Genomic DNA, 55,484 nt, shown 5'->3' with positions numbered 1-55,484 from the left:
CGGCTGGGCGGTGTGGTTCTGGGGCTTCTGGGAGCGTCGCTTCTGCCGATGCAGCAGTCGTCGCTTGGTGCGGTGCTGCTGACGGTTGGCCTGTGCATGGTGGCCGGTCTTGGGCCGTCACCTGCTCCGGCGCCTGAAGCGGCCCTTCTGGACACGGGGCTGAGGTTTTCGGCACTGATGCTGATGTTGCGTCTGAGCGCTTATCCGCTGGTTCATCTGCTGATGCTGATCGCGGGTTTTGGGACGATCATCATGCTCGTTTCGTCTCGCTCCTCGGGCCGGAGCATGTCCCTGCCGATGCTGTCTGCTTTCGGTGCGCTCGCGGCTGCGACTGGAGAGGGAACTGCGCTGGTTCTGCTGCTGCTTGCGGCGCTGGGGCTCGCCGTTCTGGATCTGCGCGGTGCTGGCGGTGAGGATGGGATCGCGGCCGGGGCTGCACCCTGGCCGGTGTTCTGTGCGCTTGTCGGGATCGGGCGTTCGCTTGAGACAGGGCAGCTTGTTCTGCTGGTCGTGTGTCTGCTGCCTGCCCTGTGGTCGGTGCGGCACATGACGCTGCTGCCTGCGTTTGCGCGGGGTGAGCGGGGCATGGTGGCCGTGATGCAGGCGGTTCTGTTGCTGGGCGGGCTATGTGGCCCGCTGTTTCTGGCCTGGCATCCGGTGACGGGATGGCGGCCATGATCGGTATGGGGCGCATCATCCGAAGCGGCGAGCGGGTTGCGCTGTCGCATTATCATCTCGATTCCGAACAGTGGAACGCAATGCTGGCTGCACCGGGGGCAGCGCTACCGCTGATGTCCTGCTGGGCAGATGATGGCCGCGCCTATGTATTGCTGCTGGAAGGGGATCGTCCTCTGCTGGCGAGTACGGCAGTGGAAGAGCGGCGTTATCTCGCGCTGTCCTCGCGCTTTGCCGGGGCCGAATGGGGCGAGCGCGTGGCGTACGACCTGTATGGCGTGGAGGCGATGGACGCTCGCGGAAATGGGGCACCCGCGCTGGATGAGGGGGGCTGGACGTCCACCTGGCCACTGTCGTCCCGTCCGGGGCCGGCTGCGGGAGGGTTGCGGCCGCTGGCGGGAAGCCATTTGCTGCGCCCTGAACAGACGGGACTGAGTGGCCCGCTGGAGTTCTCCTTTGACGTTCTGAAGGGGAAAATCCGGAATGTGGATGTCTGTGCGGGCGGGGCGCATCGCGGGGTTGTGTCGCGTCTGCTGGGCCGCACGCCGGAAGAGGCCATGCCGCTGGTGTCGCGCATGACGGCAGGTGGGTTCGTGGCGCATCCGCTCGCCTTTGCGCGCGCCGTGGCGCAGGCGCGGGGGCTAGTTCCGGGGCCGGGCATCCGTGATGTCTGGATGGCTTTGCTGGAGATCGAGCGGATGTCGCTCCATCTGTTCGATATGGCCCGGACGGCGCGGGGGGTGGACGCGGAACTGCTCGCGACGCATTGCGATCATGCGCGGGAGGCCATTGCGCGGGCCTGTGCGGAACAGGGCGCTTCCCGGCGGCTGATGGATATGGTGAGCTGTGACGGCTTCCGTGAAGGTCTGGAGATCGTACCGTTGGTTCAGGCCGTGCATGAGGTGATGCAGCCGCGTCTGGCGGCGCTGGAGGAACTTCATCGGGTTTTTGCGCCGCGTCTGGACGGGTTTGCCGTGCTGGACGCGCGGCTGGCGGAGCGCTTTGCCGTCGGCGGCGTGACGGGACGTGCCAGCGGGCGAAGCATGGACATGCGGCGTCGGGAAGCCGGGATGCGACTTGAGGCGTTGCGCGCGACGGGATCGAGCCGGGGTGATGCCCGGGCGCGTGAGGGGCTGCGGCTCGCGGAAATTCGCGACTCTCTGAAGCTTCTAGAGCGGATTCTGGGCAGCATTGGTCTGGAAGACGATGAGCCAGCCCCGGACCGGACGGATGAGGGTATTGGCGTGGCCGAGGGCGCGCGGGGAGACGTGTGGTACTGGGTGCGGCTGAAGAACGGACTCATCGAGAACTTTCATGTGCGGGATCCGGGCGTGGCGCTTCTGCCGGCTCTGGGTGCGATGCTGCGCGGCTATCCTGTCAGTCGTGTCCCGGCGGCTCTGGGCTCGATCGGGATTTCACCGGCGGGGATAGCGCTATGAAAATCGTACAGCGCACCGGGCCTTTGAGCCTCCTTTATGCCTTCATGGACGCTGCGCGCTGGCGCCCGGCTGCGGATGGTGCGACGCCGCGTCGGGAGCGTTCGATCAGGATTTACGTTCTGGAGACCGGTGGGTGCGAAGGTTGTTTTATGGAGATCGAGTCTCTGAACGGCAGTGCCTTCGCGCTGGAGCAGGCAGGTTTTGTGTGGGTGAGTGATCCTGCGGATGCGGATTGGCTGTTGCTGACAGGAGCTGTGACCCGGGTCTGTGCGGAGATGATTGATCGGGCGTGGCGGGCAATGCCACCGGGGAAGAGCCTGATTGCGGTGGGAGCCTGTGCGGTGGATGGAGGGCCATTTCCAGCCAGTTATGCAACGCTGGGCGGGTTGCAGGCGCTAACGCCTGTGCGGCGTTCGATTCCGGGATGTCCGCCGTCGCCGGACGATATCCTTCGGGCGTTGCAGGAGTTGGCGCAGCTCTGATCGCAATATTCTGAGCAGGGAATTTCCCGAAAGAACGAAGTTTTGTCCGCAGATGGCTTGTCGTGACACGGTTTCGCGTTAAAGCAGACGGACGCACTGGATGCGTTTTCCATGAGGTTCGGTCGCCTGTCGTTCAGGTCACCGCATAGAGCACAGGGCTAGAGATGGCTGATTATCGCCTTGGAATTGATCTTGGTGGCACGAAGATCGAAATCGCGGTTCTGAATCGTTCAGGCGATCTCGTCCTGCGTGAACGCATTCCCAATCCCGGCATCTATAATGAGGCCGTTCTGGCCATTCGTGATCTGGTGACGGATGTTGACCATCGGCTGGGTGCGGTGCCGAGTCACCGCGTTTCTGCGGGGCAGCATACATCCACGCTGGGCATCGGGATTCCGGGATCGATTTCGCCTGAAAGCGGGCTGATCAAGAATGCCAATGCGACCTGGCTTAACAACCAGCCTTTCGGGCACGATCTTGAAGCGGCGCTCGCCCGTCCGGTCCGGACGGAAAATGATGCCAACTGCTTCGCCCTGTCTGAAGCCGCCGATGGCGCGGCCAAGGGCATGCTGACCGTTTTCGGTGTCATCATCGGGACGGGTATGGGCGCAGGTATCGTCAATAACGGTCGTGTCCTTGAAGGACGTCATCATATCGCCGGTGAGTGGGGGCATCTGCCTCTGCCCTGGCCGACGGAAGAAGATGCGCCGGCGCGTGAGTGCTTCTGTGGGAACAAGGGCTGCATGGAGCGCTACCTTTCGGGGCCGGCACTGGCGGCGGACTGGAAGGGACCAGGCAACCGCAACACGGCGGGGATTGAAGAGGCTGCGGCCAATGGCGATCAGGCTGCCATCGCGGCGCTGGGCCGCTACACCGAGCGCTTTGCCCGGGCATGCGCCATGGTCATCAATTTCCTTGACCCGGATGTGATCGTCCTCGGTGGTGGTGTGTCAAACCTGCACACGCTGTATGAGCGCGTGCCGCCGTTGCTGGCCAAGCATGTGATTACGCCGGTCTGTACGACGCCGATCGTGCGCAACAAGCATGGCGACAGCTCCGGTGTGCGTGGTGCGGCTTGGCTGTGGGACGTGACGGAATAAGCCCGGTCGCGCACTGGATATGAAAAAGGCTGCCCGGAGAACCGGGCGGCCTTTTTTGTGGGGTCTTGTGCAGCTCAGGCGGGTTCTTCTTCCACCGTTTCCGACATTTCCTCTGCCGCCTGTTTCAGGCGGCGGTAGGAGCGGCGGGAGAAGGGCAGGATTGCGATATAGAGCAACCCAGCACCGGCAAGAGCGCCCCAGGGGTCTGCGACCAGAAGGGCGGCGTAGAGACCGGTTCCGAGCATCAGGGGCAGGACGTAACGCGCCGGAACCTTGAAGTTCTTGAACGACCAGACTGGCAGCGTCGAGACCAGAAGCAGTCCAGTGAAAATCAGACATACGGCTGAGACGAGGGGCAGACGGGCGAAGGCAGCCAGACCTTCGGCGTGGAGACGATCGGCTTCGAGACCCAGAAAAACCGGGAACAGCACCAGCCCGGCTCCGGCAGGGGCGGGGACGCCCGTGAAGAAGCTGTAGGAATATTCCGGCTTGTCGTCGTCATCGAGGCTTGCATTGAAGCGGGCCAGACGCAGCGCCATGCAGACCGTGAACAGGATGCAGGGGACGAACGAGTATCGTCCGGCATGTTCGAGCGACCACATCAGCAGCACGAAGGATGGGGCCACGCCGAAGCAGACGAAGTCCGACAGGCTGTCGAACTCCGCGCCGAAACGTGTGGCGCCCTTGAGCAGTCGGGCAATGCGCCCGTCCAGCCCGTCGATGCAGGCGGCGATCAGCAGCGCCACGGCCGCAGGTTCGAACTGGTGTTCGAGCGCAAACCGCATGCCGCTGAGCCCGGCGCAAAGGCCGAGCATCGTCATGATATTGGGGATGAGGCGGTTGAACGACGGGCCCCGCACACGCGTGCGGGGATTGCGCCCCATGCGACGAAGTCTGCGGCGGATGCGGCGTTTTCTGGCGGGGCGGGTGGGGTCAACCGTCGGAGGGGTGGTCATGTATGGCGTCTGGCTCAGAGCGTCGCTAGGACAGTTTCACCACCAACCATGGTCTGTCCTTCCACAACCAGGGGTTCAACGCCAGGCGGCAGATAGACGTCTGTGCGTGAGCCGAAGCGGATCAGGCCGAAGCGTTCACCGGCTTCCATATGGTCGCCTTCTTCCACGAAGCACAGGATACGGCGTGCGATCAGGCCTGCAATCTGGACAACGCCGATATTGCGACCATCCGGCAGGGTCAGGCGCAGCTCGTTGCGCTCGTTGTGTTCAGAAGCCTTGTCGAGGCTGGCATTGAGGAACTTGCCGGCGTGATAGGCGATCTTCGTGACTTCACCAGCGGCCGGCATGCGGTTGATGTGGACGTTCAGCACGGAGAGGAACGTCGAGACGCGCCAGACGGGGGTGTGACCCATTTCCAGAGCGGCCGGCGGGGTGACGAGAGCGACGGAGGTGACGCGGCCATCGGCGGAGGCCAGCACCAGATCAGCGCGCGGCGGCGGTGTGCGCTTGGGGTCGCGGAAGAAATAGAGGCAGAAGGCCGTGAAGGCGATGCCTGCATTGCCCAGCAGGCGGGTGGCGCGCCAGGGCGTGGCCCGTCCGAGCAGCCCGACGAGCGAACCCGCGAGGAGGAAGGGAGTCGCGGCGCGATGCGGCGGCGACAGGACAAGCTTGAAGGACTGGATCAGCGACATGGAACGCACTCTTACGGCACACGGCGGGAGGGTCAAGAATTCGCCACAAAGAAGGCGTTTTTCGGGCAGGATTTCTGCCGGAATGCCGTTCAGGCGGGTTCGGCGACCTGTTGCGGCAGCGGAGCACGCAGTTTTTCATCGATTAGCGGCGTCCCGGCATAGACGTTCTTGCGGGCGGTGACGACGTGGACGCCACCGCATGGCAGACGCACGCCACGGCCAATTTTCTCCATCAGGCGACCCTGCGTAAGCGATAATGCGGCGGGCGGGGCGATCAGGGCGCTGGAGTGATGCTCGATCCGGAACAGCGTCTGATCCAGCAGGCGGGTCAACTGGCCACTGCTATAGGGGATGCCGTGGCCGAAGGGCGTGGCGTCGGTGTGAGCCCAGTAGCCGGAGCGATTAGGAACAACCAGTGTCAGGACGCCATCATCGCTCAGGGTGCGCCAGATGGCCCGCAGAAAATCCGGAGCAAAGCGCGTGAATTCGAGGCCATGGACCACGAGGGCGGCGTTCATCGAGAGATCGTCGAAGGGCAGGCGGGCGCTGTCGACGATACAGTCTGTTCTGGAGGGACGGAGCATCTTCCGCGTCTGGGAATGGCGTAGGCGCGCGGAGACAGCGAATTCCGCACTTTCCGGGAGATAGGGGGCTGTATAGCCTATCCCGAGGATCCTTCGGCCGCGCATGGGGGGCATGATGCTCTGCAGGCGGTCGTTGAGAAGCAGCGCCGTACGCTGGCCCTGTCGGCTTTCATAGAAAGTGGCGGCATCATCGGAACGGATGCGGGCCAGGGACGTCAGCATGCAGCTACCTCATCAGCAGGACACTCCAAGGGGAACAGTCATGCCACTCGATATCAAGCCGATTCCGGTTCTCTCCGATAATTATGCGTGGCTTCTGACCGCGACGGAGGGCCAGCGGGCCGTTGTGGACCCCGGCGAGGCAGGGCCAGTGATAGACGAAATCGGGGAGGGGCGGCTGGATATGATCCTGCTGACCCATCACCATGCCGATCATACGTCGGGTACCGATGCCCTGCGGGAGCGCTATGGGGCCAAGGTGTATGGACCACGTCAGAAAAAGGAATGGCTGCCCCAGCTGGATCATGACGTGGAAGACGGGGACAGCTTTTCGTTAGGGGGCACGCAGATCCGGGTTCTGTCCACGCCGGGTCATGCGGTGGGGCATGTGTCTTACGTCGTGCCCGAAGTGCCAGCGCTTTTCTGTGGGGATGTGCTGTTCAGCTTGGGATGCGGGCGGTTGCTAGAAGGGACGGCGCAGGAGCTGTTCGACAGTCTGCATCGCTATGACAGCCTGCCGGAGAACATGCTTGTTTGCGCGGGGCATGAATATACGCGCTCCAATCTGGCGTTCGCGCTTCATGTCGATCCGGACAATGCAGCCCTGAAGGCGCGGGCCGGGGAAGTTGAACGTCTGCTGGAAGCGGGTCGGCCGACGCTGCCGGTGACGCTCGGGGTGGAGCGGCGGACCAATCCATTCCTGCTCGCGCCGGATGTGGCGACATTTGCGCGGCTGCGAAAGGAAAAGGATACGTTCTGAAAGTACAAAAAAAGCCCCGCTCGAAAGAGACGGGGCTTTTTTTTGTGTGAAGGATCGTCAGGCTGTTACCAGCCGAAGATGACCTTCTTGAGCAGTTCGGCGCCGAGGCCGACGACGACAACGCCGCCGGCCCAGATCGCCACGAACCAGCCCACACGTTTCATCCAGTTCAGGAAGCCCGGTTTCTGTTCGGGCTGTCCATATTCGATCCGCATGGGCCGGGCTCCCTGTTCTTAGTGGTAGTGGTGCCCGGCGGACATTTTTCCGCGGAACACGTAGTACGAATAGGCCGTGTAGGACAGGATCAGCGGCAGGAGGAACATCGTGCCGACCAGCAGGAAGGTCTGGCTCTCCGGCGGAGAAGAGGCCTGCCAGATGGTGATGGTCGGCGGTACGATATAGGGCCACACGTTGATGCCCAGACCGCTGAAGCACAGGAAGAACAGGCCCAGTGTTGCGACGAACGGCAGCAGGTGCGAGCGCGGGTTGCGCAGTCCGAGAAACAGCACGCCTGCGAGGACGGCTACGGCGACAGGAACCGGGGCAACGAGCGCCAGCTGCGGCATGGCGAGCCAATGCTGCATGTAGGTGGTGTGCAGCATGGGCGTCCACACGGAGACCAGTGCGATCGTGACCAGCATCAGCCCGGCAAGGCCGAAGGAGATCCGGCGCATGGTGTCGTGCAGTTCGCCTTCACAGCGCCACAGCAGCCATGTTGCGCCGAGAAGCGCATAGCCGATGACGACAGCGAGGCCACAGAACAGCGAGAACGGCGAGAACCAGTCGAAGCTGGAGCCGACGAACACGTTGTTCTCGACCTTGATACCCTGAACGAGCGTTCCGAGAATGACGCCCTGCATGAAGGCCGCCACGAAAGAGCCACCGCAGAAAGCCGTGTCCCAGAAGAACTTGCTCATGGGCGATTCTGCCTTGAAGCGGAACTCAAAAGACACGCCGCGCAGGATTAGGGCGAGCAGCATGAACAGGACCGGCAGGTAAAGCGCCGGAAGGATCGTGCCGTAGGCGACGGGAAAGACGCCGTAGAGAGCGGCGCCTCCGAAGATCATCCAGGTCTCGTTGCCGTCCCAGACAGGGGCGACGGTGTTGACCATGAGGTTGCGGTGATCAGCGTCCTTTTCCTTGAGAAAAAGAATGCCGATCCCGAGGTCGAAACCATCGAGGCAGATGTAGAGAAAGATGGCGGTGGCTGCGAGCAGCGCCCAGACCACCGGGAGCCAGAAGCCGGCTGTTTCTGTCATGGTTCTTACTCCGCCATGCCAGCGTCGGGCTGGGGCTGATGGGAGACCTGTGTTGTACCCGCAGCACGCTGGGGCTGATCTTCGGCCGGGCCGTGCTGATCCGGATGGGGTTCTTCAGCGAAAGTCCGCAGCAGGATGGTGATGCCGCCTGCAAACACGATGAAATAGACGATGACGAAGGCGATCATCGACGTTGCGATGTTCGGCAGGGCGATCGGGGAGACGCTGTCAGACGTGCGGAGCAGGCCATAGACCGTGAAGGGCTGACGGCCGACTTCAGTCGTAATCCAGCCACACAGCAGAGCCAGGAAGCCCGCAGGCGACATGAACAGCGCGATACGGTGCAGAAGCGGCGTATCGTAAAGTTTGCCCTTCCAGCGCAGGTACAGCGACCACAGTCCGACCAGCACCATCAGCATGCCGAGCGCGATCATGATGCGGAAGGAGAAGAACAGCAGCGGGGAGTAGGGACGGTCTTCCTTCGGATAGTCCTTCAGGCCCGGCACCTTGCCGTCGAGGCTGTGCGTCAGGATCAGTGAGCCCAGATAGGGGATGGCGATCTTGAAATGCGTCGTTTCGTTCTTCATGTCCGGGATACCGAACAGAAGCTCCGGCGCGCGGCTTTCGGACTCCCAGTCGCCTTCGAGGGCGGCGATCTTGGCAGGCTGGTATTCCAGTGTGTTCAGGCCCTGCGTATCACCGGCCAGAACCTGGATCGGGGAGACGATGGCAGCCATCCACATGGCCATGGAGAACATCAGGCGGACCTGTTCGGACGCCTGACGGCCTTCACGACGGGCTTTCAGCAGATGCCATCCAGCAACGCCGGCCACGATGAACGCCACGCACAGGAAGGCTGCGAGGCCCATATGGACGATGCGGTACGGGAAAGACGGGTTGAAGACGATCTGCCACCAGTCAACGGGCAGGAAGCGGCCGGTGGCCTCGTCGATGCGATAGCCGCGGGGTGTCTGCATCCAGGAATTGGACGACAGGATCCAGCTCATGGAGATCAGGGTGCCGATCGAAACCATGCAGGTGGCGGCAAAATGCAAACCTTTGCCGACGCGGTTGAGGCCGAACATCATGACGCCGAGGAAGCCGGCTTCAAGGAAGAAGGCCGTCATGACCTCATAGGCCAGCATCGGGCCGAGGATCGGGCCGGCCTTCTGGGAGAACGCTGACCAGTTCGTCCCGAATTCGTAGGACATGACGAGGCCGGAGACCACGCCCATGCCGAAGACGACGGAGAAAACTTTCAGCCAGTATTTGAAGAGGTCGAGATAGGCACTGCGGCCTGTCTTGAGCCACAGGCCTTCAAGAACAGCGAGATAGGCTGCGAGACCGATCGAGAATGCCGGGAACACGATGTGAAACCCGACCGTGAACGCGAACTGGAAACGCGCCAGGAATAGAGCCGACAAGCCAAACATGTCGATTGCCTTCTGGGTAGAGGGCGAAACGCTGGGACCGTCAGGAGGATTGTCGGCCCCCTGAAGGACCTGACGCACGCGCAACAGGATAACGAAGTTGTGATCGCTTCGTGTGTCGCCGTCTTTTGAACCCTGTTAACGCATTTTGCCAGAAAAAGTTTGATACTCCGGCCATGATTTTGACAAAAATCAACGCGGTGACGTGGCATTTTCCAGCAATCAGGGTGCCTGGAATTTCTGACTCAAAAGCGTTGAAATCGCCGGTGCATCGGGGAGGATGAGACCATTGGCGACCGGAATGGAAATTGAGAATGGATGCTCTTTTTCACCGGGTTGGACAGTTGCTCTCTGTAACAGTTTTTGGAGCATTTCACGAAGGTCGGGAGCGAGGCGCGACTCTAGGTTCGGACGATCGAGCAGTTGCGTTGCCAGCTCGTGCCAGCGGGTTACGGTCAGTGTGAGCGTGCCGGTCTGGGCAGGTAAGGTCAGTGCGCCTGTCAATGCGATCCGGTTGTCTTTGGAGGATGAGGCGGGAGACGCAGACGCTTCTTGCAGGAGAAGGCGTTTGTAGGATGTGAGGTCGAGCAGCGACCGTCCGGCAGAAGAACTGGATGCTGCTGTCAGAGCCATCGCAAGACGGCCGTCCTGCAGGTCAGTAGAGACGCCATAGGGCAAGGGAAAACCGTTTATCTCCGTCGCACGTGCCGTGATGCCCAGACGTGTGTCGTCGGCACGTGCTCCGGGAAAGCGGATGAAGCGCCCTGATAGTGATTTCGTGAAGATCTGCCTGTCCGGCCATTTTCCAGAAAAGGACAGGCTGAGCTGTGGGGCTGAAAAGGTCAGGCTTTGAAGGTTTCTGAAGCTGATCTCAAGGCTGGGGGCCAGTAAGGTCACAATGCCTTCATCCAGCACAAGACGTGCGGCCTGATGACCTCCGAGGGAAAGGGGAAGTTCGGAGCGCAACAGGGAGATCCATGATCCGCCAAGACGGATACGCTCTCCGGCCCAGCCTGCGTCGTAGGGAGTGTCATGTGAGGCTTTATGGGTGGCACTCATCTGGTCGAACTCGACCCAGGCACCAAATGGCCAGCCACCTCGATGCAGTGGAGTCGTCTCAACCTTCCAGCCATTTTCCTGAGCAGTGGTCAGAGCCTGGATTGCGGTGGTTTCCAGACTGTGGATCGCGTGACGCCAGAAAACTGTATCCAGCACTGCTGATATTGCCAGAACGGCAATCAATACCAGAGCATGTCTGCTGTAACGGATAGTAAAGAATGGGCGAGCCATTGAGCAGGTCTTCTCAGATGTCGTCGCGGGATTGGTCAAGTCCCATCTGTTTTATCCCCAGCCATTGAAAGTGCCTTAAAGAGGCCGGAAAACGCTCATGGGGCTTTGTCCGTCAAGGGCGGCCATGAGTTTTTGATGTGTCGGAAAGCGCAGAAAACCAACAGATATGGAGATCTTGTCAAAGGGAACGTGTCTGATAAATGCCGAAGGCCGAACACCATTGAAAGATTTCAATTTTTTGCGGCGCAGTCATGCGTTTTTTGGGTCCACAGAGTTATCCACAGGATCTCGGGGAAGGACATGGGTTGTGCACAGTTCGTCCCATGCGCTCTCCAGCCCGTTGTTGAATCCCTTGCGGTCCTGTCGTGGCGCGAGAGGCTGGCCAATGACGACATGAAGGGTGCCTGATCGTTTGAGCCATGGATTCCGATCCCAGAACAGGCCTGAATCTGTCGCAACGGGCACGACCGGCACATCGGCCTGTCGTGCCAGGGCGATGATACCCGGCTGGATTGGATGGCGTTCTCCGGGAAGGGTACGGGTGCCTTCCGGAAAGATAATGATCTGGCGATCGGCAGCATGAGCCGTTTTCGCGGCTTGCATCATATCGCGGAGAGCTTTCGATCCGGCTTTCCGATCGACGGCGATCATGCCTGTGAGCACTAACATCGGACCTACGACGGGAATGCGGGTCAGTTCCGTCTTGATGATGTAGTCGGGCCGGTCGACGAGGGTCATCCAGATAAAGCCATCGAAGAAGGACTGGTGCTGCGATGCAATCAGGAGTGGGCCTGAGGGAAGGTTTTCCCGTCCTGTGATTTCGATGCGGACCGAGCAGATCCGGGTGAAGCCGGCCAGAACAGCCCGTGCCCAGAGTTTTGCGTAGGACAGGGCCAGATCCTGCCGCTTCATCAGGCGGATCGGAATGGTTCCGAGGCCCATGAACAGGGTGATCCAGAACAGATAGAGATTGAACAGGACGCCGCGCAGAATGCTCATCATGCTGTTCTGCACACCAGAAAAGCCGTCTTGGCACAAGGCCTGTCAGACGCCGTCTAGCCCTTCGCGACCATCTGGCAGGCCGGTGAGGGCGCCAATTTCCGCTCCAAGGAGCTTGTTGTATTCCCGAAACATCAGGAACAGGGTCTTGTGAGACAGGGAGCCCCGCAGGGCCAGAGGGACAACCGGATAGGCGACGAGTTCCAGATCCGGTGCCACACGGTGGATTTCGAGTGCAGCGCGACGGATATGGTAGCCGGCTGTGACGACCAGAAGCCGGTGGAGGTGGTTGTCTCTGGCCCACTGGGCCGTCTCGTGCGCATTGCCGATTGTGCTGGTGGCACGACGGCCGAGCGTGATGCGCTCTGCCAGAGGCGAGGCCATGGAGACCTGCTGAAGGTGCAGAATATGTTGCAACGTGACGTGGGGGCCGACCCCTGAGATCAGGAGCAGGTGTCCATATCCGCCCTGCAGGAGTGTAATTGCCGTGTCAACGCGCTGTTCTCCGCCGGTCAGTGCGACAATACCGTCGCAGATGGACGCTGTAACCGGGGGCCTGCTGGCGTCCTGAACGAACCACGCGAATCCTGCAATCCAGAGCCCACCCAGTGCCAGACAGGTCGAGAATACCCGTTTCATGGCAGGCGCCGGAGCCAGACGAGCACGACGGTCTGGGCCGTGATCCATCCCAGGCAGGCCGCCAACAGGGGCAGGGCTCCGAGTTCCTCAAGGAGCATGCGCGGCAGAACATGCAGGGTGTTCCACCATGTTACAATCATGTCTCCCCATGTGCCCTCCGGAGAGATGGTCGTGGGCGTGCCGTGGGAGAAAGGAGCAAGTTTCCGGGCGAGCATGGTGATGACGGGGCTCAGGAGCAGCAGACCAGCGAGACCTCCCCCGAGGCTGAGTAATGCTGCGCGTCCGGCAATCCTGCTGGAAATCGTCAGATCAGCGGCACCGAGGAAATGAACGATTTCCACGGCCTTGCGCTGGGCCATGACGGAGCGGCGGACAGTCATGCCGACCGAGAGCACTGCAATGGCTGCGATGAGACTGACGGCCAGCCAGGCGCAGGCAACCAGGCTGCTTCCCAGACCATTGAGCCGTTCTCCCCAGCGGCGATCCTCTTCCACGACCGCTTCAGGAAGCGCTTCATGTACGACAGAGCCCAGATTGGGTGTTCCGGTATGGGCGACAATCAGGACGACGGGCAGGGAAAGGCCTGGAAGGTGGCCGTTCCCCGAAACTTCCCCCAGCCAAGGGGCGAGGAGCGTCTGCACCTGCTGGGGGGAAAGCTCCTGAACTGCTGTGACCTCTGGCGTTTTGTGTAACGTCTGGATCAGTGTGCTGGTGCGATCCTGGATTTGGGGCGTGTCGGATGGAATTTCGATTGTGGTTGCGTTTCTGGCGGCGCCTGACCAGCCATTCGCCAGGGTCTGCACTCCTGTAAGCCCGGCGAGGGACAGGCCCGCAAGCAGGGTCATGAGCGCTACGAGAAGTGGCAGGCTGCCGGAGCGCAGGCCGGGTGAGACAGGGGCACTCACAGGTTGTCGCTCCTGCGCGCAGCGATGCCGCTCTGAGGGTCGGAGCCTGCGAGTGTGCCGTCTTGTAGGGTGATGGACGCAGCCGGGGCTTCACGGACCAGTGCTTCGTTATGGGTGGCGACGATCACGGTTGTGCCCATTTCCACCAGTTCCTGGAATGTGGACAGCAGGCGACGCGCTTGGGCGTCTTCCAGGGCGTTGGTGGGTTCGTCGGCCAACAGGAGTTCCGGGCGGCCGATCAGGGCGCGGGCGATGGCGGCGCGTTGTTGTTCACCGCCGGACAGGGTTCCGGGGCGCTTGTCGGCGAGATGCGCGACGTCCAGCCATTCCAGAACGGCGAAGGCCTCGCGTCTGGTGTCGCGTTCAGAGGCCCCACGCAGTCTCAGCGGAAGGGCCACGTTGTCGAACACTGTCCATTCCCCGATCAGGCGATAGTCCTGAGGGACAAACCCGATCCTCCGGCGCAGGTTCCGCAAAGTGGATCGGGTGGCCTGACTGACGGAAACGCCGAGCAGGTCCATCTGCCCGGCAGACGGGCGTGTTTCGAGCGTCAGAAGGCGGAGCAGACTCGATTTTCCCGCTCCTGATGGCCCGAGCAGCCAGCGGAACTCGCCCTGTGGCACGGTGAGCGTCAGATTCCGCAGAACGGGCTGCCCTACGCCAGGGGGCATCATCGAGACATTCAGGAGGCGGATCATGATGCTTTCATTGAAAAGGCAGGTAATCTATTAACCATTTAATAACGATCATTTCGTCATAACAGGCAAGCACACAGATCAGGCTAGGCCGGATCGGAGCCGGCTGTCGAAGGGATTGATTGAATGCGCATTGAATGCCCCCACTGTCACGCAGTCTTTGAGGTTCCAGAGGCACGGGCAAAGGGGGTCAAGCGTCTGCGCTGCGCCAATTGTGGAGACAGCTGGGAGCTTGGGTCACCAGTTGTCAGTGAGGCGGCGGAAGAGACGCCAAAAGTTCATGCTGTCGCATCTGAGATCTTCGAGGTTCCGGAAGATGTAAGCGATGCCGTTTCTGTTGATGCGGAGTCGCCGGCTTCCGGGAAGGCCGGAGCATTCAGGGCGACGGGAGCCATGGCCAGCCGAAGCAATATCCGCCGTTCTGCGGTGCTGCATTCGCGTTCTGCCGGTGATGTGCAGGTACGAACAGACGCATCGGGTCCATTGATGATCGGCTCAACTGGACTCTGGATTGCAGCGTGGGGCGCCAGTCTTGTTCTGGCCGGGTCTGGCGCAGCTGCACTGTGGTACTGCAAAGGCGCGGGTGTATTCGGTTTCCTGCCCGGGGTCGGACATTTCTCCTGACCCCGATATGCCTTACATGTTGCGGGCAGCGAGCGCCGAGACAGTAGCTCCAATGGCCGCAACAGCCATAAGCAGAATGCCGTCAAAAATGAGAGAGCCGGGCGTTACGAGATGGGAGCCGATCTGCAGATGGTTCGGCAGGGTTCCAGCAACATGATTCATAATGTCACGCGCCTGTGGGTCCGCGCTGGCGGCACTGGTCGTGATTGCATTGACGATATGGGGAAGGATGTACCAGCCCAGACCCAGAATCAGCAGAAGCGGGGCGAGAAGCTCGGCAACCTGCTGGGCCAGATAAAAGACGAAATAGCAGACAGACCAGACGCCCATACGGATCATGGACGATGTTGTCAGTGATGAATCGCTGCGACTTCTGCTGCCGAGAAGACGGTCCGTGATATGGGGTGGGGGCTGCATGTCCATAGATATGGCTTCCAGTGGTCCGGCAACGGGAGTTAGTCTTCGCCCCTGAGATCGGACGAATGGTTCACCTCGGACTAGCTGCAAGAGATCGCCAATGCAAACTTTCCTGTGCCGTCATGCCTTTTCCTGAGTTCGAAATGCCTTTGGTAACCTCAGACATGCCGCGTGTCGTGCTGGTGGAACCTGACTGTGATCATGCCCGGCAGATCGCCCGGGTGCTGGTCAAGGAGGGATTTGCCCTCACCTGTGCCACAAGTGGTGAGGAAGGTCTGGGTACGATCGAGGAGACTATGCCGGACCTGGTGGTCGCCTGTACCGAACTCCCCGGCATGAGCGGTGGGCAGCTGGCGCGGCGGCTTCGGCTGGATGCGCTGACCCGCAATATTCCGATCCTGATGCTGACCGAGGATGCGTCGCCAGGGGTCGAGCGTGAGGGGCTGGAGAGCGGCGCGGACGCGTATATTTCCAAGTCCGCCCATCCGGACCTGATGGTTTTGCGGATGAGGGCACTGTTGCGGGAAGGGCCTGAACTGCTCCAGGTTGACGAGGCATCCCGTCTGCGCCGGGCGCGGATCGTGATCGTCAATTCTCCGCGTGAGGATGAAGATGAAGAAGACGTGGTCGAGGACGTGCCCGAGACCACTTTGGGAGAGTTGCTCTGGCGTGACGGGCATACCGTTACGTCCATCGAGCGCTCCGATGATCTGATCGAGGGCGGCTGGCTTCGAGGGGCGGATAGTCCGGACTGTCTGGTGTTGGAACTGGGTAGTGGGGACGAGGATCTGAAGTTCTGTCGTCTTTTAGATGCGCGTCGGCAAGCGGTTCTGGAAGCTGGCGGGATTCCGTTTCGGACGCTGGGGATCGTAGAGGCGTCACGGTTCAGGCGGCAGTCTTCAGGCGAATTTTTTGAAGCCGGGATTGATGATCTCGTGCCGAGCGATATTGCCCTTGAGGCGCTCGCCATGCGGATCCGGACGCTGGCCCAGCGCAGAATGGCACAGGACGAGTTCCGTCAGCAGGAAATCGAACGTCAGCAGAATGCCCTGACGCTGGAGGCGGCGCGTGCCAAGGCGGAAATGGCCGAAGCGCTGGCGCAGGCCAATATGGAGCTGGCACGGACGAACGAGCGGTTGCTTCAGGCTCAGTCCAAGCTTGTGCAGACGGCGAAAATGGCGTCGCTGGGCGAACTGGTGGCGGGTATTGCGCATGAGATCAACAATCCTTTGGCTTTCACGATTGCCCATGCGGATACGGTGACGCGCACGCTTAAGAGGTTGCAGGGTGTGAATGCCTCTGATGAGGCAATGTCCCTGACGAAGAAAGGGATGTCGCGGCTGGAGTCCATGAAGCTCGGATTGCAGCGGATCCAGAATCTGGTGCTCAGCCTGAGGCGCTTTTCACGGCTTGATGAAAGCTCGTTTCAGAAGGTCGATGTTCCGGCCGCTCTGGACACGGCGCTTGCTCTGCTGGCGCACAAGCTGGGGCCGGGGATTGTCGTGCAGAAGGATTTGCAGGCGCCGGCAGAGCTGGTCTGCCAGCCGGCGTTCCTCAATCAGGTTGTCATGAACATTATTTCCAATGCGGCGGATGCGCTGGCGGACATGTCCGCTGATGGGGAGGTGGTTCGAGGTCGGATCGTCATTGCTTCGCGTCTTGAAAACGGGCGCTATGAGATGAGTGTGAGTGATGATGGACCAGGGCTGCCGCATGACCTGCGAACACGGATTTTCGATCCGTTTTTTACGACCAAGCCTGTGGGAACCGGGACGGGTCTGGGGTTGGCCATTGCCTATAGCGTCATGGAGGCGCATGACGGAGCGATTGAGGTAACGGACGCCAATCTGCAGGGCGGGCATGGCATCGGGGCCTGTTTCCGGTTGAGCCTGCCCGTTCGCATGACCGAGGAGGGGCCGGTGGCGACTGGTCGCGCAGCATGACTTTCTGGAGTGCAAAAGGGCCGTCGCGCCCCCTGATTCTGCTGGTTGACGATGAGGAGGAAATCCTCGTTGCCCTGACGGATCTGCTGGAAGACCAGTATGAAATCCTGTCCACGACAGACCCGCTGCGTGCGCTGGAGCTGTTGCGCGAGCATCGGGACGTTGCGACCATTATTTCCGACCAGCGCATGCCCGGTCTGACCGGGGATCAGCTGCTGATGCAGGCTCGGGCATTCTCGGACGCCCGCAGCATTCTGCTGACCGGATACGCAGATCTGGAAGCTGTTGTGTCTGCCCTGAACCAGGGTCAGGTTCAGGCTTATGTGCATAAGCCTTGGGACTCGGATGCCCTGCGGTCGCTGGTTGGCGAGGTCACGCAGCATTGCCTGGCGCAGCGGGCCCTGAGGACCGAGCAGGCGCTGCTGCGGGGGTTGATGGAAGCGCTTCCGATCGGGCTTGTTTTTTCAGACCGGGACGGGCGATGCATTCGTAGTAATGTGCGGGACGAAGCCGGGAGCGGGGCCGAAATCGAGCAGGCCCACTTCCCTGAAACCCTATGGCCGGAGGTCGCGGCCATGCGGGAAGATGTGCGGGTTTCCGGGCAGGAAGAGCGCCTCGTCGGGGAGCTGCTGACCGAGGGTGACGGCAGGACCACGACGCGCTGGCATGAACTGACGCGGCTGGCACTTGCGTGGCCGGAAGGGGCGTCTCGGAAAGACTCCTGGCAAGTCAGTATGGACCGGGATGTGACGTCGCGTGTTGTCATGGAATCAAGGCTGCGACAGGCTGAGAAACTTCAGTCGCTCGGCACGCTTGCGGGCGGAATTGCGCATGACTTCAACAACCTGCTGGCAGCGATTTCAGGGTCTCTCGAGCTTCTGGAGGATATTGCAGAGTTTGACGAAGGCTCTCTCGCTTTGCTTCGCAATGCTGCGGATTCCGCTCAGCGCGGGGCCGTTCTGACGCGGCGGCTGCTTCAGTTTGGACGTCCGCGCGAGGCCCGGCTGTCGGCAGTGGCACTGGAGCAGTTGTTGCCGGGCCTGACAGATCTGCTGCGTCAGAGTCTCAAGAAGCGGGGCGTGCCGGCGACATCTGGTCCTTGCGCGCTGTGTATCGAGGATCTGCCAGCGGATCTGCCACTGGTTTGGTCGGATGCGGATCAGCTCGAAATGGCGCTTTTGAATCTGTGCGTGAACGCCCGGGACGCCATGGCAGATGGTGGGACGGTGCGGATCAGCGCGCGCGTGATAGCGCAGAAGCGCACCGATCTGCCTGTCGAGTGCTGTCCGGATCGCGCCGTGGCTCTGGAAGTCGTGGATGACGGGGCGGGTATGCCGCCAGAAGTTGCGGCGAGGATTTTTGATCCGTTTTTTACGACCAAGGATGTTGGGCGTGGGACCGGTCTGGGCCTGTCGAGCGTTTATGGTTTTCTTAGCCGGAGCTATGGCGAAATTGTTGTGAACAGCGTCGTGGGCGATGGGACGCGGATGACGTTGCTGCTTCCTGTGGCGCGGCTGGGGCAGGACCAGGTTTTGCCTTCCGAACCGGGCAATCCGACTGTCACGCGGCCAGTAAAGGTTTTGGTGCTGGACGATGAGGCACCGGTACGCATGGTGACAGCGGGTTTCCTGTCTCAGGACCGGCATGAGGTAACCGCTGTCGCCACTCTGAAGGATGCGCTGGAATGTATCGATCCACTAGCCCCGTTTGAGCTGGCGATCATTGATATGCGGATGCCGGATCATGATGGTTTGGCCTGTGCGGCAGCGTTATTGCAGGCTATTCCCGGATTGAAGGTACTGTTTATCAGCGGCCATACCGATGATATGCCCGTGCCCGACAATGGCCTTCTCCTGCCTAAGCCCTTCACGCAGGAGAGTCTGCGGAGAGCTGTTGCAAAGACGATGCATTTTGCAGATGCGTCTGCTTCGTAGCGGGCCAATCCGACACTACTGATCCAGTAAATTGGAGATTATGACGCGTGAGTGATGCCTATCTTGTTCCCCAGGAGGACACATCTGCTGCGGCCATCGAGGAAATCGAAGCGGAGCTAGGCCTGTTTGACGACTGGATGGAGCGGTATCAGTACATTATCGAAATGGGGCGCAAGCTTCCGCCATTTCCGGAAGAGTGGCAGGATGACGCTCATCGCGTTCCGGGATGCCAGAGTCAGGTCTGGCTTGAAGCTGTTGAAAGAAACGGAAAGCTGTTTTTTGCCGGGGCTTCTGATGCGGCCATCGTGCAAGGGCTCGTCGCACTTTTGCTGAGGGTTTATTCCGGCCGCTCGAAATCGGAGATCCTTGAGACAAGCCCGGTGTTCCTGCACGATATGGGACTGGTCAAGGCGCTTTCGACGAACCGTGGAAATGGTGTTGAGGCAATGGCACAGGCCATTCAGAAGCGCGCTTCACATTAAATATAAAACCCCCGTTGGCCTGAGCCTCCGGGGGGAGTGAGCTTACTGCGGGTGGTTTTCCGAAGGGGACTGAATCTTGCCGCCGGTCATGCTGTATGGCGGGGCTGCAGATGGGGCGGGACCATTTGCTGGTGCTGCGCCACTAACGGGTGGGGGGCACTTTGTGAATTTTCCCTGCCTGTCCCGGCAAGGTTTCGGCTTCTGCGGTGCTTCGCATTTGACGAACTTGCCTTTGTCGTCGCGGCAGGGCTTGGCGTGAGCCATCTGGGCGCCAAATGCCAGAACGGCTAGGGCAGCAACGGATAGGTGACGGAATGACATGGATTATGGTCTCCAGAGCTGGGCCGGAGCCTGATATTCAAGCCCCGGCGTTCCGAGAAGAATGCAATACGTTTCAAACGTGACGCAAGTTGCCTCGTCCCCGAATACTAGCGGAATCCCTTTTGATCCAAGGGATGAGAGACGTCCCAATCAATATCTCCCCGATACTGCGCCGTGACGGGCTGCCCGTCCTTGAGGGCTGGGTAGTATCGTGCGAGGTCGAAATAGGCGAGCGAAGCGCGTTGCAGGATTGCTGGCCCGTCACTGGCACTGCAGTCATGTGCAGCACCCATCTGGTCGATCTGACAGATCACGGTGATGCGCGCGCCAATTCCTGCAATGTCGGCGGCTTCGGGATAATGGGGCGCTGGCGTGTGAGCTTTGTCGATCTGGGGTGTCGTCATGTCAGGAGAGGCATGAAAGTTATAGGTTTTTTCCCAGTCGCTCTGAATGGCCACACCGCTTTTATATGCGGGTAGGAACGTGGAGGAGTAGGCCATCTGTTCGGCAGCGAGACCAAAATCCGGCTGTGAAGCGGAAGACTGACATTCCGTGGCAATCCCGGCAGCGCTGATCGTGCAGTGGACGTGGGCGGTTCCGCCCTTGTGAAATTCAAGTTCAGCGGGGGGATAGATGAGAGGGGTATGATGATGGGGATCCAGCATCGCACCCAGAGGCTGCTCTTCTGCAACGGCAGGCGCAATGTTGCCCACAAGAAATAAAGTCAGCGCCAGGGCAGAAGAGGCGACGGGCAGTCTCATCATATGTCTCTCGTCTTTGTGCGAAATATGACTTTATGTAACCAGCTCTCTGCTGACCAGTATGCCGACATAAAAAAAGGGGAGATACCGGATGGTATCTCCCCTTTTTCATGGCCAGGAGTGTCCTGTCAGATCATTTCTGATCGGGCAGGGCGTAGGCGATGATGTCGTCGCCCATGCGGGTCGGGAACGAGTTGTGTCCACCTGCATAGGTTACGATGTACTGCTTGCCGTTGACGGCATAGGTGATCGGCGTTGCCTGAGCACCAGCCGGCAGACGGTCCTGCCACAGCACCTTGCCCGTCGTCAGGTTGTACGCACGGATGTAGTAATCCATGGACGCCGTCAGGAAGCCGAGGTTGCCAGCCGTGGAGAGCGGGCCACCGAGGCTCGGGACACCGATCTTGATCGGCGGCAGCGGGATCGGCAGGGAGCTGCCATACATCGAGTCACGCAGGGTGCCGTTGCGGTGCTGCCAGACGACCTTGTTGGTCTTCAGATCAATACCGGCGACATAGCCCCAGGGCGGCGTACGGCATGGCATCTTGATGCCGAGCGGCAGCAGCACCGGATCCAGGAACGGATGCAGGTTGACGGCATACGGGATGCCATAGTTGTGCTGCAGGCCGGTTTCACCCCCCGTGCCCTTGGCGTTTTCGTCAGGCCAGAGCGGGTTGCTTGCGCTACGGGGAACCAGCTGGGAGACGAACGGCAGGGAGATCGGGTTGGCGAATGCCACCTGACGCTGCGGATCGACGGCCAGACCACCCCATTCGAACATTCCCAGATCGCCCGGGAAGATGAGCGAACCCTTGAGCGACGGCGGCGTGAAGGGGCCTTCGTAGCGCAGGGTGTGGAAATAGATGCTGCAGAACATCTGGTCGAAGATCGTGCCGCCCCAGATATCGGAGTCGTTCAGCGGGTTCTTCGGACGCAGGGTCAGCTGCGACATCGGCTGGGTCGGGCTGGTGTGGTCGCCAGGAGCGGCACCACCGGGAACCGGAGTTTCCGGAGCCGGGACGATTTCCTTGCCGGTGCGACGGTCGAGGACGAAGATGTCGCCAGTCTTGGTCGGTGCGTAGATGGCCGGAACAAGCGTACCGTCCTTCTGCGTCACGTCCACGAGGCTCGGCTGGGACGGAACGTCCATGTCCCACAGATCGTGATGAACAGTCTGGTAGAACCAGGCGAGCTTGCCGGTGTCGGCGTTCAGCGCGACGATACCCGGAGCAAACCGCTCGGAATCCTTCGTGCGGTCACCGCCCCACTGGTCGGGAGTACCCACGCCCATCGGGATGTACACGAGGTTCAGGTTGGCGTCGTAGGACGACACGATCCACGAGTTCGGGGAGTTCGGGTGGAAGACAGGGTGGCTGTCATCCGGAAGCTGGTTCGGATCCGGGTTGGACGCATCGAACACCCAGACGCGCTTGCCGGTGTAGACGTCGAATGCCTGCGTGGCGCCCGAAGCCTGCTTGACCGAGCCGTTGTCTGTGACCGCGCTGTTGGCGATGATCAGCTTGCTCGTGATGACCGGCGGCGACGTCGGCTCATACTGGCCGGGCGTCGTGTAAGGCTGGTTCGGAACGCGCAGGTCGATCTCGCCATTGGTACCGAAGCCAGAGCAGGTCTTGCCTGTGTCGGCATCGACTTCAACCAGACGACCATCGTTGACCGGCAGAATGATGCGCTTGGCGCAGTCTGTCGGAGCAGGGTTGCCATCGGAATCCGTCGCATTGGCCGGCGTTTCGTGGAAGCTGACGCCACGGCAGGTCAGATGCTGGAAGCCCGGGTTGATCTGGAGCTTCGGATCGTAGACCCACTTGATGTTGCCGGTGGCACCATCAACGGCAAACAGCTTCTGGTGCAGCGAGCACATGTAAAGCGTGTTGTTGAACTCGATCGGGGTCGCTTCGTTCGTCGCTTCGCCCGGGTCGTTGGAGTTCATCATATCCTTGGTGTGGATATGCCATGCGACCTTGAGGTTGCTGACGTTCGTCGCATTGATCTGGTTCAGCGGGGACCAGCGGTCACCGGCCTGCGTGCGGCCATAAGCGTGCCATTCGCTGGCCGGGACGTTGTCCGGGTCGGCGGGGGAGGCGTTTGCGATCTGCGTCGGCAGCTCGCCGCTGATGTCATGCGGGTCGGTGAAGAGGCTGGCGAACAGGGCCAGGACTGCAACGCCAACAGCGCCGGCGAGCGGGAGCACGGTCGTCCGCGTACCACCAATCTGGCGGGAGACGAACGGCAGCAGCAGCCAGATGCCGAGGATGATGACGATGTCCGAACGCGGAATCAGGGCCCAGATGTCGAGGCCGACAACCGTGAGCTCCCAGATGACCGTGGCAAACACGACGACTGCAAACAGATAGAGAGCAGCCGGATTGCGCCGGAATGAGAGGAAAGCCGTGGCGAGGAGCGCCACGCCGAGGAGGACATAATAAAGAGGGCCGCCGATGGCAGCGACCCATGCGCCGCCAACGGTAAGGATCGCGCCGCAAAGCGCGAATACCGCGGCCGTTATCAGGGCCCAGAGCCCTGGCCGGGATGTTGTGCTCATGATGTTCCTGGAGCTGTTGTTTTGGTGCAGCACGGTGACTTCCGGACAAAGCACATGGATGCAGGTCAAGGGTCAAGATGTCAGAAGGTTCATATTGCTCACGTCAGTGTGAGGACTTTCACGTCGTCGTGACTTGAGGAAAGGAGGGACTTATGATTGAGCGTTCAAGAAAATAATGCGCTTGCAGGCAACTTTGGGTTGCGATAAGGACACCGCTTCCGCGCACGCGTCCGGGCCACGAGTGGCATGCCCGGCCGTGCAGAGTCCTGACTGTGTGCAGGACCAATCGTTTACGGCGAGGGAGACCGAAATGCCCAAGATGAAGACCAAGTCGTCGGTCAAGAAGCGGTTCAAGATCACCGCGACCGGCAAAGTGATGTGCGGCCCGGGCAACAAGCGCCATGGCCTTATCAACCGTCCGCAGAAGATGAAGCGCACCAACCGTGGTCCTCAGACCATGACGGATATGGATGCGAAGACAATCAAGCAGTGGGCGCCCTACGGGCTCTGAGGAGATAAGGTAATATGGCACGTGTCAAGCGGGGCGTAACGTCGCACGCCCGTCACAAGAAGGTTCTCGAGCTCGCCAAGGGTTATCGCGGCCGTTCCTCCACGAACTACCGTATCGCTCTGGAGCGCGTCGAGAAGGCGCTGCGTTATGCGTATCGTGACCGTCGCAACAAGAAGCGTGATTTCCGCGCCCTGTGGATCCAGCGTATCAATGCTGCCGTCCGCGAGCATGGTCTGACGTACAGCCGCTTCATCAATGGTCTGGACAAGGCTGGCATCGAGATCGACCGTAAGGTCCTCGCCGCTATTGCTTTTGACGATAGCGCCGCTTTCGGTGAAATCGTGAAGAAGGCCCAGGCCGCTCTCGGCTGAGCTTTTCCGGCTTGATCCCTTTGGGGGTCTGGTGACTGGCGGGCCGTCCTGTTATCAGGACGGCCCGTTTTGTTTTGTGCTGCAGGGGATGGGCGCTATGGCCGACGATCTCGATACACTCAGGAATGACACGCTGGCTGCGCTGGCTGCGGCGCAGGATCGTGCGCAGTGGGACGCAATCCGCGTTGGAACGCTGGGCAAGTCTGGTGCGCTGACCGGTCTGCTCAAGCAGTTGGGCAAGTTGGAGCCGCAGGAGCGCAAGGAGCGCGGTCAGGCGTTGAACCGTCTGCGTGACGAACTGACAGCGGCTATTGAAACCCGCGGTCGCGATCTTGAGGAAGAGGCGCTTCAGGCCCGTCTGCGCTCCGAGCGTATTGATGTGACGATGCCTGCCCCTGCACTCGTGACCGGCACCATCCATCCCATCAGCCGGACCATCGAGGAAATGACGGCCATTTTCGGTGCGATGGGTTTCTCCGTCGCCGAAGGGCCGGATATCGAAAGCCAGTGGCATAATTTCTCGGCACTCAACACGCCGGACCACCATCCTGCACGCACCGAACACGATACATTCTATCTGCCGCCCAAGACCGAAGGTGATGAGCCGCGGGTTCTGCGCACGCAGACCTCTGGGGTGCAGATCCGCACTATGCTGGGCGAAAAGCCCCCGATCCGCATTATTGCGCCTGGCCGCACCTATCGTGCCGACCATGATGCAACGCATTCGCCGATGTTCCATCAGTGCGAAGGCCTGGTGGTCGATCGCAATATCACGCTCGGCCACCTCAAGGGCTGCCTGATCGAGTTCCTGCGCGTCTATTTCGACAAGCCGAACCTGCCGGTCCGTTTTCGCGCATCCTATTTCCCGTTCACTGAGCCTTCCATGGAAGTCGATATCGGCTGGTCAAAGGCGACTGGTGAAATTGGCGGTGGGTCTGACTGGCTTGAGGTTCTGGGCTCGGGGATGATCCATCCGCGGGTTTTGGCGAATTGCGGATTGGACCCGGCTGAATGGCAGGGGTTTGCTTTCGGCATGGGGATCGAACGTCTGGCAATGCTGAAAAACGGCATTCCCGATCTGCGGTCTTTCTATGAAAGCGACCTGCGCTGGCTGCGGCATTATGGATTTTCGGCGTTTTCGCCGGCCACGCTGACGGAGGGCGTGTGACATGAAGTTCTCTCTCTCATGGCTGCGTGAACATCTTGATTTTACAGCTTCTGTTGAAGACATCTACGCCCGGCTGAATGTCATCGGGCTTGAGGTCGAGGGTGTTGAGAACCCCGCCGATCGTCTGGTGGGTTTCCGGACGGCCAAGATCGTCGAGGCGCATCGTCATCCGGATGCGGACCGGCTTCAGGTCTGTCGGGTTGCAGCGGGGGCCGGGTTTGAAGACGTGCAGGTCGTGTGCGGCGCGCCTAATGCGCGGGCTGGTCTGCATGTGATCTTTGCACCGCCGGGGACGTATATTCCCGGGCTCGACATCACCATCAAGAAGGGCAAGATCCGCGGGCAGGACAGCGGCGGAATGATGTGTTCGCTCCGTGAGCTTGGGCTCGGTGAGGAAAGCAACGGGATTGCCGAGCTGTCCGAAGCTGCCCCAATCGGGGCGTCCTACGCGGCCTATGCCGAACTGGATGATCCTGTCATCGAGATCGCCATTACGCCGAACCGGGGTGACGCGCTGAGTATTCGCGGCATTGCGCGGGATCTGGCTGCAGCAGGGATCGGTCGTCTGAAGCCCTGGCTGACCGAAGCGATGGAAGGGGATTTCCCGTCTCCGCTGACATGGAAGACCGAGCATCCGGCCTGTCCGTATATCGTCGGGCGCGTTATTCGGGGTGTGAAGAATGGCCCGAGCCCGGACTGGTTGCAGCGTCGTCTGGAGGCGGTCGGCGTCAAGCCGATCTCGGCACTCGTCGATGTGACGAATTACCTCACATACGATCTTGGCCGTCCGCTGCATGTCTTTGATGTTGCGAAACTTAAAGGCGATACACTCACGGTGACGCATGCCGCCCGCGAGACCTTTACCGGGCTTGACGGACGGGAATATGTGCTCGGGACCGAGGACATGGTCATTGTCGATGAAGCTGGGGTGCAGTCGCTCGCCGGTCTGATCGGTGGTGACAGCAGTGGTGTTGATGAAAACACGACGGATGTGTTCGTGGAATCCGCTCTGTTTGATTCTGTCCGCATTGCGCTGACGGGTCGTCGTCTGGCCATTCACACCGATGCGCGACAGCGCTTTGAGCGTGGAATTGATCCGGCGCAGGTTCTGAACGGTCTGGAAGCCGCCACGGTCATGATCCGCGATCTGTGTGGTGGTGAGATCAGCGAGATCACCGAAGCGGGGACGCTGCCAGACTGGAAGCGGATGGCGACGCTGCGTTTCGAGCGTCTGAAGACGCTGGGGGGCGTTGATCTCCCAGCCGACGATGCAGTGCGTTCGCTTGAGCATCTTGGTTTCGAGGTAACGGAGCAGACCGCAGAGGCTGCGACCTTCCTTGTGCCGTCCTGGCGCAATGACGTTGCTTCAGGGCAGGTTCTGGCTCAGGCGCCGACACTGGATGCGGATGTGGCTGCGAAGGCTGCCGGGCATGTTCAGGCCATGGAAGCGGAGTGCGATCTTCTTGAAGAAGTGCTGCGTCTTTACGGGCTGGATAATGTCCCGGCGGTTGCACTTCCGCAGGCGACGGTTGTTCCGGCTCCGGCCGTAACAACGCTTCAGGCGCGTGCGGCTCTGCTGCGGCGGATCTGTGCGGCTCGTGGGCTGACGGAGACGGTGGGGTTCTCCTTTGTGGCACAGGATGATGCGGCTCTGTTCGGAGAGCTTCCGGAAACACAGCATCTTCTCAACCCGATCGCCACGGATCTGGATCAGCTCCGTCCGACCCCACTGGTCAATCTGGCGCGGGCCCTGTCTCGCAATCTGGCGCGCGGCCTTGGCGTGTCGGGCGAGGGTGCGCTGTTTGAGGTTGGGCCGAGCTTTGACGCGACAGGTCAGCATCTGCGCCTTGCCGGCCTTCGGGCCGGGCAGACGGCGCGTGAGCCGGGTGTTGCGGCGCATGAGGCCGGCCTGTGGGATGCAAAGGCGGATCTGTTTGCAGCTCTGGTGGCTCTGGGTGTGCCGGAAGCGGCTCTTTCAGTCACCGCCGATGCTCCGGGTTTTTATCACCCGGGTCGTTCGGGACAGGTGCGGCAGGGGCCAAAGACGGTTCTGGGGACGTTCGGCGAACTGCACCCGCGTGTTGCGCGGGCTCTGGGTTTGAGCGGAACCGTGGTGGCCTTTGAAGTCTATCTGGATCAGGTGCCGCAGCCGAAGGTGAAGCGGAAATCTGCGCCTGTCCTGTCAGCGTTGCAGCCTGTTCGTCGGGACTTTGCCTTCGTGGCGGGACCAGACGTTGAAATTCAGGCCGTTCTGAAGGCGGTTCGGATGGCGGATCGCAATCTGGTGCAGGATGTCCGGCTGTTTGACGTGTTCGAGGGTGGTAGCCTGCCAGAAGGGCATCGTTCGCTTGGTGTAGAAGTGGTCTTGCAGCCACAGAGCGAGAGTCTTACGGATACGCAGCTTGAAGCGGTTTCCAAATCGGTGGAAGCTGCGGTTCTCAAGGCAACAGGGGCTGTGCTGCGTCGATGAACTCTCTTCCAGAATCCGGATCTGACGGACAGTCCTCAGCGGACCCTTCCCAAAAGACCACGCCCTTGCCCCGTTACGGGCGGGTGATCTGGATTCTGGCGGGTGAGGCCAGCGGAGACGTGATTGGCGCGCGTCTGATGCAGGCCCTTCATGCGCAGGACCCGTCGCTGGTATTTGCTGGCGTCGGGGGCGGGCGCATGGAAGCTCTGGGATTGCACAGCCTGTTTCCCATGAGCGACCTTGCGGTCATGGGGCTTGTCGAGGTGCTGCCCCGGCTGCGGCACCTGTCGCAGCGGCTTCTGGAAGCCGTGCAGGATATCGAACTGCGCAAGCCGGATCTGGTCGTGACGATCGACAGTCCGGGTTTTACCCTTCGCCTGTTACAGAAAATCGAGCGGTCCGGGATCAAGCGCGTTCATTATGTGGCGCCGCAGGTCTGGGCCTGGCGGGAAAACCGGGTCAAGGAATTTCCCGGTTTGTGGGACCGGCTTCTGTGTCTGTTGCCGTTCGAGCCTGAGTGGTTTGCAAAGCGCGGGCTTGAGGGTCGGTTTGTCGGGCATCCGGTGCTTCAGTCCGGCGTACGGCAGGGCAATGCGCAGCGGTTTCGTCTGCGGCACAATATACCGGCTCATGCGCCGGTTGTGATCCTGATGCCGGGCAGCCGGCGTTCAGAAGCGCCCCGGCTTCTGCCTGTGTTCCGCAAGATGCTGGATATCCTCCGGGTGAAATATCCGGATATTTGTCCGGTCATCCCTGTGGCGCCCGTGATTGCGCCGACGATCCGCCAGTTGATCCGCAAATGGCCGATCCAGCCGCATATCGTCACGGACATTCATGACAAGCATGATGCGTTTGCAGCGGCGCAGTGTGCCCTGACCAAGTCGGGAACGTCCACGCTGGAACTGGCGATGGGCAATGTGCCGATGGCGGTGACCTATCGCGTCAACCCGGTGACGGCGACGATTGCGCGGCGTCTGATCAAGGTGCCGCATGTTGCCATGGTGAACCTGCTGGCAGGGCGGGAAGTTGTTCCTGAGCTGCTTCAGGAAAACTGCACGCCAAAGAAGCTGGCCGAGATGGTTTCGAAGCTTCTGAGCGATCCGAAAATGGTGGAAAAGCAGCGGATGGCGTTTGCCGACGTGCTGGACATGCTCTCGCCGCCTGTGGGAACGCCCGCGGATGCAGCAGCGGCCGAGATTATGGATCTGCTGAACGAGCCGGTGTCCCGGTCGTCCAGCACCTGAGATTCTAGCGCAGGAAGCCGACGAGGCGTTCGGCTTCCTGAACGATCGGTTCTGAAATACCGTTGGCGCGTTCGGCGCCTGCGCGCAGGACCGAGAGCAGATGGGCTTCGTCCTGAAGCAGGCGCTGTGTTTCGCTGGCGACGGGAGCCAGACGCTCCACCAGCAGATCCGCGAGAGCGTTCTTGAACGGGCCAAATCCCTGACCGCTGAAACGGCTGAGAATGTCAGCCGGTGTTTCATCCGACATGGCTGCGTAGATCGAGATGAGGTTCCGCGCTTCCGGGCGCTCGCTCAGGCCGTCCATTTCGCTGGGGAGCGGTTCGGAATCGGTCTTGGCGCGGCGGATTTTCAGGGCGATGTCATCGGCCGTATCGGTCAGGACAATGCGGCTCTGTTCTGACGGGTCGGACTTGGACATTTTCTTGCTGCCGTCGCGCAGGCTCATGACGCGGGCCGCGGCAGGGGGGATGAACGCCTCGACCTGCGGGAAGAATTCCACGCCCATGTCGTGATTAAATTTCTGGCCGATATCGTTCGTGAGTTCGATGTGTTGGCGCTGGTCTTCGCCGACGGGTACGCGTGTTGCGTGAAAGGCCAGAATATCGGCAGCCATCAGGTTCGGATAGACATACAGCCCGGCCGAGTGGTTTTCGCGGTTCTTGCCAGCCTTGTCCTTGAACTGGGTCATGCGGTTGAGCCAGCCGAGGCGGGAGACGCAGTTGAAGATCCAGCCGAGGCGGGCATGGGCGCTGACGGCAGACTGGTTATACAGGCGTGTAGGCTCGATGCCCGCTGCGAGAAGGCATGCCGTTGATCCCAGCGTCTGTTCACGCAGGGTCTGCGGGTCCCAGGGCATGGTGATGGAATGCAGGTCCACCAGACAGAAGACGCAGTCATGGTCCGACTGCAGTGTGACCCAGTTGCGGATTGCTCCGAGATAATTGCCCAGATGGGGAATGCCGGTTGGCTGGATGCCGGAAAATACGCGCTGCATGGGTTCTGTCTTCAGTTTCTGGGAAAGGGGTCAGGGATGGAACAGACGGCCCGCATCATTGAACAGGTGTCTGGAGATCAAGCTTCTGCCGTTCCTGCAGGACATCCGTTGCGGACATCGGGTGAGCCCGGCCGGCTGCGATATCGGCGGCCGTGAAGGTCGGAGCGCCGGAGGGCATTTCCTGGCTTGCAACGAATGTCAGGATACGGGCGATCTCGTCGTCAGAGAGGCGATGAAAGGACGGCATGGAGTTGTTGTAATGAGCGCCTCCCGCCGTGATGGAGCCGTCCAGCCCGTAGAGCAGGACATCGACCAGATAGTGATGCCCGGCGGGTGTCTGGGCAATCGGGCCAACGCGGCCGAAAATGGGGGCGATTTCAGAAACCTGACCATGGCCGCCATGATGGCAGATACTGCACTCATTGGAGTATTCGCGCGGGGCCTGGATACGATTTTCCCAGGCATGAGCGACCACGAATGCTACCACCATGAAAATGGCGAGAAACAGGGGTAGTCGGACGGCTGGGTCAATTCTGATCACAGTGTCGTTGTCGCATTTTCGGAGGCGTTTCAGCAAGTCCGGGGCTTGGCAAATCGCCTGTAATAGGGCTCATGGCGCTATCGAAGGGAGAAATCATGACCGTCAGAGGCCGTCTTGTACTGTATGTGGGACCGATGTTTGCTGGAAAATCCGCACATCTGATTGCCGCAGCGAAGAGACAGACGGATGTTCTGGCGCTCAAGCCCGGCTTTGATACGCGCGATGGTTCCGAGCTTGTCAGCCGGGATGGATCGCATCTTGCCGCAGTCTCGGCGAATGTATGGCCGGCTGATGCAGCGTGTTACAGCCATATCGTTCTGGACGAAGGGCAGTTCTGGGTCGCGCCGCATTATCAGGGCGATATCGTTCAGGATATCCGGAATGTGCGGGCGCGCGGCGTGGATGTGACGGTGGGCGGCCTGGATACTGATTACCGGCGTGTCCCGTTCGACGTCATGACGCGGCTGATAGAAGAGGCCGACGAGGTTATCGCTCTGACGGCACGTTGTCATGTCTGTGGAGCGCCCGCAGCCTGGACGGCGAAAACCCATGAGACGGGGCATCTGCTCGAAACAGGCGATCAGGAACTTTATGAAGCGCGCTGCGAGGCGCACTGGACTCTTCCGGACCAGCCCTGAGGGCCGCTCCGGAAGGTTGTTTGGAAGTGGCAGATTTTACTGCTGTCCGCCGCCACCGTTATTGACGCCCAGAAGGCGGATCTTGAAAATCAGTGGGCTGTTGGGCGGAATAATGCCCATGGAGCGCTTGCCGTAGCCGAGATTCGGCGGAAGGTAGAGCATCCATTCGTCGCCCACATGCATCATGGGCAGGGCTTCGAGCCAGCCTTGCACGAGGCCGTCGAGCGGCATTTCCATATAGGCGCCGCTGCCATGCTGGTCAGAGCTGTCGAAAATGCCGCCATCGGGCAGGCGGCCTTCGTAGATGACCATGATGGTGGAGCCATGATGCGGGCTGTCACCATCCTTGGGGCCCGACTGGAGAACCTTGTAGGACAGGCCGTCCGGCAGGGTCTTTACACCGGGTTCAGCATGGATTTTCGCCATGAACTGCTCTGGCGTCAGGTCGGAATCATCCACCTGCTTGTGGCCGCCCGCGCAGCCTGTCAGGGCGAGGGCACCACACAGGGCGAAAGCGGATGTAAGACGGATCAGACTGGTCATGGTCCCCCGGGGAGTCAGTTGAGAAATCAGAGCGTGCCGCCGCGACGGCCGATCTGGCCGCCGAGCCGCAGGCGCAGGGCGTTGAGCTTGATGAAGCCCTGTGCATCCTGCTGATTATAGGCGCCTTCGTCGTCCTCGAAAGTCACGACGCGGGTATCATACAGGCTGTGCGGGCTTTCACGACCCACGCAGGTGACGTTGCCCTTATACAGGCGCATGCGGATACGGCCTGTCACGGAATGCTGGCTGGTGTCGATGAGGGCCTGAAGCATCCGGCGCTCGGGCGAGAACCAGAAGCCGTTATAGATGATCTCGGCATAACGCGGCATGATGCTGTCCTTGAGATGGGCAGCTTCGCGGTCGAGCGTGATGCTTTCGATGGAGCGGTGTGCGGCCAGCAGGATCGTGCCGCCCGGCGTTTCGTAGATGCCGCGGGACTTCATGCCCACGAAGCGGTTTTCCACGATGTCGAGACGGCCGATGCCGTTGTCGCGGCCCAGTTCGTTCAGACGGGTCAGCAGGGTTGCCGGGGTCATTTCGATGCCGTTGATGGCGACCGGGTCACCGCTGACGAAGTCGATGGCGATTTCGGTTGCAACATCCGGGGCGGCTTCCGGAGAGATCGTGCGCTGGAAGACAATTTCCTCGGCAGCGATCGACGGATCTTCGAGCAGCTTGCCTTCGGAAGAGGAGTGCAGAAGATTCGCATCCACGGAGAACGGGGCTTCGCCGCGCTTGTCCTTCGTAACGGGGATCTGGTTCTCTTCAGCGAAAGCGAGGAGCTTCGTGCGGGACGTCAGGTCCCACTCGCGCCAGGGAGCGATGACCTTCACGTCCGGCTTGAGCGAATAATAGCCGAGCTCGAAGCGGACCTGATCGTTGCCCTTGCCGGTTGCGCCATGAGCGACGGCATCAGCGCCGACGGCTTCGGCGATTTCGATCTGGCGCTGTGCGATCAGCGGACGGGCGATGGACGTGCCCAGCAGGTACTGGCCTTCATAGAGCGTGTTGGCCCGGAACATCGGGAACACGAAATCCTTGACGAAGGTTTCGCGCAGATCCTCGACGTAGATTTCCTTGACGCCGAACATCTCGGCCTTCTTGCGGGCCGGTTCCAGCTCTTCGCCTTGGCCGAGATCGGCCGTGAAGGTGACGACCTCGCAGTTATAGGTTTTCTGGAGCCAGCGAAGGATAACCGAAGTGTCCAGGCCGCCAGAATAGGCGAGCACAACTTTCTTGACGTCCTGGTGGGCACTCATAACGGTGTGGTCCTTGGTGTGTTTCGTTTGAGGAGCGTTTCTAGCAGTTCAGCCGACAGAGGGAAACCGGGCGAATGGCCCGGTTCCGATGTCAGGCCTCGCCGGTCGTTGTGCGACGCTGGCGTTCGCTTTCGGTCTTGAGCTGACCGCAGGCTGCCAGAATATCCTGTCCACGCGCTGCGCGGATGGGGGAGGCGAAGCCTGCGTCCATTACGATATTGGCGAACTTTGCAATCTGCGCGCGGCTGGAAGGCTGGAAGTCCGAGCCGGGCCAGGGGTTGAACGGGATGAGGTTCACCTTGGCCGGAAGGTCGCGGATCAGGCGCACCAGTTCGCGGGCGTCGGCTTCGCTGTCATTCACGTCACGGAGCATGATGTATTCGAACGTAAGGCGGCGTGCATTGGAGGCGGCCGGATAGCGTCGGCAGGCGGCAATCAGGTCTTCGATCGGGTATTTGCGGTTCAGCGGGACGATCTGGTCGCGCAGTTCATTCGTCACGGCGTGCAGGGAGATGGCGAGGTTGACGCCAAGCTCTTCGCCACAGCGGTCCATCATCGGGACGACACCGGATGTAGAGAGCGTGATGCGGCGTCGGGAGAGCGCGATGCCCTCGCCATCCATAACGATCCGCATGGCCTTGGCGACGTTCTCGTAATTGTACAGCGGCTCGCCCATGCCCATCAGCACGATGGTGGAGAGGTGGCGCGGCATGTCTGAACTGGGGCTGGGCCATTCGCCGTAGCTGTCGCGCGCAGCCATGAACTGGCCGACGATTTCGGCAGAGCCGAGGTTGCGGACGAGCTTCTGTGTGCCGGTGTGACAGAAGGTACAGGACAGGGTGCAGCCGACCTGCGAAGAAATGCAGACAGCGCCGCGATCTTCCCGACGATCCGGGATGTAGACGGTTTCGGCTTCCTGACCGTCGCGGAAGCGGAAGAGAAATTTGCGCGTCTCGTCCACTGACGTCTGTTCGGTCGCGGTTATGGGACGGCTGACAACGAAATTTTCGGCGAGTTTGGCCTGCATCGGCTTGGCGATGGTCGTCATGGCCGAAAAATCGGTTGCGCCCTGATGGTAAATCCAGTGCCAGAGCTGTTTGGCGCGGAATGGCTTCTCACCGATATCCGTCATGAGGGCTGCCAGCTCTTCGCGTGACAGACCCACCAGATCGCGTCGTCCATCCGCCATTCGCGCTTCGGGAGGTGCAAACAGGGCAGATTTCGCCTGAATGCGCGCGCGCTCGGCAGCGTTCAGGTCGTCAGACGCGACGGAATTGATTCGGGGGCGGATATCGGGATGGATTACGGCTGTCATGGCGGCGGAGCCATAGCACGGAGAAGACCCGCAGTTCCAAAGGAAAAGCGCGCTCTTCCCCGGAAGACTATTCCGCGGCGGGCTGTGCCGTACCGGTTTTTCTGGCTGCGATCAGGAACTCGCGGTTGCCTTCGGGGCCGGTGATAGGGCTGGCCTCGATCCCGAGGACGTCCCAGCCGGGGAGGGCCGCGAACCATTCCCGGATTTCTTCGCAGACGCGCTCGTGGACTGCCGGGTCCCGGACCACGCCTTTTGCACCGACTTCCCCGCGTCCGGCTTCGAACTGTGGCTTGATGAGCGCGACAGTCCAGGCATCCGGCGTCGTGAGCTCGAGGGCTGCGGGCAGGACCGTGCGCAGGCCGATGAAGCTGGCATCGCAGACGACGATTCCGGCTGGTTCGGGGATCTGTTCAGCAGTCAGGGCGCGGGCGTTCGTCTTTTCCATGACGACGACGCGCTCGTCCGAGCGGATTTTCCAGGCGAGCTGGCCGTGTCCGACGTCTACGGCATAGACCTTTGCCGCGCCGTGGGTCAGCAGAACGTCCGTGAAGCCGCCGGTTGAGGCGCCGACATCAATGGCGATCCGGCCTTTCGGGTCCAGCCCGAAATGCTCGATGGCATGGATCAGCTTGAGGCCGCCACGCGATACCCAGGGATGGTCCTGCCCCTTGATGGCGAGGGAGGCGTCTTCGGGAAGCTGGTCACCGGCCTTCGCGATCCGGCGGTCGGTCGTATAAACGAGTCCCGCCATGATCAGGGCCTGCGCCCGTGTCCGGCTTTCGACCAGCCCCCGGTCAACGAGGAGCTGGTCGGCGCGGCGTTTGGCCATCAGTCGCTCAGGCGGACTGCTGGGCGACTTCGACGCCCAGTGCGGCTGCTGCGACATGCACGATGTTCGGCGCGGTCAGGCCGGCTTCCTCGTACTGTGCGTCCTGCGTGTTGTGATCGATGTAGCGATCCGGCAGGGCGAGCGGGCGGAACTTCACCTTGTCCAGCAGGCCGGTTTCGGCAAGGTGCTGAACGACGAGGCTGCTGAAGCCGCCAATGGCGCCCTCTTCAAGCGTGATGAAGACTTCGTGCTGGTTTGCCAGTTCTTCCACCAGAGCCTTGTCGATCGGCTTGGCGAAGCGGGCATCGGCGACCGTGACCGGAACGCCCTGTGCGGCCAGTTGATCGGCTGCGCGCAGGGATTCGTGGATACGCGGGCCAAGCGACAGGATGGCGACGCCACCGCGGGCGTTCGGTGCGCGGCGTGCTTCGCGCACGATGCGACCCTTGCCGATTTCCAGAACTTCGCCCTTCTCCGGCAGATCCAGGCCGATGCCACTGCCGCGTGGATAGCGGAAGGCGATCGGGCCGGCATCATATTCGCAGGCTGTGGCCGTGGCGTGGAGCAGCTCAATTTCGTCGGACGGCGCCATAACGACCATGTTCGGCAGGCAGCACAGATAGTTCAGATCGAAGGCACCGGCGTGGGTGGCACCATCTGCACCGACCAGGCCAGCGCGGTCGATGGCGAAGCGGACCGGCAAATTCTGCAGGGCGACGTCATGGACGACCTGATCGTAGGCGCGCTGCAGGAAGGTCGAATAGATCGCGCAGAACGGGCGCAGACCTTCGGATGCGATACCGGCGGCGAAGGTAACGGCGTGCTGCTCGGCAATGCCCACGTCGAAGAAGCGATCCGGATAGGCCTTGGCGAAAGCGTTCAGGCCTGTGCCCGACGGCATGGCGGCGGTGATCGTGACCAACTTGTCGTCGGTCTTGGCGCGGCGCATGAGCTCGCGGCTGAAGATGGACGTGTAGCTCGGCGGACCGGCCGGGGCTTTCTTCTGCTCGCCCGTGACGACGTTGAACTTGCTGACGGCGTGGTACTTGTCACCGGCGGCTTCGGCGGGTTTGTAACCGCGGCCCTTCTCGGTGATGATGTGCAGCAGGATCGGGCCCTGATCGTCGGCGTCGCGCAGGTTGCGCAGGATCGGCACGAGCTGGCTCATGTCGTGGCCGTTGACCGGGCCGACATAATAGAAGCCGAGTTCTTCGAACAGCGTGCCGCCCGTGATCATGCCGCGGGCATATTCTTCGGCGCGCTTGGCGGTGCGCTCGATCTTGCCTGGAAGACGCTTGGCGACCTTGCCTGCGAGATCGCGCAGACTGAAGAACTGGCGGGAGGACATGAGGCGGGACAGATAGTCCGACATCGAGCCGACCGGCGGGGCGATCGACATCTCGTTGTCGTTCAGCACCACGATCAGACGGTTCGCGCCGGGGCCTGCGACAGCGGCGTTGTTCATAGCTTCATAGGCCATGCCAGCCGAAATCGAGCCGTCGCCGATCACGGCGATGACGTTGCGTTCGTGATAGCTCGGGTCTTCTTCCGCGCGCAGGTGGTGCGCCACGGCCATGCCGAGGCCAGCCGAAATCGACGTGGAAGAATGAGCGGCGCCGAACGGGTCGTATTCGCTTTCCGCGCGGCGGGTGAAGCCGGACAGGCCCTCGGGCTGGCGCAGGGTGCGGATGCGGTCGCGGCGGCCCGTCAGGATCTTGTGCGGATAGGCCTGATGCCCGACGTCCCAGATAATGCGGTCGTCCGGTGTGTTGAACACGGCGTGCAGGGCAACGGTCAGTTCGACCACGCCGAGAGACGCGCCGAGATGGCCGCCCGTAGTGGAGACGGCGTCAACGGTTTCCGAGCGCAGTTCGTCGGCAAGCTGCTTGAGCTGGTCGACGGACAGGTTCCGCATGTCGGCAGGGAAGCGGACGCGATCCAGCTCCGGATAGCGGCCATAGGTGGGAATCGTGGAGGACTTCTTGCTCATGGGATCAGTTCCTGCGCTCGACGACATAATCTGCCAGTGCCCTGAGGGCGTCGGCCTGTGCACCGAAAGATGAAAGAGCCTCCCGGGCCCGGTCGCTCAGGCGACGGGCTTCGGCGCGGGCACCATCAATGCCGAGCAGGGAGACATAGGTTGATTTGCCGCTGGCTTCGTCCTTGCCGGCGGTTTTGCCGAGTTCCTCGGCGGTGGCTGTGGAATCCAGAACGTCATCGGCGACCTGAAACGCCGTGCCGAGATCACGGCCATAGGCCACGATGGCGGCGCGGCGTGCGTCGTCCACATCAGCCAGAATAGCGCCTGACTCGGCGGCATAGCGGATGAGGGCGCCGGTTTTTAGGGCATGCAGACGGCGGACCTGATCCAGCGGGAGGGCGCGGCCTTCGCCACGGATGTCGATGACCTGACCGCCGACCATGCCTGCCGATCCGGAGGCCTGTGCAAGGGCGAGGGCCAGATTGGCGCGGACCGTCGGGTTGGCGCTGGTTTCGGGTTCGACGAGAATTTCGAAGGCGCGGGTCTGAAGGGCGTCACCGGCCAGAATCGCGATGGCTTCGTCGAACTGCTTGTGCGTGGACGGCTGGCCGCGTCGCAGGTCGTCGTCGTCCATGGACGGCAGATCGTCATGCACCAGCGAATAGGCGTGAAGGAGTTCAACCGAAGCGGCGACACGCAGGGCTGCTTTGCGGTCGGCACCGAACAGTGTCGCAACTTCGACAGCCAGAAAGCCGCGCAGACGCTTGCCGCCGCCGAGGGCCGCATAGCGCATGGCATCGAGAAGAACGGACTCGTCTCCTGGTACCATGGGCAGCAGGGTGTCGATCGTGTTTTCGATTTCGGCACAGGCGCGGGCGAGCGCGTCTTTCAGGGAAACGGACGGGGTAGGGGCATTCATCGGCCGGACTCTCCGGTATCGGCAAGAGGCTCCGTGCCTGTCGTGCCGTCATCGTTTTGCACGATGGCGCGGACACGCATCTCGGCCTCTCCCAGCTTCGCGTCACAGTGTCTGCGCAGGGCAGCACCGCGTTCATAGGCGGAAATAGCGTCCTCGAGCTTCATCTGGCCGCCTTCAAGGCCGCGGACGATCCTCTCCAGTTCGGAGAGAGCATCCTCAAAAGACATGGCATCAATGGGTTCGGGCATGAAAAGCCTCAAGGCACACTTTGGAACAAGGTAGCGAGGGGATTACAGGCAGAAGACAGGTTTTGCCAGCCCCGAGCATGGGAACGCTGGAGTTTCTTCAGGAGGGTGACGTTTCTGCACGTCGCCGGATCATGAAGGAAAGCACGCCTGCGGTGTCTGTAAACGCAATCAGCGCATGACCGGTTTCGCGGCAGTAGGACTGGAAATCCGCCACGGATGCGCGGTCCGTGGCGAGGATGCGCAGCTTCGCACCCGGTGGCATGTCGCGAAGGGCGCGATTGGCCTTGAGGACGGGCATCGGGCAGGCCAGGCCGCGCAAATCAAGGAGGGTTTCTGTCAGGGGAGCGCTCATGGGGCATTATTATGCGCCTATCCAAGATAGGCGCCAAGGCGGCTTTCCCTGTTCCAGATAGTGGTTTTAAGGTTTTCGTTGATAAACGGCGTGCTTGTTTCTATATTAATGGCTTAATGCCACAAAAAGCGTTCCTCTCGGGGAGCGCTTTTTTTATTTGGGGGACGGCATGTCGGACAGGGAAGGCCTGACGATCAGTTTGGCTGATGGAAATGAGAGACGCGCTTATACGCTTCGGATGCTCGAGGACCGGGTGCTGCGGCTGGAGACGATCGCGGGGGGGCTTTCGGATCGGTACGAGGAACTGCGCAATGAGATGCGGCAGGAAATCTCATCGCTGCGGGATCAGATGAAGCTGCTGGAGACGAAGGTCGACGAGGGGAATCGTGTCGTCAATGGAAAGCTGGATCGCCTGATCGGGGGGCGGGCTGTCATTACGGGGATCATCACGCTGCTGACGTCCATTCTTGGGACGGGCATGGTGCATTTTGCCCTGTCCCTGAGCACAAAGTGAGGGGGCGGGCATGAGTGGAATTGATGCAGGCCAGCTCAAGCATCTGGTGGTGGCCCCGGCGCTGGCGGCGCTGGGACTTGACGGCGAGGTTGCGGTCAATCTGGTGACGGGAACGGCTCTGGCGGAGAGCCGGGGGGCTTATGTCAGGCAGATTGGCGGGGGCCCAGCTCTGGGGCTGTGGCAGATGGAGCCTGCGACGCATGACGACTGCTGGGTCAATTTTCTGTGTTATCCGGTCGGAAAGCGGTTCGAGCGGATTCTGCAGGGGATGCTGTCGCAGGATCTGCCCAGAAGCGCGCAGCTTGTCTCAAACCTGAGATATGCGTCCGCGATGGCACGTATTCGGTATTACCGGGTTTCGGCTCCCTTGCCGACCACGAGCGATCCCGCGGTTCTGAGCCGCTTTCACAAGCAATATTACAATACTGCTGCCGGAGCTGCGGACCCGGTGAGCAATATCCCGTTTTTCCGTCAGGCAGTTACAGTTTGAGCGCGGGGGAGCGGTGCCGGGGAATGTATGCATCACGCTCCCGACACCGCACGACTGTTTAAACCGGTTTAATATGACGGAATAGTGGCAAGCACCGTTAGAAAACGGATCGTGTCAGGACACAGGCGCGGAAAGGGGGAGCGTCCGCGTGGAAAGGTCGCCTTTGAAAGTCGTGCTGCCGGTATGGGTCAGGGAGAGGCCACGGTGGAGTGAAACCTGCCCTCCCATTTCAATCCAGCGGCGGCAGAATGCGAAATCTTCGGAAAGATATGTTCGAGTGTCGGGGTCGATCAGACAGTCGAACAGGGCGTAGGCATCTGATGATGGTGTGTTCAGATGCCTGCATTCTGTTTTGGCGTCGATGCGGTTGTAACGGGTCTCGGGGTAGTGGGCGATCATGTCGAGGACCATCTGGCGGGTCATGAGCATGAAGCCTGTGCCGATATAACAGACGTTTGCGATTTCGCCCGTTGCGCTGCCGTCGTGCAGGGCGGCGCAGTCTCCGACATAGCGCAGGCTGGCTGTTCTGGGCTCTTCGCCAGCGGCGACGAAACGGTCCGTATCGCTGTCCCAGTAATGGGATTTCAGCGGATAGGCACCCCCGATCAAAGGCCGGTCTGCATCCAGCAAAGCGAGAATATCGGTGATGGAAAAGCCGATGTCGCTATCGATGAAAAGAAGATGGGTGGCATCTGACAGGCTTACGAACTGATGCAGCAATGTGTTGCGCGCCCGGGTGATCAGGGCATCGCTGCCAATTGTGGACAGGGTCAGCTGCAGATTGTGGGTCGGCGCCGAGGCCATGCAGCCGATGATGGACTGCATGTACTCCAGGGTGATGGTGCCGCCGAAGCAGGGCGTGGCGATAAAGACGTGGCGTGGGCTGGCAGGACAGGAAGTCATGAAAGACAACCTGCCCGAAAATCATGAAGAAAGAGCTAAAAACAGCGGCCTAAAGTTCCTAGGCGCCCATATGGGCCTGAAGCACCATATAAAAGACGAAGGCTGCATCCAGACCGAGAACAATGGGGGTCAGGCGCTGGAACTGGCGTGTGGCGATGGCCAGGGCGGTGTAAATCAGCAGGCCACAGGACAGGCTCAGCATGAAATTGCCCGTGACACCTGCGATGAGCAGCATGGTCAGGGGCGGGATGGCTTCTGCGGGCGTTTCCGCAACCCGGCTGAGGCTGCCCAGCATGTTCAGTCCGACGAGAATGAGCACGGGAGCCGTGGCAATCGCTGGAATGGCGGTGATGAGCGGCCAGAAAACCGAGGACAGGGCAAACAGGACGGCGACGACCAGCGCGCTTAGGCCCGTACGGCCACCGGCTTCGACACCTGCCAGACTCTCGACATAAGCCGAGACCGTACAGGTTCCGAGGGAAGCTCCGATGATGCTGGCGGCTCCATCCGAACCGAAAGCGCGATGGTCGAGAGCAGGTTTCTCGACGGTTCCATCCAGACCGGCGCGGTGGGCGACACTCATCATGGTTGCCGTCGCGTCAAAGAAGTCACTCAGCAGGAAATAGAGCGTGATGGGGACGAGCAACCCGAGATGGGAAAAATATTCGTGGAAATCGAAAGGGAGGAAGAGGTTGGTCGGGTAGTGTGGCCAGTCCAGAAGCTGTGCTGGCAGATGGGTGATCGGGCCTGAAGGTGTCTGGATGAAGAGGCCCGCCACGGTAATGGCGAGGATGGCGATGAGCAGACCTGCCGGGACGCGCAGCACGACCAGAATGGCGCTGAGGACAACGCCAGCCATGCTGAGCAGGACGGAGGGATTGCTCAGGGCGCCGAAAGTCAGCCCCTCCGGTGAGGGTACGGCGATGCCGCCTGTGGTCAGGCCGATCCGGGCGATGAAGGCACCCAGAGCAATCTGGATGCCGAGGACGATTGAGGGCGGGAAGCCCCGGATGATGCGCTGGCGGATCTGGCTCAGGGAAAGGGCCGTAAAGCACAGGCCGCTAAACAGGACGACCGTGAAGGCCGTGCGCGGGCTCACATGGGCCTGCTGAACGACAACCTGCGCGAACAGAACGTTGCTGCTCATCGCGGGGGCGAGAGCAATCGGAAGCCTGGCCCAGAGCGCCATCAGGAGCGTTCCGGCGACGGCGCCGGCGATCGTCGTCATGACCATGTCATGGCGATCCAGACCGGCCGCCGAGAGGATGGCGGGATTGACGGCCACGATATAGGCCATGGCCCCGAAGACCGTCAGTCCGGCAATGACCTCACGCGGGATCGTTGAACCGCGGGCCGTGATATGGAACCAGCGGTCGAGTCTGGATAGCAGCAAGCGGACACTCCGGGGGCAGGGGATAGCTGGACCAAGCTATAGTCAAAAAAGCTGTCCCTGCCATGGTCCGGACCGTATCTTTTCATTTCGGGTTCGATTTTTTCTCCCATGCCTTATGGACTTCTGCCGGACTTAGGCGACGATGTGACGTTTTGGCATGTTTTTCGTTCGTTTTCGGTGCTGCCTTTGAAACGCTGCTCGGGCCCGCGCCTGTTGTCTTGCCGGGAGCAATGCCGGCTGCAGGGTGTTCGTTGGCTTCCAAAACAGCTTTTTCGCAGGCTGAACCTTTACCGACACCAAGCTGAATCGTCGGGATCAGGGCTGCGGGCGGAAAGACGATGCCGAGACCTACGGAAGCGGCCACGCGACCGATCAGTTCAGCACCAGGCATGATTGTCGGGCTCTTCATGGATCCGAAGATATGGACCGCGCCGGGCAGGGACAGGATCTGTGGACCGATGGAGCGGGTGGTGACGGCGTAGTCCAGCGTGTCCTTATGGAAATTGACGGTTCCCGTGCCCATCGTACGGGTGGTGCCGGTTTGCAGAAGCATCGAGTTGGTGTGCACGATGCCGTCCTTCAGCGGTAGGTCGGCCACGAGGCATTCAAGCTTCGAGCGGTCCGGAATACCGAGGGCGGACAGGATGGCAGAGCCGAGTTTGAGGCCCAGAAGATCGGGCAGGAGGGCTGTAACGTCGCCACCGCGGTCCAGAACGAGTGTTGTGCCACCATCGCCGTTTTCTACGAGGGTTGCGACCGAATTGCCGGTCGAGGTCAGCGTTACATGACCGCCGATCGTGCCTTCGCCCTGGAACATATCCTTGGACGTCATGATGCGGGACAGCGGCAGACGGGAGACGTCGAGGCGGAAACGGGTGTGGAACTGCTCGTTTTTCGTGGGCTCAAGTGTTGCATTCGCGGAGATAGTGCCCGTGCCGGTCGCGAAGGTCAGGTGCTTGAGGTCGATGGCACCATCGCGGACGTTCAGCTCCGTGTCGATATTGTCCAGAGGCCAGTTTTTGTTGCGGATATGATCGCCGTGATAGGTTAGGTGGACGTTCGCGGCGTTGAGCTTCGGAACATTGATTTTCTTGTCCGGCAGAACGCGGGCGCTGGCCGGCTCGGCTTTTTTCGCCTCGCCGGGCTGCGCGCCGATGAAGCCGCCCAGATCCGCCAGATCGACCGAATGTGAGTGCAGTGCTGCTTCCACGAAGATCGGCTTTTGATGTGGATCGACGTTGATGTCTCCGCCGATATCCGACGAGCCCATATGTCCTTCAAATTTCTGGAAACGAATTGCGCGATCGGAATAGGCAAGATTGCCGGTGACGCTGTAGGCCGGAGTCTGCGGGATGGGGACGCCCGTCAGCGGGTAGAGGAGCGCCATGTCCGGACCCGCAAAATGCAGCGCAAGGTTGGTGCCTTGGAAATGGATCGGATCGTCCACCGTGCCACGGAGCGTGACATAGGTCGGGCCGTTGGCGAGGCGTCCGTCGATCGGATAGGGGTGTGTTGCATCTGTCAGGCTGAGGAGCGCGCCGCCTACGATATGTCCGGTAATCGGAGCCTGTGCATAGCGGCCCTTGAGGTCGATCACGAGATGGCCTTCGTCGCCATCTTTCGGGGCTTCGGTATGGATGAGGACATGCATGTCCGTCTTGAGCTTTGCGAGAGCCAGACGGATGTCGCCGTCATTGATTTCGATCTTGCCAAGCTTTGGCAGGGATGTCGTAGAGGACGAAGACGTTTGGGAGGACGTGTCTGAAGATGACGCGAAAGTGTAGTTATTTGTTCCATTGAGGAGCGAGACGATATCGCCTTTGGGCGTGTCGGCGCGGATCAGCGGCAGGGAGAGGCCGCCGCCTGTCAGGTAACGCCAGACGTCAACCGTGACAGTGATCGCCCTAGCGGAGGCAAAATCGTCTTTTTCCTTCTCAAAGCCTTCCGGCTGACCGATTTTGAGATCATCGACAGTGACTGTGGTTTTGAAACCGAGGCCGACATGCAGATGCGCGATGGTGACCGGACGGTGCAGCGCTGCGGTGGCCTTACGGCCGATATAGGGAACGAACCAGTCCCACTGCCAGACCAGAATCAGGATGATGATGGCGGCTACCAGTGTTCCGAACACACCCCCGACAGTTTTCAAAAGCAGATGTCGTTTTCCCGGTTTCGTAGAATTTTCGTCTGCAGGGGAAGGCTGCCGGGGTGGGGTGCTGCTCAACGGGGTGGTCTCCGAAATCCGGGGGGCGTGTCAGAAGGAATATGTTCGTTGCAAGTCACTCTAATTACGGACAGAACCGAAAACGGTTTCACAGCGTATTGGAAGATCAGCACGAATGGAGACATTGGAACGCGCGGGGGAGCAGAAGGGTAAAGGTCTGGCGGAGCTGCGACATGTCAGCCGCAAGGCGCATGAGGCCGTCGATGCAGCCTTCTCTCACTTCGAGCTTTCGGATCCAAAATCCTACGGAGCCTTCCTGACGGCTCATGCGCACGCGCTTGTCGCGGCGGAGGCGTATCTAAGCCGGCATGCTGCTTCGGTACCGCCATGGCGTCCGCGGCTGGGACTGCTCAAGGACGACCTGCAGCAGATGGGTCTGCCCGTACCGTCTGCACTTCACGAAATTTCTTCTCAAGACGAGGGGGCAGCGCTGGGTGTGCTGTATGTTCTGGAAGGATCACGACTTGGGGGACGTGTATTGTCAGGACGCGTGCCGGAAGGATTGCCCACACGTTATCTGTCAGCAGTCTATCAAAAAGGGGAGTGGCCAGCGTTTCTGGATCATCTCGGGCGATATCTGGATGAAAGCGAAGCGTCCCGCAGCCAGGCGGTGACGAATGGCGTGGTGGAGACGTTTGCTCTCTTTCAGAAGAGCGCAGCTCTTCAGGGCTGAAGCGGACGGAGTGGCATGACGTTTTGCGGAACGAGACCGGGAAATGTTAGGGAAAGCCGTGCGGCTTCTTCAAACGGCAGCATCGCAATCGCGCATCCCAGTGCGCTGGCATCGGGGGCCGGAAGCCGGTCAATCCCCCGGAGCAGACCCGCAAGATTGTGACCTTCCGCCGTTAGAACCATGAAGCCAGTCATGCGGCTGTAAAGTGCCGTAGTTGCCTCGATACTGGTGGGTGGGTGATCGGCGAGGGCTATATGGATTTTTTCACCGTTGACGGGAGATAGAATTAGATTGTCCGCAGTCATGATCCGCAACGGCACCATCGGCAACAATGCTGGTGAGCCAGAGAGGGGAAGGTAACGACCGGAAAGCGGATTTTCTGCGAAGATACAGGCGTTCCAAGCGCTCGTTTCTGAAACTTCAAGAGCCAGAATGAGCGCGTTGTAGCGGCCAAAATTCATGTCTCCCGCTCCGACCGATGCCAGTGATCCTGTCTGTGTGTCCAGCATCAGGCGTTGGGTCTGACCCAGCGTGCAGAAACGAAATCGTGGTGTGGAGCGATGAGGCAATGGAACGGTGAGTTGTGATGGGCTCAACTCAAGTTCCTCAAGAATGGCTTTGTCTTTATGCGTAATGGTACCCTTGAGGCGCCAGTAAAGATCCGTGAGCGATGCCTGCACGATGGAAGACGCGATACGGCGGCTTTCGGGAAGCCAGCGGCTTGCGCCTGTGTATTCGGCGTCATTGCGGTCGAAGTTTTGCCAGGCCTTCTCAGGGGATGCGCTTGAATTGCGGCGCAAGAAACTTTCGCGATCGCTGGCAGCGAAATGAAGGATGCGGCTTTCGGTCCAGTTTGCATCGCGCTCAAGCGCCGCGAACGGGTCAGGCGGGTTGCCGCCAATCTGACGAGGCTGAACAAGATGTCGGACGACGCGATGATCGGGCAGGTTCAGCAGGCCGTGACGGGTATAGGTTTCAACGGGAGAGAACGCTGAGGGAACCTGTCGTCCCGAGGAGCCAAAGAGGCACCAGTTAACCGGAAGCACGGCTTCGGTGGCGTTGGCAGTGAATTCGGCGACGGAGCGTGCAGTCTCGAAATGGAGATATTCGTCCGCCGCCAGGATCATCATCCAGTCGAATTCATCCTGCCCCTGTTTGAGGGCTTGTTCATGAAATCGCTTCTGACGATCAAGTCGTGTTGTCAGCGTTACATCGGAAGACTGGACCCGGATGTCGTAAAGCGACGCGGCATTTGACAGCACCGCGCCTGTTCCATCAGTCGAATGGTCATCACAGACAATCAGGGTTGAAAACCCGACTGTCGCATGATGGGCCAGCCACCATCCGATCGTGTCGACTTCGTTGTGAACGAACAGGATGGCGGCGCTTTTCGACATAAGGCAGGGATCAGTCCATTTTCAGGGCGGCGAGGAAGGCGCTTTGGGGGATTTCGACCTTGCCGAACTGCCGCATGCGCTTCTTGCCTTCCTTCTGCTTGTCCAGAAGTTTGCGCTTACGGGAAATGTCACCGCCATAACACTTGGCCGTCACATCCTTGGACAGCGCGCCGATCGTTTCACGGGCGATGACCTTGGAGCCGATGGCGGCCTGAATGGCGATCTTGAAGAGCTGCTTGGGGATCAGGTCCTTGAGCTTCGCACAGATGGAGCGTCCGCGCTGTTCGGCGACGGTGCGGTGCGAGATGAAGGACAGGGCATCCACCGGCTCGTGATTTACGAGGATGGAGATGCGCACGAGATCGCTCTCTTCGTAGCCGTCCATCTGGTAGTCGAACGAGGCATAGCCGCGGCTGATGGATTTCAGGCGATCGTAGAAATCGAACACCACTTCGTTCAGTGGCAGGCGATAGACGGCCATGGCGCGGTTGCCGACATATGTCAGATCCATCTGGACGCCACGGCGTTCGGAGCAGAGCGTCAGGACCGGGCCGAGATATTCGTCCTGAACCATGATGGTCGCCTTGATCCAGGGCTCCTCGATGGTTTCGATCTTGCTCAGCTCCGGCATGTCCGCCGGGTTGTGCAGATCCTCCGACGTGCCGTCCGTCATGTGCATCTTGTAGACCACGGACGGAGCGGTCGCGATCAGGTCGAGATTGAACTCGCGGGACAGACGTTCCTGAATGATTTCCAGATGCAGCAGGCCGAGGAAGCCGCAACGGAAACCAAAGCCCAGCGCCGCAGAGGTCTCGGCCTCGAAGTGGAACGAGGCGTCGTTCAGGCGCAGCTTGCCGAGACTGTCACGCAGCTTTTCGAAATCATCGGCATCGATCGGGAACAGGCCACACCACACGACCGGGATGGAAGGTTTAAAGCCCGGAAGAGCTTTGGGGGCAGGACGCTTGTCGAGCGTGACGGTGTCACCGACATTGCAGTCCGCGACGGTCTTGATGGCGGCGTTGATGTACCCCATCTCGCCTGGACCGAGGCTGTCGACCGACTGCATCTTGGGCAGGAACACGCCGACCTGATCGACATGATAGGTCGCGCCGGTCTGCATCATTCGGATGCGGTCACCGCGCTTGAGGCGTCCGTCCTTGATGCGGACTAGAATGATGACGCCCAGATAGGCATCGTACCAGCTATCCACCAGCAGGGCCTGAAGCGGGGCTTCGGCATCGCCTGTGGGGGCAGGGAGGCGCTGGACGAGGGCTTCGAGCACGCCTTCGATATTGATGCCGGTCTTGGCGCTGATTTCGACGGCATCATCGGCCGGGATGCCAACCACATCCTCAATCTGGGCGCGGACGCGCTCGGGCTCGGCAGCCGGCAGATCGATCTTGTTCAGGACCGGGACGATTTCGTGATTGGCATCGAGCGCCTGATAGACGTTGGCCAGCGTCTGGGCTTCCACGCCCTGCGAGGCGTCCACGACCAGAAGCGATCCTTCACAGGCGGCCAGTGAGCGGCTGACTTCATAAGCGAAGTCGACATGGCCCGGCGTGTCCATCAGGTTCAGCGTGTAAACCTTGCCGTCCTTGGCCGGATAGGTCAGACGGACGGTCTGCGCCTTGATGGTGATCCCGCGCTCCTGTTCGAGCTCCATCGAATCGAGGACCTGGTTTTTCATCTCACGCGCGGTCAGCGCGCCACAGGCCTGGATCAGGCGATCGGCCAGCGTCGATTTGCCGTGATCGATATGAGCGATGATCGAGAAATTGCGGATAAGGGAGAGCGGGGTATCGGTCATGGCTGCTACATAAGGGATTATCGCAGAAATGTCAGTAGATCTGCGCAAAAGCCTGCCTTTGTGAAAAGGCAGGCGGGAGAGGGATCAGCGATCCGTCAGACGGAACTCGATCCTGCGGTTTCTGGCGTAGGCCGCCGGTGTGCTGGCAGCGTCCAGAGGCTGGTAGTCGGCAAAGCCCGTGGCTGCGAGATGGCGTGGATCCACACCTTCCGCAATCAGCAGTTTGACCACGGTAATGGCGCGTTCGGACGACAGTTCCCAGTTGCTGGGAAAGGCACTGTGAATCGGCTGGCGGTCGGCATGACCGTCCACGCGCAGAATCCAGGGAAGATCCGTCGGGATTGTTGAGGCGACCTGCTTGAAGGTGTGGGCAAGGGTCGTGATTTCTTTGCGGCCTTCAGGCGTCAGATCGGCACTGCCCTGCGGAAACAGGATTTCCGACTGGAAGACGAAGCGGTCTCCCACGACATTCACGCCCTTCTGGTCTTTCAGCAGGTCCCGCAGTCGTCCGAAGAACTCCGAGCGGTAGCGTTTGAGCTGATTGACCTTGTCGGCCAGCGCCAGATTGAGCTTGTTGCCAAGATCCGCAATCTGGGCGTCCTTGCCCTGTTCGGCTTTCTTTTCAATGTCGAGGGCGTTGCTGATCGCCTGAAGCTGACGGGTCAGTTCTTCAACCTGAGCCTGAAGATCCGAGATCTTGCTGTTCTGCTGCTTGCTCGTGTCATCAGCCGAAGCGAGTGCCTGATCCTTCGACTGAAGCTGCCCCGTGAGGGCGGCGATCTGGGTCGAGAGAGTCTGGAGCTGGACCTGATTATGCTGTTTTTCGTCCGACAGTGTGGCGACGGTCGAGGACAGGCTTTTGTTCTTGTCTTCCGTCATCGACAGCATGTGAGACAGCTCGGCCAACTGCTTTTGCAGGGCATCGAGCGTGTGTTCGCGCCGTGACAGCGAGACCGAAAGGAACTGCTGCCCCACCACGAAGACGAGCAGAACGAAGGTGACGACCATCAGCAGGGTGGACAGGGCGTCCACATAGCCGGGCCAGGCATCAAGGGCGTTGTGGGATCCGCGTCTGCGCCGGGCCATGGATCAGTCCTGCCTGCCGGGGGAGGGCGTCGTGCTGCCGGAGGCGGCTGCGATCGTACGGGCCAGAACACGCAGATCGTTGCGAAGCTCGCCGATTGTCTGGGCGCGGCCTTCATGCAGTTCCTGAATCAGGCGGCTGAGATGTGTCTCGATCCGCAGAAGCGCTGTTCCCTGCGATCCCGGACCATCATCGCCCATATGGCGCAGAAGGGCGGTCTGGGTTTCGGCGGTACGGGTCATGAGCGTCTGGTTTGCGGCCAGCAGGTCCGTCATGCCGCGCAGACGTTCCTGCAGGCTGTCGAGCATATGCAGTTCGCGGACGCGGTTTTCCTCGCTGCGGGAGACGGCGTTCTGGAGTGTTTCCAGATTTTCAGCGGTCTGTTCGAGCAGAGCCTGAACATAGGCCGGAACGGGCGCGCCATCGCTGTCGATCGACGTGCTGCCGCTCACGCGCGTTACGCCAGCCAGCCATTCTTCCAGTTCATTGAAAAAGCGCGTCTGGGCCTGTCCGGCCGTCAGATCCAGAAATCCGAGAACCAGTGCGCCAGCGAGGCCAAACATTGAGCCCGAGAAGGCTGTGGACATGCCAGCCAGTGGTCCGGCAAGGCCTGTCTTGAGCTGGTTGAACATGACGTCCATGTCACCGCTGCCTGCGGACATGTTCCCAATAACACCGGCAATCGAGCTGACCGTCAGCAGAAGGCCGTAGAACGTGCCCAGCAGGCCCAGAAAGATCAGGAGCTGCGTCATGTAGCGGGAGATTTCCCGGCTTTCGTCCAGACGCGACGACAGGCTGTCGAGCATGGCCTGTGTGGTCTGGGTCGAAAGCGTCAGGCGGTCCGTGCGGTTGCGGGCCGCCAGCATGCTAGCCATAGGTGCAAGCAGGCGCGGTGCCTTGGGCGCGGCCAGACCGGCGCGCGGTTGGCGCAGCAGTTCAACCCACTGCACTTCCGGCATCAGGCGCTGGACGACATGAAGGTTCCACAGGATGCCCAGCAGGAGCACGCCAAGGATGATGGCATCCAGCTTCGGATTGGCACTGAAGGCGTGAAGCAGGGTCGTACCCATTGTCGCGGCCAGAAGGCCAACCGCGACAAGGAAAACGGCCATTCGTAGCAGATAGGTCGTAGGACGTGTCACGGCGTGTCTTTCCTGATTTTATTTTGGCATGCCGTTTGCGGAAGGGGCGGGGGTGTCGACGGGATTTGTCTCGATGACAACATCCAGTCGGTCAGCAGGCGCACTGTCACCGGCATCCGGGCGCCCCAGCGCGCGGGGATAAAGGCGGGTCGTGGCGACGCCTGCATGAATGAAGATCGAGCGGACAGCGAGAGCCCGTGCCAGCGCAATCCGGCGCGGCATGGAGACGTCATCGCCCGGTAACGTGGCGTGGGCAATCAGCAGGATGCGCTGTTCCGGATGGCGGGACAGTTCAGTTCCGTAGTCCTGGAGCGCTTTGAGGCTGTCAGCGTTCAGCGCTTCGCTGCCCGACGGGAACAGGACCCGCATTCCGCCATCAGGGAGCGGTGCCGTGTGGCTTGCAGCATCGGCGACAGCCGTGACGTCGGCAGGTGGCACAGGAGGGTGGATCTGGACGGGCACGAAAGGCGGCGGAATGACAACCGGCGGCGGGGGAGCCGCGGGGACACCGGGGACGGTTGTGTGAGTCGGGGCGCTTTTGGCAGGAGCTGCCGCGGAGGTCTTTGCGGCGGCCGGGGTCGTTACGGAGGAACTGCGGGTTCCAGTCTTCCGGGCAGCACGACCCGCGGGATGGGGCGTTGAGGTCGGTTTTTTGGTGGAGGGGGCTGACTTGGCTTGAGGCAGATCATCCAGATTGCTGGTGACCTGTGCCTGTGCGGCGGACAGCGAAAGGCAGGCCAGAAAGGCCGCCAGAGGAAGGGAGGAGGGGATCGGCCTGTACATGTCAGACCGATCCTAGACGAGGCCTCACGACTCCCGCAATGGGGCGTGAGGGCAGTTTCGTCAGCTCCGGTTCAGGGCCTCGTGCACAAGGGCGCGAAGGGGGCCGTGAAGGTTGGTGTTTCCAGCAACGACATTGACGTCATCGGGAACGTCATGGAGTTCGTTTCCGTCCGGATCGGTCGCATAGCCACCGGCTTCACGGACCAGAAGCAGGCCTGCTGCGCAATCCCACGGCTTGATGCCGAATTCCCAGTAACCGTCGTAACGGCCTGCTGCGACCCATGCGAGATCAAGCGCAGCGGCACCGAAACGGCGAATCCCTGCGACCTGAGGCATCAGGGCGCCGAGGACGCGGGCGAACGGCAGACGGCTGCTGCCCGGAACCTTAGCAAAGGGAATACCCGTTGCGAAAACGGCTTCCAGCATATTGCGACGGCCGGAGACGCGGAGGCGGCGCTCGTTAAGGAACGCGCCTACGCCTTTTTCAGCCCAGAACATCTCATTGGCGGCCGGGTTGTAGACAACCGCAGCGGCCAGCTCGACCGTTCCGTCCTGAAGCCTGCGCTGAAGGCCAATGGAAATGGCCCAGTGCGGGATGCCGTGCAGGAAGTTCGTCGTGCCGTCCAGCGGATCGACAACCCAGCGCCAGGTCCAGTTGTCCCCGCCCGAAGCGCCGCTTTCTTCCATCAGGAAGGCGTAGCCCGGCCGCGCACGGCTCAGTTCCTCGCGGAGGATGGTTTCGGCGCGCAGATCTGCCTGGGAGACGAAATCTCCGGGGCCCTTGATGCTGACCTGAAGCTGTTCGACCTCTGCAAAGTCACGGAGCAGACGGCGCGAAGCCTTCTGCGCAGCGCCCTGCATGACGGCCATGTGCGGGGAAAGACGCATGATGGATCAGTCCTTCGCGCGTTCGACGTAGGACGCGTCTTCCGTGCGGACAACGATGCGCTCACCGGCTTCGATGAACGGCGGAACCAGCGTCTTGACGCCATTGGACAGCACGGCAGGCTTGTAAGACGAGCTGGCGGTCTGGCCCTTGACGACAGGGTCGGCTTCCGTGATTTCCAGCGTCACATGCGGCGGCAGTTCCACGCCCACCGGGTCGCCTTCGACCAGCTTGACGTTCAGCGTCATGTTATCCTGCAGGAACGCGAACTGGTCGCCGAAGATGTCCTTGGCGAGGATCAGTTGCTCGAACGTTTCCGGGTCCATCAGGACGACATTGTCACCATCCATGTAGGAATAGGTGTATTCCTTGTCTTCCGTCATCAGACGTTCGACGGAATCCGCAGTTCTCCAGCGTTCGTTGGTCTTGTTGCCTGTCTTGAGGTCGCGCATTTCGACCTGGATGAAGGCGCCACCCTTGCCCGGGGTGATGATCTGCTGCTTGAGAACCGTCCAGCGGCGACCGTCGTGCTCGATGACCTGGCCGGCCCGGATAAGGTTGGCTTGCTGTTTCATGCTTGTGTCCTGATGACCCTGGGGTAGGGATTTTCTGTCACGTCTTGTGGGCTTCTAGCGCCGCACGGGGGCTCTAAGCAAGGCACAAGGGGCGTGGGACGCGCGGGGACTTCAGGAAAGTGTGAAGGGCAGGGGGCTTGGGGCGAGGCGTCGGTCGGGTCATGTCAGACTATGTGTGGGTCCTGAGGGTCAGGGCGAAACGCAAGGAGAAGACGCATGTACGATATGAAGAACCTCTCGCGCATTTCCCATCTTGAAGCCAATGCCTCCAAGGGCATGGAGGCTTTCTGGCAGTTTGATCGCGCGGCTTTCGAGGAAGGGGCCGTCAGCGCCCTGACCAAACAGCTTGCCGCCGTGGCCGTCGCGCTGACGACCCAGTGTCCGTATTGTATTGAACTTCATGTGAAGGCCGCGCGCGAAGCCGGGGCGACGGATGCCCAGCTTTCCGAAATCGCGCTGGTGGCCGCCGCTATCCGTGCAGGCGGTGCCATCACACACGCCACGCATATGTTCGAGGCGAAATAAGCCCCCGCTTTCCGGGACCGGGCGGAGGGCGTCAGGTGAAGTCGCAGACGTCTCCGCCCGGGGTTGAGACCGTCCCTGGAGAGGCTGGGTCCAGATATTCCGGCCCGATCGGGACTTTACCCCGCCCGCCCGGAATATCCAGAACATAGGTCGGCCAGGCGAGGCCGGTGACGCGCCCGCGGAGTTGTCGCAGTAGGGCCTGACCTTCTGCAACCGGAACATGGAAATGTCCCGTGCCGGCGGCCGCGTCCAGATGGTGCAGGTAATAGGGTTTGACCCGTGCCTTCACGAAAGCCCGCAGCAGGGCTTCCAGACTCTTGACAGTATCATTGACCCCGCGCAGCAGAACGGACTGTGACAGGACCGGGATGGCGCGGGACAGGACGGAGCGGATGGCCTTTGTGGCCTGCGGGGTCAGTTCGCTGGCATGGTTGGCGTGCACGACCAGCCACATGGCGCGGTCCGTCTCCATCGCATCCAGAAGCTCTTCCGTCATGCGGGCCGGATCGGCGACGGGCACGCGGGAATGGATGCGGATGGTCTCGATATGGGGAATGTCGGACAGGGACTGCACGATATGCTTCAGCCGACGCGGGGCCAGCATAAGCGGATCGCCCCCCGTGAGGATGATTTCGCGGATATAGGGATGTGCGCGGACCCAGTTCAGAGCGGCTTCGAGTTCCGCATCGCTGAGAAGGCCGCCGCCGGGCCCGACATGTTCGCGTCGAAAACAGAAGCGGCAATAGAGGGGGCAGACCAGCAGGGGCTTGAGCAGCGCACGATCTGCATAGCGATGGACGATTCCGGGAACGGGCGAGAGCGCGTCGTCACCGATCGGGTCAGGGTCTTCGTGGGGCAGCGTGATGAGTTCGCGCGCGTCGGGAATGACCTGCCGGGCGATTGGGTCGTCCGGATGCGTGATCAGGTCCTGAAAAGCCGGTGGAATGGCCATCGTGAAGCGTTCGCCCACCGCTTCGAGCGTGGCGCGGTCCCCTTCTGCGGACAGACCTGCATCGATCAGGTCGGAGGGTGTGCGGAGGGTGGAACGTCTTGCGGACTGTCCCGCAGAATGCTTTTGGGCTGTCTTGACCATATCATGCATGTGATGCCTCTAGCGGTGCGGGTCCCCGTTTTGCAACAGGAGCGATAGACGCCATGACCGTATTGTCCGCCGGACTATCTGTTGATTCGACCCGGATTGCCGAGCGCCTGCCGCTGCTCGAACGGCGCTCACAGATGGTGAGATCCGTCCGGGCGTTTTTTGAAGAACGCGGTTATCTGGAAGTCGAGACGCCCTGTGCCGTTCCCGTTCCGGGTGAAGAGGTTCATCTGCGGTGCTTCAGAACGGAGCTTGAGCACCCTGACGGCTCCCGTGAGGCGCGGTTCCTGCATATGAGTCCGGAATTCGCGATGAAGCGGATCGTGGCCGCCACAGGGCGTTCCGTGTTCCAGATGGCCCGTGTCTGGCGCAATGGTGAGGCGAGCAACACGCATGCTCCCGAATTCACCATGCTGGAATGGTATCGGCCGGCGGCCGATCTGTCGTCTCTCATGGACGAGACGGAAGATTTCCTGCGCGCCCTTCTGCCGTCTGTTGTGCACCGGGGGATGGATGTCATTGATCTGTCACTCCCCTTCGAGCGTCTGACGATGCAGGCTGCGTTCGCGCGCTATGTAGGGGCTGATCTGCTGGGAACGGCCGGGAATGCCGAAGCGCTGGCGGAACAGGCGCATGTTGGCCTGCGGAATGGGGAGACCTGGGAAGATCTGTTTTTCCGCCTTCTTCTGGAACGCGTCGAGCCCGTGATCGGGCGCGAACGGCCGACATTCCTGACGCACTGGCCTGCCGAACAGGCCGCTCTTGCACGGCGGGATCCGACGGATGAGCGCGCGGCCCTGCGGTTTGAGCTCTATGTCGGGGGGCTGGAACTGGCGAATGCGTTCGAGGAACTGACGGACCCGGTGGAGCAGCGGGAGCGTTTTGTAACGGATCGCAAGCGCCGTATCGATCTGTCGCCGGATCAGGACTGGCCGGTGGACGAGGCGTTTCTCGCGGCGTTGCCGGATCTGCCGCCCTGTTCGGGGATTGCGCTCGGGTTTGACCGGCTGGTGATGCTGGCGACCGGGGCGCCGCGGATCAGTGACATTTTGTGGTTGGCCTGATCTTTTCGGAACTTGCAGGAGTTTTAATCCTTCTTTTGCGTCAGAAGGGCTAGAACGTGTCGAAAGAGGAACATGACCGCGTTGCAGCGGCACAGTCGGGGAAGATGAAGATGAAAAAAGTTTGTATGCTGTCCGTCCTGGTGCTGCTGGGTCTTTCCGCCTGTGAAGTCCCGACCCTTCAGCAGCGCAAGGTGCTGGATTCCATGGTCGGAAAATCCGAAGTGGACGTCCTGCGCCAGTTTGGTGTGCCGACCCGCAACTATGATGCGCAGGGCCATAGCTTCCTCGCCTATATCGACAACCAGACCCAGTATTCCGGCGGTGGTGGCTGGGGCTGGGATGGCTGGAACGGCGGTTGGGGCGGTATGGG

55 protein-coding genes and 1 pseudogene (1 of these 56 running past the window's edge) are annotated in these 55,484 nt (G+C 60.9%); 21 read left to right on the top strand and 35 right to left on the bottom strand.

What is annotated here, in order from left to right:
• From JK202_RS13190 to JK202_RS13175, 4 genes are all read left to right on the top strand, one after another.
• Positions 1 to 678 carry the 3' portion of a hypothetical protein gene (locus tag JK202_RS13190; protein ID WP_211561778.1) on the top strand. 411 nt of this gene lie to the left of the window's left edge, so the window shows 678 of its 1,089 coding nt (coding positions 412-1,089); the start codon falls outside the window, past its left edge; the stop codon is at positions 676 to 678.
• The gene (locus JK202_RS13185; protein ID WP_249200075.1) at positions 666 to 2,114 is read left to right on the top strand and encodes a hypothetical protein; all 1,449 of its coding nucleotides are present in this window, start codon (positions 666 to 668) and stop codon (positions 2,112 to 2,114) included. Before JK202_RS13190 ends, JK202_RS13185 begins: the two co-directional genes overlap by 13 nt.
• On the top strand, positions 2,111 to 2,596 hold the full coding sequence (locus JK202_RS13180; protein ID WP_211561776.1) for an NADH-quinone oxidoreductase subunit B family protein: 486 nt from the start codon (positions 2,111 to 2,113) through the stop codon (positions 2,594 to 2,596). Before JK202_RS13185 ends, JK202_RS13180 begins: the two co-directional genes overlap by 4 nt.
• Before the next feature lie 164 nt (positions 2,597 to 2,760).
• Positions 2,761 to 3,696, top strand: coding sequence for an ROK family protein (locus JK202_RS13175; RefSeq protein WP_211561775.1), 936 nt, complete (start codon positions 2,761 to 2,763; stop codon positions 3,694 to 3,696).
• Between the two features lie 74 nt (positions 3,697 to 3,770).
• On the opposite strand, the gene JK202_RS13170 is transcribed toward JK202_RS13175, so the two are convergent.
• The 3 genes from JK202_RS13170 to JK202_RS13160 form a co-directional block, all read right to left on the bottom strand.
• The gene (locus tag JK202_RS13170; RefSeq protein WP_211561774.1) at positions 3,771 to 4,652 is read right to left on the bottom strand and encodes a phosphatidylcholine/phosphatidylserine synthase; all 882 of its coding nucleotides are present in this window, start codon (positions 4,650 to 4,652) and stop codon (positions 3,771 to 3,773) included.
• Between the two features lie 14 nt (positions 4,653 to 4,666).
• A complete protein-coding gene (locus JK202_RS13165) occupies positions 4,667 to 5,344 on the bottom strand; it encodes a phosphatidylserine decarboxylase (protein ID WP_211561772.1) in 678 nt (225 codons plus the stop codon).
• An 89-nt stretch (positions 5,345 to 5,433) separates the two neighbouring features.
• Positions 5,434 to 6,150 (bottom strand): methyltransferase, encoded by a 717-nt coding sequence (locus JK202_RS13160; protein ID WP_211561770.1) that lies wholly within the window; start codon positions 6,148 to 6,150, stop codon positions 5,434 to 5,436.
• Between the two features lie 40 nt (positions 6,151 to 6,190).
• Between JK202_RS13160 and gloB the strand changes: the two genes are divergently transcribed.
• Positions 6,191 to 6,907, top strand: coding sequence for a hydroxyacylglutathione hydrolase (gene gloB, locus JK202_RS13155; RefSeq protein WP_211561768.1), 717 nt, complete (start codon positions 6,191 to 6,193; stop codon positions 6,905 to 6,907).
• Positions 6,908 to 6,972: 65 nt separating this feature from the next.
• On the opposite strand, the gene JK202_RS13150 is transcribed toward gloB, so the two are convergent.
• The 8 genes from JK202_RS13150 to JK202_RS13115 form a co-directional block, all read right to left on the bottom strand.
• Entirely contained in the window at positions 6,973 to 7,122 is a 150-nt protein-coding gene (locus JK202_RS13150; RefSeq protein ID WP_211561766.1) for a DUF2474 domain-containing protein, read from the bottom strand.
• A gap of 18 nt (positions 7,123 to 7,140) precedes the next feature.
• Positions 7,141 to 8,166, bottom strand: coding sequence for a cytochrome d ubiquinol oxidase subunit II (gene cydB / locus JK202_RS13145; protein WP_211561764.1), 1,026 nt, complete (start codon positions 8,164 to 8,166; stop codon positions 7,141 to 7,143).
• A 5-nt stretch (positions 8,167 to 8,171) separates the two neighbouring features.
• The gene (locus tag JK202_RS13140; protein ID WP_211561762.1) at positions 8,172 to 9,599 is read right to left on the bottom strand and encodes a cytochrome ubiquinol oxidase subunit I; all 1,428 of its coding nucleotides are present in this window, start codon (positions 9,597 to 9,599) and stop codon (positions 8,172 to 8,174) included.
• A gap of 219 nt (positions 9,600 to 9,818) precedes the next feature.
• The gene (locus tag JK202_RS13135; protein WP_211561760.1) at positions 9,819 to 10,886 is read right to left on the bottom strand and encodes a DUF2125 domain-containing protein; all 1,068 of its coding nucleotides are present in this window, start codon (positions 10,884 to 10,886) and stop codon (positions 9,819 to 9,821) included.
• Between the two features lie 249 nt (positions 10,887 to 11,135).
• Positions 11,136 to 11,885, bottom strand: a complete 750-nt coding sequence (locus JK202_RS13130; protein WP_211561797.1) for a 1-acyl-sn-glycerol-3-phosphate acyltransferase — start codon at positions 11,883 to 11,885, stop codon at positions 11,136 to 11,138.
• 45 nt (positions 11,886 to 11,930) lie between these two features.
• Positions 11,931 to 12,524, bottom strand: coding sequence for a YdcF family protein (locus JK202_RS13125; RefSeq protein ID WP_211561758.1), 594 nt, complete (start codon positions 12,522 to 12,524; stop codon positions 11,931 to 11,933).
• Entirely contained in the window at positions 12,521 to 13,429 is a 909-nt protein-coding gene (locus JK202_RS13120) for an FtsX-like permease family protein (protein ID WP_211561756.1), read from the bottom strand. The genes JK202_RS13125 and JK202_RS13120 overlap by 4 nt, the downstream gene beginning before the upstream one ends.
• On the bottom strand, positions 13,426 to 14,127 hold the full coding sequence (locus tag JK202_RS13115; RefSeq protein WP_211561754.1) for a cell division ATP-binding protein FtsE: 702 nt from the start codon (positions 14,125 to 14,127) through the stop codon (positions 13,426 to 13,428). The genes JK202_RS13120 and JK202_RS13115 overlap by 4 nt, the downstream gene beginning before the upstream one ends.
• A 123-nt stretch (positions 14,128 to 14,250) precedes the next feature.
• Here JK202_RS13115 and JK202_RS13110 point away from each other — a divergent pair, with 123 nt between their 5' ends.
• The gene (locus tag JK202_RS13110) at positions 14,251 to 14,748 is read left to right on the top strand and encodes a zinc-ribbon domain-containing protein (protein WP_211561747.1); all 498 of its coding nucleotides are present in this window, start codon (positions 14,251 to 14,253) and stop codon (positions 14,746 to 14,748) included.
• A gap of 12 nt (positions 14,749 to 14,760) precedes the next feature.
• On the opposite strand, the gene JK202_RS13105 is transcribed toward JK202_RS13110, so the two are convergent.
• Complete coding sequence (locus JK202_RS13105) at positions 14,761 to 15,171, bottom strand: hypothetical protein (protein ID WP_211561745.1); 411 nt, start codon at positions 15,169 to 15,171, stop codon at positions 14,761 to 14,763.
• Between the two features lie 137 nt (positions 15,172 to 15,308).
• Here JK202_RS13105 and JK202_RS13100 point away from each other — a divergent pair, with 137 nt between their 5' ends.
• From JK202_RS13100 to JK202_RS13090, 3 genes are read left to right on the top strand one after another with little or no spacing between them, the layout of a single operon-like run.
• A complete protein-coding gene (locus JK202_RS13100) occupies positions 15,309 to 17,108 on the top strand; it encodes an ATP-binding protein (protein WP_249200074.1) in 1,800 nt (599 codons plus the stop codon).
• On the top strand, positions 17,105 to 19,042 hold the full coding sequence (locus tag JK202_RS13095; protein WP_211561743.1) for a response regulator: 1,938 nt from the start codon (positions 17,105 to 17,107) through the stop codon (positions 19,040 to 19,042). Before JK202_RS13100 ends, JK202_RS13095 begins: the two co-directional genes overlap by 4 nt.
• 47 nt (positions 19,043 to 19,089) lie before the next feature.
• Positions 19,090 to 19,524, top strand: coding sequence for a SufE family protein (locus JK202_RS13090; RefSeq protein ID WP_211561741.1), 435 nt, complete (start codon positions 19,090 to 19,092; stop codon positions 19,522 to 19,524).
• A 428-nt stretch (positions 19,525 to 19,952) separates the two neighbouring features.
• Here JK202_RS13090 and JK202_RS13085 read toward each other — a convergent pair whose 3' ends face one another.
• Together JK202_RS13085 and JK202_RS13080 are read right to left on the bottom strand one after the other, a co-directional pair.
• On the bottom strand, positions 19,953 to 20,609 hold the full coding sequence (locus JK202_RS13085; RefSeq protein ID WP_249200073.1) for an energy transducer TonB: 657 nt from the start codon (positions 20,607 to 20,609) through the stop codon (positions 19,953 to 19,955).
• 130 nt (positions 20,610 to 20,739) lie between these two features.
• A complete protein-coding gene (locus tag JK202_RS13080; protein ID WP_211561738.1) occupies positions 20,740 to 23,166 on the bottom strand; it encodes a glucose/quinate/shikimate family membrane-bound PQQ-dependent dehydrogenase in 2,427 nt (808 codons plus the stop codon).
• A 310-nt stretch (positions 23,167 to 23,476) separates the two neighbouring features.
• On the opposite strand from JK202_RS13080, the gene rpmI reads away from it, so the two are divergent.
• The 5 genes from rpmI (at position 23,477) to lpxB (ending at position 28,930) form a co-directional block, all read left to right on the top strand.
• Entirely contained in the window at positions 23,477 to 23,677 is a 201-nt protein-coding gene (gene rpmI, locus JK202_RS13075; RefSeq protein ID WP_046901279.1) for a 50S ribosomal protein L35, read from the top strand.
• Positions 23,678 to 23,691: 14 nt separating this feature from the next.
• The gene (rplT, locus tag JK202_RS13070; RefSeq protein ID WP_011251849.1) at positions 23,692 to 24,048 is read left to right on the top strand and encodes a 50S ribosomal protein L20; all 357 of its coding nucleotides are present in this window, start codon (positions 23,692 to 23,694) and stop codon (positions 24,046 to 24,048) included.
• Between the two features lie 97 nt (positions 24,049 to 24,145).
• Positions 24,146 to 25,216 (top strand): phenylalanine--tRNA ligase subunit alpha, encoded by a 1,071-nt coding sequence (gene pheS / locus JK202_RS13065; protein WP_211561736.1) that lies wholly within the window; start codon positions 24,146 to 24,148, stop codon positions 25,214 to 25,216.
• 1 nt (position 25,217) lies between these two features.
• Complete coding sequence (pheT, locus tag JK202_RS13060; protein WP_211561734.1) at positions 25,218 to 27,686, top strand: phenylalanine--tRNA ligase subunit beta; 2,469 nt, start codon at positions 25,218 to 25,220, stop codon at positions 27,684 to 27,686.
• Positions 27,683 to 28,930, top strand: coding sequence for a lipid-A-disaccharide synthase (gene lpxB, locus JK202_RS13055; RefSeq protein ID WP_211561732.1), 1,248 nt, complete (start codon positions 27,683 to 27,685; stop codon positions 28,928 to 28,930). Before pheT ends, lpxB begins: the two co-directional genes overlap by 4 nt.
• A gap of 4 nt (positions 28,931 to 28,934) precedes the next feature.
• Here the strand turns inward: lpxB and trpS are convergent, their stop codons facing one another.
• Entirely contained in the window at positions 28,935 to 29,924 is a 990-nt protein-coding gene (gene trpS / locus JK202_RS13050) for a tryptophan--tRNA ligase (RefSeq protein WP_211561730.1), read from the bottom strand.
• Positions 29,925 to 29,979: 55 nt separating this feature from the next.
• The gene (locus JK202_RS13045; protein ID WP_349291867.1) at positions 29,980 to 30,465 is read right to left on the bottom strand and encodes a c-type cytochrome; all 486 of its coding nucleotides are present in this window, start codon (positions 30,463 to 30,465) and stop codon (positions 29,980 to 29,982) included.
• 95 nt (positions 30,466 to 30,560) lie between these two features.
• Between JK202_RS13045 and JK202_RS13040 the strand changes: the two genes are divergently transcribed.
• Positions 30,561 to 31,103 (top strand): thymidine kinase, encoded by a 543-nt coding sequence (locus tag JK202_RS13040; RefSeq protein WP_211561728.1) that lies wholly within the window; start codon positions 30,561 to 30,563, stop codon positions 31,101 to 31,103.
• 36 nt (positions 31,104 to 31,139) lie between these two features.
• On the opposite strand, the gene JK202_RS13035 is transcribed toward JK202_RS13040, so the two are convergent.
• The 8 genes from JK202_RS13035 to JK202_RS13000 form a co-directional block, all read right to left on the bottom strand.
• Positions 31,140 to 31,646 (bottom strand): FKBP-type peptidyl-prolyl cis-trans isomerase, encoded by a 507-nt coding sequence (locus tag JK202_RS13035; protein ID WP_211561726.1) that lies wholly within the window; start codon positions 31,644 to 31,646, stop codon positions 31,140 to 31,142.
• Positions 31,647 to 31,672: 26 nt separating this feature from the next.
• Positions 31,673 to 32,905 (bottom strand): argininosuccinate synthase, encoded by a 1,233-nt coding sequence (locus JK202_RS13030; protein WP_211561724.1) that lies wholly within the window; start codon positions 32,903 to 32,905, stop codon positions 31,673 to 31,675.
• A gap of 91 nt (positions 32,906 to 32,996) precedes the next feature.
• Positions 32,997 to 34,220 carry a 23S rRNA (adenine(2503)-C(2))-methyltransferase RlmN gene (gene rlmN, locus JK202_RS13025; protein ID WP_211561722.1) on the bottom strand — a complete coding sequence of 408 codons (1,224 nt, stop codon included), beginning with the start codon at positions 34,218 to 34,220 and terminating at the stop codon, positions 32,997 to 32,999.
• 67 nt (positions 34,221 to 34,287) lie between these two features.
• Positions 34,288 to 35,049 carry a TlyA family RNA methyltransferase gene (locus tag JK202_RS13020; RefSeq protein ID WP_211561720.1) on the bottom strand — a complete coding sequence of 254 codons (762 nt, stop codon included), beginning with the start codon at positions 35,047 to 35,049 and terminating at the stop codon, positions 34,288 to 34,290.
• A gap of 7 nt (positions 35,050 to 35,056) precedes the next feature.
• Positions 35,057 to 37,039: a 1-deoxy-D-xylulose-5-phosphate synthase gene (dxs, locus tag JK202_RS13015; protein ID WP_211561718.1), complete on the bottom strand. Its 1,983-nt coding sequence runs from the start codon at positions 37,037 to 37,039 to the stop codon at positions 35,057 to 35,059.
• A gap of 4 nt (positions 37,040 to 37,043) precedes the next feature.
• Positions 37,044 to 37,949, bottom strand: coding sequence for a polyprenyl synthetase family protein (locus tag JK202_RS13010; protein ID WP_211561717.1), 906 nt, complete (start codon positions 37,947 to 37,949; stop codon positions 37,044 to 37,046).
• Positions 37,946 to 38,197 carry an exodeoxyribonuclease VII small subunit gene (locus tag JK202_RS13005; RefSeq protein WP_011251836.1) on the bottom strand — a complete coding sequence of 84 codons (252 nt, stop codon included), beginning with the start codon at positions 38,195 to 38,197 and terminating at the stop codon, positions 37,946 to 37,948. Before JK202_RS13005 ends, JK202_RS13010 begins: the two co-directional genes overlap by 4 nt.
• 97 nt (positions 38,198 to 38,294) lie before the next feature.
• Positions 38,295 to 38,549: a sulfurtransferase TusA family protein gene (locus tag JK202_RS13000; RefSeq protein ID WP_211561716.1), complete on the bottom strand. Its 255-nt coding sequence runs from the start codon at positions 38,547 to 38,549 to the stop codon at positions 38,295 to 38,297.
• A gap of 169 nt (positions 38,550 to 38,718) precedes the next feature.
• Here JK202_RS13000 and JK202_RS12995 point away from each other — a divergent pair, with 169 nt between their 5' ends.
• Positions 38,719 to 39,063: a hypothetical protein gene (locus JK202_RS12995; protein ID WP_211561715.1), complete on the top strand. Its 345-nt coding sequence runs from the start codon at positions 38,719 to 38,721 to the stop codon at positions 39,061 to 39,063.
• A 10-nt stretch (positions 39,064 to 39,073) separates the two neighbouring features.
• Complete coding sequence (locus tag JK202_RS12990; RefSeq protein WP_211561714.1) at positions 39,074 to 39,553, top strand: hypothetical protein; 480 nt, start codon at positions 39,074 to 39,076, stop codon at positions 39,551 to 39,553.
• 114 nt (positions 39,554 to 39,667) lie between these two features.
• Here the strand turns inward: JK202_RS12990 and JK202_RS12985 are convergent, their stop codons facing one another.
• The 3 genes from JK202_RS12985 to JK202_RS12975 form a co-directional block, all read right to left on the bottom strand.
• Positions 39,668 to 40,456 carry a hypothetical protein gene (locus JK202_RS12985; protein WP_211561713.1) on the bottom strand — a complete coding sequence of 263 codons (789 nt, stop codon included), beginning with the start codon at positions 40,454 to 40,456 and terminating at the stop codon, positions 39,668 to 39,670.
• 58 nt (positions 40,457 to 40,514) lie between these two features.
• A complete protein-coding gene (locus JK202_RS12980; RefSeq protein WP_211561789.1) occupies positions 40,515 to 41,846 on the bottom strand; it encodes an NCS2 family permease in 1,332 nt (443 codons plus the stop codon).
• Between the two features lie 85 nt (positions 41,847 to 41,931).
• Positions 41,932 to 43,998, bottom strand: coding sequence for an AsmA family protein (locus JK202_RS12975; protein WP_249200070.1), 2,067 nt, complete (start codon positions 43,996 to 43,998; stop codon positions 41,932 to 41,934).
• A 190-nt stretch (positions 43,999 to 44,188) separates the two neighbouring features.
• Between JK202_RS12975 and JK202_RS12970 the strand changes: the two genes are divergently transcribed.
• Positions 44,189 to 44,746 carry a biliverdin-producing heme oxygenase gene (locus JK202_RS12970; RefSeq protein WP_211561711.1) on the top strand — a complete coding sequence of 186 codons (558 nt, stop codon included), beginning with the start codon at positions 44,189 to 44,191 and terminating at the stop codon, positions 44,744 to 44,746.
• On the opposite strand, the gene JK202_RS12965 is transcribed toward JK202_RS12970, so the two are convergent.
• From JK202_RS12965 to efp, 7 genes are all read right to left on the bottom strand, one after another.
• On the bottom strand, positions 44,737 to 46,143 hold the full coding sequence (locus JK202_RS12965; protein WP_211561709.1) for a glycosyltransferase family 2 protein: 1,407 nt from the start codon (positions 46,141 to 46,143) through the stop codon (positions 44,737 to 44,739). The genes JK202_RS12970 and JK202_RS12965 overlap by 10 nt on opposite strands.
• A 10-nt stretch (positions 46,144 to 46,153) precedes the next feature.
• A complete protein-coding gene (gene lepA / locus JK202_RS12960) occupies positions 46,154 to 47,956 on the bottom strand; it encodes a translation elongation factor 4 (protein ID WP_211561707.1) in 1,803 nt (600 codons plus the stop codon).
• A gap of 84 nt (positions 47,957 to 48,040) precedes the next feature.
• Complete coding sequence (locus JK202_RS12955; RefSeq protein WP_211561705.1) at positions 48,041 to 49,042, bottom strand: peptidoglycan -binding protein; 1,002 nt, start codon at positions 49,040 to 49,042, stop codon at positions 48,041 to 48,043.
• 3 nt (positions 49,043 to 49,045) lie between these two features.
• Positions 49,046 to 50,182, bottom strand: a complete 1,137-nt coding sequence (locus JK202_RS12950) for a flagellar motor protein MotA (RefSeq protein WP_211561703.1) — start codon at positions 50,180 to 50,182, stop codon at positions 49,046 to 49,048.
• An 18-nt stretch (positions 50,183 to 50,200) separates the two neighbouring features.
• Positions 50,201 to 50,965, bottom strand: coding sequence for an OmpA family protein (locus tag JK202_RS12945; protein ID WP_211561701.1), 765 nt, complete (start codon positions 50,963 to 50,965; stop codon positions 50,201 to 50,203).
• 60 nt (positions 50,966 to 51,025) lie between these two features.
• Entirely contained in the window at positions 51,026 to 51,853 is an 828-nt protein-coding gene (locus tag JK202_RS12940; RefSeq protein ID WP_211561699.1) for an inositol monophosphatase family protein, read from the bottom strand.
• A 6-nt stretch (positions 51,854 to 51,859) separates the two neighbouring features.
• Positions 51,860 to 52,426, bottom strand: coding sequence for an elongation factor P (gene efp, locus JK202_RS12935; RefSeq protein ID WP_211561697.1), 567 nt, complete (start codon positions 52,424 to 52,426; stop codon positions 51,860 to 51,862).
• A gap of 216 nt (positions 52,427 to 52,642) precedes the next feature.
• On the opposite strand from efp, the gene JK202_RS12930 reads away from it, so the two are divergent.
• Positions 52,643 to 52,951, top strand: coding sequence for a carboxymuconolactone decarboxylase family protein (locus JK202_RS12930; protein WP_099286815.1), 309 nt, complete (start codon positions 52,643 to 52,645; stop codon positions 52,949 to 52,951).
• Positions 52,952 to 52,982: 31 nt separating this feature from the next.
• Here the strand turns inward: JK202_RS12930 and JK202_RS12925 are convergent, their stop codons facing one another.
• Positions 52,983 to 54,053 (bottom strand): lysine-2,3-aminomutase-like protein, encoded by a 1,071-nt coding sequence (locus tag JK202_RS12925; RefSeq protein ID WP_211561695.1) that lies wholly within the window; start codon positions 54,051 to 54,053, stop codon positions 52,983 to 52,985.
• Positions 54,054 to 54,106: 53 nt separating this feature from the next.
• On the opposite strand from JK202_RS12925, the gene epmA reads away from it, so the two are divergent.
• Both epmA and JK202_RS12915 read left to right on the top strand, forming a co-directional pair.
• Positions 54,107 to 55,114 carry an EF-P lysine aminoacylase EpmA gene (gene epmA, locus JK202_RS12920; RefSeq protein WP_211561693.1) on the top strand — a complete coding sequence of 336 codons (1,008 nt, stop codon included), beginning with the start codon at positions 54,107 to 54,109 and terminating at the stop codon, positions 55,112 to 55,114.
• 110 nt (positions 55,115 to 55,224) lie between these two features.
• Positions 55,225 to 55,484, top strand: a pseudogene (locus tag JK202_RS12915) (hypothetical protein); the annotation flags it as partial.

This window comes from Gluconobacter sp. Dm-62 (assembly GCF_018256155.1).
GTDB lineage: Bacteria > Pseudomonadota > Alphaproteobacteria > Acetobacterales > Acetobacteraceae > Gluconobacter.
This window is presented reverse-complemented; position numbering and strand designations above follow the sequence as displayed.

What these genes read in the sequence shown, in the direction of transcription:
- JK202_RS13185 (WP_249200075.1), top strand. Translation starts at nt 666, where the DNA reads ATGGCGGCCATGATCGGTATGGGGCGCATCATCCGAAGCGGCGAGCGG.
- JK202_RS13180 (WP_211561776.1), top strand. Translation starts at nt 2,111, where the DNA reads ATGAAAATCGTACAGCGCACCGGGCCTTTGAGCCTCCTTTATGCCTTC.
- JK202_RS13175 (WP_211561775.1), top strand. Translation starts at nt 2,761, where the DNA reads ATGGCTGATTATCGCCTTGGAATTGATCTTGGTGGCACGAAGATCGAA.
- JK202_RS13170 (WP_211561774.1), bottom strand. Translation starts at nt 4,652, where the DNA reads ATGACCACCCCTCCGACGGTTGACCCCACCCGCCCCGCCAGAAAACGC.
- JK202_RS13165 (WP_211561772.1), bottom strand. Translation starts at nt 5,344, where the DNA reads ATGTCGCTGATCCAGTCCTTCAAGCTTGTCCTGTCGCCGCCGCATCGC.
- JK202_RS13160 (WP_211561770.1), bottom strand. Translation starts at nt 6,150, where the DNA reads ATGCTGACGTCCCTGGCCCGCATCCGTTCCGATGATGCCGCCACTTTC.
- gloB (WP_211561768.1), top strand. Translation starts at nt 6,191, where the DNA reads ATGCCACTCGATATCAAGCCGATTCCGGTTCTCTCCGATAATTATGCG.
- JK202_RS13150 (WP_211561766.1), bottom strand. Translation starts at nt 7,122, where the DNA reads ATGCGGATCGAATATGGACAGCCCGAACAGAAACCGGGCTTCCTGAAC.
- cydB (WP_211561764.1), bottom strand. Translation starts at nt 8,166, where the DNA reads ATGACAGAAACAGCCGGCTTCTGGCTCCCGGTGGTCTGGGCGCTGCTC.
- JK202_RS13140 (WP_211561762.1), bottom strand. Translation starts at nt 9,599, where the DNA reads ATGTTTGGCTTGTCGGCTCTATTCCTGGCGCGTTTCCAGTTCGCGTTC.
- JK202_RS13135 (WP_211561760.1), bottom strand. Translation starts at nt 10,886, where the DNA reads ATGGCTCGCCCATTCTTTACTATCCGTTACAGCAGACATGCTCTGGTA.
- JK202_RS13130 (WP_211561797.1), bottom strand. Translation starts at nt 11,885, where the DNA reads ATGAGCATTCTGCGCGGCGTCCTGTTCAATCTCTATCTGTTCTGGATC.
- JK202_RS13125 (WP_211561758.1), bottom strand. Translation starts at nt 12,524, where the DNA reads ATGAAACGGGTATTCTCGACCTGTCTGGCACTGGGTGGGCTCTGGATT.
- JK202_RS13115 (WP_211561754.1), bottom strand. Translation starts at nt 14,127, where the DNA reads ATGATCCGCCTCCTGAATGTCTCGATGATGCCCCCTGGCGTAGGGCAG.
- JK202_RS13110 (WP_211561747.1), top strand. Translation starts at nt 14,251, where the DNA reads ATGCGCATTGAATGCCCCCACTGTCACGCAGTCTTTGAGGTTCCAGAG.
- JK202_RS13105 (WP_211561745.1), bottom strand. Translation starts at nt 15,171, where the DNA reads ATGGACATGCAGCCCCCACCCCATATCACGGACCGTCTTCTCGGCAGC.
- JK202_RS13100 (WP_249200074.1), top strand. Translation starts at nt 15,309, where the DNA reads ATGCCTTTGGTAACCTCAGACATGCCGCGTGTCGTGCTGGTGGAACCT.
- JK202_RS13095 (WP_211561743.1), top strand. Translation starts at nt 17,105, where the DNA reads ATGACTTTCTGGAGTGCAAAAGGGCCGTCGCGCCCCCTGATTCTGCTG.
- JK202_RS13085 (WP_249200073.1), bottom strand. Translation starts at nt 20,609, where the DNA reads ATGATGAGACTGCCCGTCGCCTCTTCTGCCCTGGCGCTGACTTTATTT.
- JK202_RS13080 (WP_211561738.1), bottom strand. Translation starts at nt 23,166, where the DNA reads ATGAGCACAACATCCCGGCCAGGGCTCTGGGCCCTGATAACGGCCGCG.
- rpmI (WP_046901279.1), top strand. Translation starts at nt 23,477, where the DNA reads ATGCCCAAGATGAAGACCAAGTCGTCGGTCAAGAAGCGGTTCAAGATC.
- rplT (WP_011251849.1), top strand. Translation starts at nt 23,692, where the DNA reads ATGGCACGTGTCAAGCGGGGCGTAACGTCGCACGCCCGTCACAAGAAG.
- pheS (WP_211561736.1), top strand. Translation starts at nt 24,146, where the DNA reads ATGGCCGACGATCTCGATACACTCAGGAATGACACGCTGGCTGCGCTG.
- pheT (WP_211561734.1), top strand. Translation starts at nt 25,218, where the DNA reads ATGAAGTTCTCTCTCTCATGGCTGCGTGAACATCTTGATTTTACAGCT.
- lpxB (WP_211561732.1), top strand. Translation starts at nt 27,683, where the DNA reads ATGAACTCTCTTCCAGAATCCGGATCTGACGGACAGTCCTCAGCGGAC.
- trpS (WP_211561730.1), bottom strand. Translation starts at nt 29,924, where the DNA reads ATGCAGCGCGTATTTTCCGGCATCCAGCCAACCGGCATTCCCCATCTG.
- JK202_RS13040 (WP_211561728.1), top strand. Translation starts at nt 30,561, where the DNA reads ATGACCGTCAGAGGCCGTCTTGTACTGTATGTGGGACCGATGTTTGCT.
- JK202_RS13035 (WP_211561726.1), bottom strand. Translation starts at nt 31,646, where the DNA reads ATGACCAGTCTGATCCGTCTTACATCCGCTTTCGCCCTGTGTGGTGCC.
- JK202_RS13030 (WP_211561724.1), bottom strand. Translation starts at nt 32,905, where the DNA reads ATGAGTGCCCACCAGGACGTCAAGAAAGTTGTGCTCGCCTATTCTGGC.
- rlmN (WP_211561722.1), bottom strand. Translation starts at nt 34,220, where the DNA reads ATGACAGCCGTAATCCATCCCGATATCCGCCCCCGAATCAATTCCGTC.
- JK202_RS13020 (WP_211561720.1), bottom strand. Translation starts at nt 35,049, where the DNA reads ATGGCCAAACGCCGCGCCGACCAGCTCCTCGTTGACCGGGGGCTGGTC.
- dxs (WP_211561718.1), bottom strand. Translation starts at nt 37,039, where the DNA reads ATGAGCAAGAAGTCCTCCACGATTCCCACCTATGGCCGCTATCCGGAG.
- JK202_RS13010 (WP_211561717.1), bottom strand. Translation starts at nt 37,949, where the DNA reads ATGAATGCCCCTACCCCGTCCGTTTCCCTGAAAGACGCGCTCGCCCGC.
- JK202_RS13005 (WP_011251836.1), bottom strand. Translation starts at nt 38,197, where the DNA reads ATGCCCGAACCCATTGATGCCATGTCTTTTGAGGATGCTCTCTCCGAA.
- JK202_RS13000 (WP_211561716.1), bottom strand. Translation starts at nt 38,549, where the DNA reads ATGAGCGCTCCCCTGACAGAAACCCTCCTTGATTTGCGCGGCCTGGCC.
- JK202_RS12995 (WP_211561715.1), top strand. Translation starts at nt 38,719, where the DNA reads ATGTCGGACAGGGAAGGCCTGACGATCAGTTTGGCTGATGGAAATGAG.
- JK202_RS12990 (WP_211561714.1), top strand. Translation starts at nt 39,074, where the DNA reads ATGAGTGGAATTGATGCAGGCCAGCTCAAGCATCTGGTGGTGGCCCCG.
- JK202_RS12985 (WP_211561713.1), bottom strand. Translation starts at nt 40,456, where the DNA reads ATGACTTCCTGTCCTGCCAGCCCACGCCACGTCTTTATCGCCACGCCC.
- JK202_RS12970 (WP_211561711.1), top strand. Translation starts at nt 44,189, where the DNA reads ATGGAGACATTGGAACGCGCGGGGGAGCAGAAGGGTAAAGGTCTGGCG.
- JK202_RS12965 (WP_211561709.1), bottom strand. Translation starts at nt 46,143, where the DNA reads ATGTCGAAAAGCGCCGCCATCCTGTTCGTTCACAACGAAGTCGACACG.
- lepA (WP_211561707.1), bottom strand. Translation starts at nt 47,956, where the DNA reads ATGACCGATACCCCGCTCTCCCTTATCCGCAATTTCTCGATCATCGCT.
- JK202_RS12955 (WP_211561705.1), bottom strand. Translation starts at nt 49,042, where the DNA reads ATGGCCCGGCGCAGACGCGGATCCCACAACGCCCTTGATGCCTGGCCC.
- JK202_RS12945 (WP_211561701.1), bottom strand. Translation starts at nt 50,965, where the DNA reads ATGTACAGGCCGATCCCCTCCTCCCTTCCTCTGGCGGCCTTTCTGGCC.
- JK202_RS12940 (WP_211561699.1), bottom strand. Translation starts at nt 51,853, where the DNA reads ATGCGTCTTTCCCCGCACATGGCCGTCATGCAGGGCGCTGCGCAGAAG.
- efp (WP_211561697.1), bottom strand. Translation starts at nt 52,426, where the DNA reads ATGAAACAGCAAGCCAACCTTATCCGGGCCGGCCAGGTCATCGAGCAC.
- JK202_RS12930 (WP_099286815.1), top strand. Translation starts at nt 52,643, where the DNA reads ATGTACGATATGAAGAACCTCTCGCGCATTTCCCATCTTGAAGCCAAT.
- JK202_RS12925 (WP_211561695.1), bottom strand. Translation starts at nt 54,053, where the DNA reads ATGCATGATATGGTCAAGACAGCCCAAAAGCATTCTGCGGGACAGTCC.
- epmA (WP_211561693.1), top strand. Translation starts at nt 54,107, where the DNA reads ATGACCGTATTGTCCGCCGGACTATCTGTTGATTCGACCCGGATTGCC.